Source organism: Bradyrhizobium symbiodeficiens, assembly GCF_002266465.3.
Lineage (GTDB): Bacteria > Pseudomonadota > Alphaproteobacteria > Rhizobiales > Xanthobacteraceae > Bradyrhizobium > Bradyrhizobium symbiodeficiens.
In genome coordinates this window covers 5,691,567-5,747,768 of the sequence record NZ_CP029427.2, presented here as the reverse complement: position 1 = coordinate 5,747,768, position 56,202 = coordinate 5,691,567, and the positions used below count along the sequence as shown (strand labels likewise).

51 protein-coding genes, 1 other RNA gene and 1 pseudogene (1 of these 53 cut by a window edge) are annotated in these 56,202 nt (G+C 65.4%); 32 read left to right on the top strand and 21 right to left on the bottom strand.

What is annotated here, in order from left to right:
• The first annotated feature begins 156 nt into the window (after nt 1-156).
• Nucleotides 157-357 carry a hypothetical protein gene (locus tag CIT39_RS26990; RefSeq protein ID WP_094977293.1) on the top strand — a complete coding sequence of 67 codons (201 nt, stop codon included), beginning with the start codon at nt 157-159 and terminating at the stop codon, nt 355-357.
• Between the two features lies 1 nt (nt 358).
• Here the strand turns inward: CIT39_RS26990 and CIT39_RS26985 are convergent, their stop codons facing one another.
• Both CIT39_RS26985 and CIT39_RS26980 read right to left on the bottom strand, forming a co-directional pair.
• Nucleotides 359-1,684 carry an ATP-binding protein gene (locus CIT39_RS26985; RefSeq protein WP_094977294.1) on the bottom strand — a complete coding sequence of 442 codons (1,326 nt, stop codon included), beginning with the start codon at nt 1,682-1,684 and terminating at the stop codon, nt 359-361.
• A gap of 14 nt (nt 1,685-1,698) precedes the next feature.
• Nucleotides 1,699-2,469, bottom strand: coding sequence for a response regulator (locus tag CIT39_RS26980; RefSeq protein ID WP_094977295.1), 771 nt, complete (start codon nt 2,467-2,469; stop codon nt 1,699-1,701).
• A gap of 180 nt (nt 2,470-2,649) precedes the next feature.
• On the opposite strand from CIT39_RS26980, the gene CIT39_RS26975 reads away from it, so the two are divergent.
• Both CIT39_RS26975 and CIT39_RS26970 read left to right on the top strand, forming a co-directional pair.
• Nucleotides 2,650-3,222 carry a hypothetical protein gene (locus tag CIT39_RS26975; RefSeq protein WP_162308704.1) on the top strand — a complete coding sequence of 191 codons (573 nt, stop codon included), beginning with the start codon at nt 2,650-2,652 and terminating at the stop codon, nt 3,220-3,222.
• Between the two features lie 244 nt (nt 3,223-3,466).
• Nucleotides 3,467-4,000, top strand: coding sequence for a PRC-barrel domain-containing protein (locus CIT39_RS26970; RefSeq protein WP_094977296.1), 534 nt, complete (start codon nt 3,467-3,469; stop codon nt 3,998-4,000).
• A 111-nt stretch (nt 4,001-4,111) separates the two neighbouring features.
• Here the strand turns inward: CIT39_RS26970 and CIT39_RS26965 are convergent, their stop codons facing one another.
• The 8 genes from CIT39_RS26965 to CIT39_RS26930 all read right to left on the bottom strand — a co-directional run bounded on the left by CIT39_RS26965 (nt 4,112) and on the right by CIT39_RS26930 (nt 13,928).
• Nucleotides 4,112-5,323, bottom strand: coding sequence for an ABC transporter substrate-binding protein (locus CIT39_RS26965; RefSeq protein WP_094977297.1), 1,212 nt, complete (start codon nt 5,321-5,323; stop codon nt 4,112-4,114).
• A gap of 166 nt (nt 5,324-5,489) precedes the next feature.
• Nucleotides 5,490-6,317, bottom strand: a complete 828-nt coding sequence (locus tag CIT39_RS26960; RefSeq protein ID WP_162308703.1) for an ABC transporter permease — start codon at nt 6,315-6,317, stop codon at nt 5,490-5,492.
• Entirely contained in the window at nt 6,314-7,576 is a 1,263-nt protein-coding gene (locus tag CIT39_RS26955) for an ABC transporter permease (RefSeq protein WP_094977298.1), read from the bottom strand. The genes CIT39_RS26960 and CIT39_RS26955 overlap by 4 nt, the downstream gene beginning before the upstream one ends.
• Nucleotides 7,577-7,797: 221 nt before the next feature.
• Nucleotides 7,798-8,856, bottom strand: coding sequence for an ABC transporter substrate-binding protein (locus tag CIT39_RS26950; RefSeq protein WP_094977299.1), 1,059 nt, complete (start codon nt 8,854-8,856; stop codon nt 7,798-7,800).
• A gap of 43 nt (nt 8,857-8,899) precedes the next feature.
• Nucleotides 8,900-10,009: an ABC transporter ATP-binding protein gene (locus tag CIT39_RS26945; RefSeq protein ID WP_094977300.1), complete on the bottom strand. Its 1,110-nt coding sequence runs from the start codon at nt 10,007-10,009 to the stop codon at nt 8,900-8,902.
• A gap of 331 nt (nt 10,010-10,340) precedes the next feature.
• Nucleotides 10,341-11,900 carry a DUF4403 family protein gene (locus CIT39_RS26940; protein WP_094977301.1) on the bottom strand — a complete coding sequence of 520 codons (1,560 nt, stop codon included), beginning with the start codon at nt 11,898-11,900 and terminating at the stop codon, nt 10,341-10,343.
• A gap of 139 nt (nt 11,901-12,039) precedes the next feature.
• Nucleotides 12,040-12,678, bottom strand: coding sequence for a Vgb family protein (locus tag CIT39_RS26935; RefSeq protein ID WP_094977302.1), 639 nt, complete (start codon nt 12,676-12,678; stop codon nt 12,040-12,042).
• 29 nt (nt 12,679-12,707) lie between these two features.
• Nucleotides 12,708-13,928 carry a helix-turn-helix domain-containing protein gene (locus CIT39_RS26930; protein ID WP_094977303.1) on the bottom strand — a complete coding sequence of 407 codons (1,221 nt, stop codon included), beginning with the start codon at nt 13,926-13,928 and terminating at the stop codon, nt 12,708-12,710.
• Nucleotides 13,929-14,018: 90 nt separating this feature from the next.
• Between CIT39_RS26930 and CIT39_RS26925 the strand changes: the two genes are divergently transcribed.
• Nucleotides 14,019-14,813: a DUF899 domain-containing protein gene (locus CIT39_RS26925; RefSeq protein WP_094977304.1), complete on the top strand. Its 795-nt coding sequence runs from the start codon at nt 14,019-14,021 to the stop codon at nt 14,811-14,813.
• Entirely contained in the window at nt 14,806-15,078 is a 273-nt protein-coding gene (locus CIT39_RS26920) for a hypothetical protein (RefSeq protein WP_094977305.1), read from the top strand. Before CIT39_RS26925 ends, CIT39_RS26920 begins: the two co-directional genes overlap by 8 nt.
• A gap of 197 nt (nt 15,079-15,275) precedes the next feature.
• On the opposite strand, the gene CIT39_RS26915 is transcribed toward CIT39_RS26920, so the two are convergent.
• Together CIT39_RS26915 and CIT39_RS26910 are read right to left on the bottom strand one after the other, a co-directional pair.
• Nucleotides 15,276-15,695, bottom strand: a complete 420-nt coding sequence (locus CIT39_RS26915) for a c-type cytochrome (protein WP_162308702.1) — start codon at nt 15,693-15,695, stop codon at nt 15,276-15,278.
• Between the two features lie 115 nt (nt 15,696-15,810).
• Nucleotides 15,811-16,527 carry a L,D-transpeptidase gene (locus tag CIT39_RS26910; protein WP_094977306.1) on the bottom strand — a complete coding sequence of 239 codons (717 nt, stop codon included), beginning with the start codon at nt 16,525-16,527 and terminating at the stop codon, nt 15,811-15,813.
• A gap of 274 nt (nt 16,528-16,801) precedes the next feature.
• Here CIT39_RS26910 and CIT39_RS26905 point away from each other — a divergent pair, with 274 nt between their 5' ends.
• The 3 genes from CIT39_RS26905 (at nt 16,802) to CIT39_RS26895 (ending at nt 19,361) form a co-directional block, all read left to right on the top strand.
• Complete coding sequence (locus CIT39_RS26905) at nt 16,802-17,854, top strand: glycosyltransferase family 4 protein (RefSeq protein WP_162308701.1); 1,053 nt, start codon at nt 16,802-16,804, stop codon at nt 17,852-17,854.
• A gap of 33 nt (nt 17,855-17,887) precedes the next feature.
• The gene (locus CIT39_RS26900; RefSeq protein ID WP_094977308.1) at nt 17,888-18,577 is read left to right on the top strand and encodes a class I SAM-dependent methyltransferase; all 690 of its coding nucleotides are present in this window, start codon (nt 17,888-17,890) and stop codon (nt 18,575-18,577) included.
• A 124-nt stretch (nt 18,578-18,701) separates the two neighbouring features.
• Nucleotides 18,702-19,361, top strand: a complete 660-nt coding sequence (locus CIT39_RS26895; RefSeq protein ID WP_094977309.1) for a hypothetical protein — start codon at nt 18,702-18,704, stop codon at nt 19,359-19,361.
• 326 nt (nt 19,362-19,687) lie between these two features.
• Here CIT39_RS26895 and CIT39_RS26890 read toward each other — a convergent pair whose 3' ends face one another.
• Complete coding sequence (locus CIT39_RS26890) at nt 19,688-21,352, bottom strand: aminotransferase class III-fold pyridoxal phosphate-dependent enzyme (RefSeq protein ID WP_094977310.1); 1,665 nt, start codon at nt 21,350-21,352, stop codon at nt 19,688-19,690.
• Between the two features lie 35 nt (nt 21,353-21,387).
• Here CIT39_RS26890 and asd point away from each other — a divergent pair, with 35 nt between their 5' ends.
• Both asd and CIT39_RS26880 read left to right on the top strand, forming a co-directional pair.
• Nucleotides 21,388-22,251 carry an archaetidylserine decarboxylase gene (asd, locus tag CIT39_RS26885; protein ID WP_094977311.1) on the top strand — a complete coding sequence of 288 codons (864 nt, stop codon included), beginning with the start codon at nt 21,388-21,390 and terminating at the stop codon, nt 22,249-22,251.
• A gap of 67 nt (nt 22,252-22,318) precedes the next feature.
• The gene (locus tag CIT39_RS26880) at nt 22,319-22,888 is read left to right on the top strand and encodes an NUDIX hydrolase (protein WP_094977312.1); all 570 of its coding nucleotides are present in this window, start codon (nt 22,319-22,321) and stop codon (nt 22,886-22,888) included.
• Nucleotides 22,889-23,097: 209 nt separating this feature from the next.
• Here CIT39_RS26880 and CIT39_RS26875 read toward each other — a convergent pair whose 3' ends face one another.
• Entirely contained in the window at nt 23,098-24,531 is a 1,434-nt protein-coding gene (locus CIT39_RS26875; RefSeq protein WP_162308929.1) for a FecR domain-containing protein, read from the bottom strand.
• Between the two features lie 258 nt (nt 24,532-24,789).
• Nucleotides 24,790-25,566 (bottom strand): DUF2147 domain-containing protein, encoded by a 777-nt coding sequence (locus CIT39_RS26870; protein WP_094977314.1) that lies wholly within the window; start codon nt 25,564-25,566, stop codon nt 24,790-24,792.
• Between the two features lie 200 nt (nt 25,567-25,766).
• On the opposite strand from CIT39_RS26870, the gene CIT39_RS26865 reads away from it, so the two are divergent.
• From CIT39_RS26865 to CIT39_RS26835, 7 genes are all read left to right on the top strand, one after another.
• Nucleotides 25,767-26,636, top strand: a complete 870-nt coding sequence (locus CIT39_RS26865) for a DUF2147 domain-containing protein (protein ID WP_094977315.1) — start codon at nt 25,767-25,769, stop codon at nt 26,634-26,636.
• Nucleotides 26,637-26,960: 324 nt separating this feature from the next.
• Complete coding sequence (locus CIT39_RS26860) at nt 26,961-28,148, top strand: extensin-like domain-containing protein (RefSeq protein ID WP_094977316.1); 1,188 nt, start codon at nt 26,961-26,963, stop codon at nt 28,146-28,148.
• Nucleotides 28,149-28,391: 243 nt separating this feature from the next.
• On the top strand, nt 28,392-29,690 hold the full coding sequence (locus CIT39_RS26855) for a M20 family metallopeptidase (RefSeq protein ID WP_094977317.1): 1,299 nt from the start codon (nt 28,392-28,394) through the stop codon (nt 29,688-29,690).
• A complete protein-coding gene (locus tag CIT39_RS26850; protein ID WP_094977318.1) occupies nt 29,687-30,526 on the top strand; it encodes an ABC transporter permease in 840 nt (279 codons plus the stop codon). Before CIT39_RS26855 ends, CIT39_RS26850 begins: the two co-directional genes overlap by 4 nt.
• 31 nt (nt 30,527-30,557) lie before the next feature.
• On the top strand, nt 30,558-31,565 hold the full coding sequence (locus CIT39_RS26845; RefSeq protein WP_094977319.1) for a taurine ABC transporter substrate-binding protein: 1,008 nt from the start codon (nt 30,558-30,560) through the stop codon (nt 31,563-31,565).
• Nucleotides 31,566-31,626: 61 nt separating this feature from the next.
• Entirely contained in the window at nt 31,627-32,982 is a 1,356-nt protein-coding gene (locus CIT39_RS26840) for an amidase family protein (RefSeq protein WP_094977320.1), read from the top strand.
• Nucleotides 32,983-33,054: 72 nt separating this feature from the next.
• Complete coding sequence (locus CIT39_RS26835; protein WP_094977321.1) at nt 33,055-33,783, top strand: Crp/Fnr family transcriptional regulator; 729 nt, start codon at nt 33,055-33,057, stop codon at nt 33,781-33,783.
• Between the two features lie 18 nt (nt 33,784-33,801).
• Here the strand turns inward: CIT39_RS26835 and CIT39_RS26830 are convergent, their stop codons facing one another.
• Together CIT39_RS26830 and CIT39_RS26825 are read right to left on the bottom strand one after the other, a co-directional pair.
• The gene (locus tag CIT39_RS26830) at nt 33,802-34,143 is read right to left on the bottom strand and encodes a DUF6665 family protein (protein ID WP_094977322.1); all 342 of its coding nucleotides are present in this window, start codon (nt 34,141-34,143) and stop codon (nt 33,802-33,804) included.
• 53 nt (nt 34,144-34,196) lie between these two features.
• Nucleotides 34,197-34,832: a TetR/AcrR family transcriptional regulator gene (locus CIT39_RS26825; RefSeq protein ID WP_094977323.1), complete on the bottom strand. Its 636-nt coding sequence runs from the start codon at nt 34,830-34,832 to the stop codon at nt 34,197-34,199.
• Between the two features lie 196 nt (nt 34,833-35,028).
• On the opposite strand from CIT39_RS26825, the gene CIT39_RS26820 reads away from it, so the two are divergent.
• From CIT39_RS26820 to CIT39_RS26805, 4 genes are all read left to right on the top strand, one after another.
• Complete coding sequence (locus CIT39_RS26820) at nt 35,029-36,342, top strand: HlyD family secretion protein (protein WP_094977324.1); 1,314 nt, start codon at nt 35,029-35,031, stop codon at nt 36,340-36,342.
• Nucleotides 36,343-36,546: 204 nt separating this feature from the next.
• Nucleotides 36,547-38,130 carry a DHA2 family efflux MFS transporter permease subunit gene (locus tag CIT39_RS26815; protein WP_094977326.1) on the top strand — a complete coding sequence of 528 codons (1,584 nt, stop codon included), beginning with the start codon at nt 36,547-36,549 and terminating at the stop codon, nt 38,128-38,130.
• A gap of 369 nt (nt 38,131-38,499) precedes the next feature.
• A complete protein-coding gene (locus tag CIT39_RS26810) occupies nt 38,500-40,299 on the top strand; it encodes an ABC transporter ATP-binding protein (protein WP_162308700.1) in 1,800 nt (599 codons plus the stop codon).
• Between the two features lie 67 nt (nt 40,300-40,366).
• A complete protein-coding gene (locus CIT39_RS26805) occupies nt 40,367-41,773 on the top strand; it encodes an MATE family efflux transporter (RefSeq protein ID WP_094977328.1) in 1,407 nt (468 codons plus the stop codon).
• 200 nt (nt 41,774-41,973) lie between these two features.
• Here CIT39_RS26805 and CIT39_RS26800 read toward each other — a convergent pair whose 3' ends face one another.
• The gene (locus tag CIT39_RS26800; RefSeq protein ID WP_094977329.1) at nt 41,974-42,717 is read right to left on the bottom strand and encodes a sulfite exporter TauE/SafE family protein; all 744 of its coding nucleotides are present in this window, start codon (nt 42,715-42,717) and stop codon (nt 41,974-41,976) included.
• Nucleotides 42,718-42,951: 234 nt separating this feature from the next.
• Here CIT39_RS26800 and CIT39_RS26795 point away from each other — a divergent pair, with 234 nt between their 5' ends.
• Nucleotides 42,952-43,209, top strand: coding sequence for a hypothetical protein (locus CIT39_RS26795; protein WP_094977330.1), 258 nt, complete (start codon nt 42,952-42,954; stop codon nt 43,207-43,209).
• Nucleotides 43,210-43,219: 10 nt separating this feature from the next.
• Here the strand turns inward: CIT39_RS26795 and CIT39_RS26790 are convergent, their stop codons facing one another.
• Nucleotides 43,220-44,590 carry an aminotransferase-like domain-containing protein gene (locus CIT39_RS26790; RefSeq protein ID WP_162308699.1) on the bottom strand — a complete coding sequence of 457 codons (1,371 nt, stop codon included), beginning with the start codon at nt 44,588-44,590 and terminating at the stop codon, nt 43,220-43,222.
• A gap of 77 nt (nt 44,591-44,667) precedes the next feature.
• On the opposite strand from CIT39_RS26790, the gene CIT39_RS26785 reads away from it, so the two are divergent.
• Nucleotides 44,668-45,102: a DUF983 domain-containing protein gene (locus CIT39_RS26785; protein ID WP_094977332.1), complete on the top strand. Its 435-nt coding sequence runs from the start codon at nt 44,668-44,670 to the stop codon at nt 45,100-45,102.
• Between the two features lie 74 nt (nt 45,103-45,176).
• On the opposite strand, the gene rnpB is transcribed toward CIT39_RS26785, so the two are convergent.
• Nucleotides 45,177-45,603: RNase P RNA component class A (gene rnpB, locus CIT39_RS26780), an RNA gene on the bottom strand.
• Nucleotides 45,604-45,752: 149 nt separating this feature from the next.
• Here rnpB and CIT39_RS26775 point away from each other — a divergent pair.
• Both CIT39_RS26775 and CIT39_RS26770 read left to right on the top strand, forming a co-directional pair.
• A complete protein-coding gene (locus tag CIT39_RS26775) occupies nt 45,753-46,106 on the top strand; it encodes a YciI family protein (RefSeq protein ID WP_094977842.1) in 354 nt (117 codons plus the stop codon).
• Nucleotides 46,107-46,128: 22 nt separating this feature from the next.
• Nucleotides 46,129-47,362, top strand: a pseudogene (locus CIT39_RS26770) (RNA polymerase sigma factor).
• Between the two features lie 40 nt (nt 47,363-47,402).
• On the opposite strand, the gene CIT39_RS26765 reads toward CIT39_RS26770, so the two are convergent.
• Nucleotides 47,403-48,185 (bottom strand): N-acetylmuramoyl-L-alanine amidase, encoded by a 783-nt coding sequence (locus CIT39_RS26765; protein ID WP_094977334.1) that lies wholly within the window; start codon nt 48,183-48,185, stop codon nt 47,403-47,405.
• A gap of 522 nt (nt 48,186-48,707) precedes the next feature.
• On the opposite strand from CIT39_RS26765, the gene rsmH reads away from it, so the two are divergent.
• The 7 genes from rsmH to murD form a co-directional block, all read left to right on the top strand.
• Nucleotides 48,708-49,697: a 16S rRNA (cytosine(1402)-N(4))-methyltransferase RsmH gene (gene rsmH / locus CIT39_RS26760; RefSeq protein ID WP_162308698.1), complete on the top strand. Its 990-nt coding sequence runs from the start codon at nt 48,708-48,710 to the stop codon at nt 49,695-49,697.
• Between the two features lie 3 nt (nt 49,698-49,700).
• Nucleotides 49,701-50,093: a cell division protein FtsL gene (ftsL, locus tag CIT39_RS26755; protein ID WP_094977336.1), complete on the top strand. Its 393-nt coding sequence runs from the start codon at nt 49,701-49,703 to the stop codon at nt 50,091-50,093.
• Nucleotides 50,090-51,832: a peptidoglycan D,D-transpeptidase FtsI family protein gene (locus CIT39_RS26750; protein ID WP_094977337.1), complete on the top strand. Its 1,743-nt coding sequence runs from the start codon at nt 50,090-50,092 to the stop codon at nt 51,830-51,832. The genes ftsL and CIT39_RS26750 overlap by 4 nt, the downstream gene beginning before the upstream one ends.
• Before the next feature lie 79 nt (nt 51,833-51,911).
• A complete protein-coding gene (locus CIT39_RS26745) occupies nt 51,912-53,369 on the top strand; it encodes a UDP-N-acetylmuramoyl-L-alanyl-D-glutamate--2,6-diaminopimelate ligase (RefSeq protein ID WP_094977338.1) in 1,458 nt (485 codons plus the stop codon).
• Nucleotides 53,366-54,745: a UDP-N-acetylmuramoyl-tripeptide--D-alanyl-D-alanine ligase gene (locus CIT39_RS26740; protein WP_094977339.1), complete on the top strand. Its 1,380-nt coding sequence runs from the start codon at nt 53,366-53,368 to the stop codon at nt 54,743-54,745. Before CIT39_RS26745 ends, CIT39_RS26740 begins: the two co-directional genes overlap by 4 nt.
• 88 nt (nt 54,746-54,833) lie before the next feature.
• On the top strand, nt 54,834-55,937 hold the full coding sequence (gene mraY, locus CIT39_RS26735) for a phospho-N-acetylmuramoyl-pentapeptide-transferase (protein WP_094893878.1): 1,104 nt from the start codon (nt 54,834-54,836) through the stop codon (nt 55,935-55,937).
• 7 nt (nt 55,938-55,944) lie between these two features.
• Nucleotides 55,945-56,202, top strand: partial view of a UDP-N-acetylmuramoyl-L-alanine--D-glutamate ligase gene (murD, locus tag CIT39_RS26730; protein WP_094977340.1) — the 5' end (the start) only. The gene runs 1,140 nt beyond the window's last position; 258 of the gene's 1,398 nt are visible here — the first part of the coding sequence; its start codon is at nt 55,945-55,947; its stop codon lies off the right edge, out of view.

Genomic DNA, 56,202 nt, shown 5'->3' with positions numbered 1-56,202 from the left:
CGCCGTTAACGATTTGGCGGCGCCGAGCCGTTGTTACGACTCAATGCCGGGATACGGGTTCCCTCAGGCGGATGCCCGCTCGCGGCAGAAAGGCTGTCTAGTCGCGCGAGCCCGCGAAAGCGAGTAGGAAGCGGCTAGCAAATCGGGAGAGGTGCCATGACAAAAGCAGTCCTCAGTGAGACCCCCAGGCAAAACCCCTGTGCCCAATGCGGCATGCCGATCCCGCGGCCCGACTGGATCGAGCCGGGTGAGGGGCGTGTCTCCTATCTCTGGACCTGCCACGCCTGCAATTATCGCTTCGAGGCCGTGGCGATCTTCGACGAGGCGGCGATCGAGCACCCGCCGCTCGCGGCGTGAATTAGGCCGCCGCGAGCCGCGGCTGCTGCCAGAGCGGCAATTGCATCCGCACGATCAGTCCATGGGGGCTGCGGTCGTGCAGCGACAGCTCGCCGCCATGGGCGATCGCGATCGCGCGCGCGATCGACAAGCCGAGCCCGAAGCCGGTGGACTCGTCCATGGTGCGCGCATCGTCGCCGCGCACGAACGGCTCCAGCATCTCCTGCTTGCGCGCGTCCGAAATGCCGGGGCCGTCGTCCTCGACGTCGATGACGAGCGTGGTGTGCGATATGTCGAGGCGGATCGTCACCTCGGCGCCGAACCGCACCGCGTTCTCGACGAGATTGGTGATGCCGCGATGCAGATCCTCGGGCCGCGCGGCGGCGGTCGCGGACGCCGGCCCGTCGTAATGCACGACATGGCCCATGTCGCCGAACTGGTCGGCGACGAGTTGCAGCGTGCTGGCGATGTCGACCAGCGTCACCGCCTCGACCTTGCGGTCGTTGCGCAGCAGCGACAGCACACTTTCCAGCATCGATCGCATCTGGTCGAGATCGATCAGCATGCGCTTGCGGTTGCCTTCGTCCTCGATGAACTCGGCGCGCAGGCGCAGCCGCGTGATCGGCGTGCGCAGATCGTGGCTGATCGCGGCCAGCATCCGGGTGCGGTCCGACATCAGCCGCGCGATCCGCTCGTGCATGCGGTTGAGCGCACGCGCCACCGAACGGATCTCCTCGGGGCCGCGCTCCGGCAGCGGCTCCGCTCCGCCGTCGACGCTGAAATTCTCGGCGGCCTTGGCGAAGGACGATAGCGGCGCCGCCAGCGCGCGCGCCGCCCACAGCCCGAGTACGCTGACGCAGATGAAAGCGGTCATCAAAGCCATCAGCCACGGGCCGCCCCAGAACCATGGCCGCGGCCCGCCCTCGACGCGTCCGGCGATCATGGTGCCGTCAGGCAACTCGACGCCGACGCGCGATCCGGTACCGCTCGGGGTCAGAAGCACGGCCTTGTAGTCGCGTCCGAGATGACGGCGCATCCCGTGCAGGTGCTGGTTGTCGTTCTCCTCGACGCTTGCTGAGCCGGGCGCGAGTATTTCGATGCCGAGCTTGGGGAAGGCGCGCGCGAGATCGGCGACCAGGCGCGGACGCTCGCCGGCCTCGGCCGAACCGAGCAGCAGCGCGGCATCGGTCAGCTGATGCGCGTCGTCCGGCGGCGTGTCGGAGCGGTCCGGCCGGCTGATCAGGAACGCGGTGGTGACGACGAGATGGAGCGCGACGGTCGAAGCCAGCACCAGCGCGGCGATCTGCCCGCCGATTCCCTTGAGGTGAAAGAACCCGAACGACTTCATCGTCGGCGTCCCCTTCAACTGCTCAGGGGCGCCGCAACCACTTCAGTGCCTGCCGTCAGAGGGCTCGCAGCCTGCGTTCTCGGCGTGAACAGATAGCCGCCAGAGCGGACCGTCTTGATGAGGATGGGATCGGCCGGATTGGGCTCGATCTTGCGGCGGATGCGGCTGACCAGCACGTCGATGGACCGTTCGAACGATCCGGTGTTGCGCCCTTGGGTGAGGTCGAGCAGGCTGTCGCGCGACAGCACGCGGCCGGGCCGTTCGCAGAACGTGCGCAACAGATCGAATTCGGCGCTGGTCACCGCGACGCGGGCGCCTTCGGGATTGCGCAGCTCGCGCAGGCGCAGGTCGATGCGCCAGCCTTCGAACACGAGCGTGGAGGCGCCTTCGATCGAACTGGCCGCTCGAGCCGCGGCCTGGCGGCGCAGCACCGCGTTGATGCGGGCGAGCAGCTCGCGCGGGTTGAACGGCTTCGGCAAATAGTCGTCCGCACCCATCTCGAGGCCGACGATACGGTCGACGTCCTCGCCGCGCGCGGTCAGCATGATGATCGGCGTCTGCGCCTCGGCACGCACCTTGCGGCACAGGCTGAGACCGTCTTCGCCGGGCAGCATGACGTCGAGGATGATCAGGTCGATGCGATGATCGGCCATGGCGCGCGACATCTCGCGGCCGTCGCTCACGGCGGTGACGTTGCAGGCGTTGTTGCGCAGGTACTTCGCAATCAATGTCCGGGTTTCGCGATCGTCTTCGACGACCAGGATGTTGGGATTGGGAATGGCCATGCGCTTTGTTTGTCCAAGATTCGGGCCAAATGGCGAAGATTTTTGTTTCGGATTGTTTCTCCCTGGCTTTCCGCAACAAACGGCAATCGCCGGGTTGCGGAGCGGCAAGGTCTCGTTAAGGCCGTTAACCATACCGTGGCGTGGTCCGCGACGAAACCCCGCAAAATCCACGGAGCCATCATGACCTCGATTTCGGCGGCCTCCGCCGGCAACCACCAGTCGCCGCTGCAGCGGCTGCAGCAGGAATTGCAATCGGAAGTGTCCGCCGGCACGATCTCGTCGTCGGACCAGTCGGCGCTCTCGACGGCACTGACCGACATCGACACCGCACTCCAGCAGAGCCGGTCGAGCGACCAGTCAAGCGGCACGCGCCCCTCCAAGGACGACGTGCAGGCGAAGATCGACGACCTCATTTCGAACCAGGTGTCGAACGGGACGCTGACCTCGGATCAGGCCGAGGAGCTGAAGAATGTGTTTCAGTCCGCCTTCGCGGGCGGTCCGGGCGGGGCGGGCGGCCCCGGTGGTGCAGGCGGACCTCCGCCCGGTCCGCCGCCGGACGACAGCTCTTCGGATTCGGCGTCATCCACGGACTCGACCAGCAGCACGTCGACCGATGCCACCACGGCCGAGATTCTCCAGCAGTTCCTTCAGGCGCTGCAGCAGTCGCAATCGTCGAGCTCGTCCTACGGCGCCAACGGCGGCTCGTCCGGCAATTCCGACTTCTCCGCGCTTCTGATCGACTACAAGAGCTGACCCTGAGCGACGCGGGTCGGCGCGGGTCCTCGCCGCGATCGTGCTTCACCCAGGGCGCATGATCGCAGGCGGGGAACCGTGCGCCGCAAAATGTTCCTGGGTGACGCAGGAACAGTCCTCGCAAAGAACAGTCCTTGCAAAATTGTCGCGCTCGCGCATTGCGCGACGAAATTGCGGCGCGCACGGAACTGCGGGTGATCATCGCTGTTTCCTCCACACGAGTTTTCGTGAAGGAGAGGACAACATGATGAAATCGATCGCCGCCGGTCTTGCCGGCACCGCACTGCTAGCTACCGTTGCGTTCGCACAATCGCCGACCGCGACCACCGACAAGACGCCTGCCGCGGCCACCACCGCCACGACGACCACCACGACGGCGTCGGGCCAGTGGCGCACCTCGAAGATGGACGGCCTGAAGGTCTACAATGACGCCAACGAGAACATCGGCACGATCAGCGACCTCTTGATGGACAAGAGCGGCGACATCAAGATCGCCGTGATCGGTGTCGGCGGCTTCCTCGGCTTGGGCGAGCATCTGGTCGCCGTGCCCTACGAGAAGCTGAAGTTCGTCAACGAAGCGGTGGCTTCGACCACTACCACCAAGCCGGCGACGACGACCACCACGACGGGCGCCGCGACCGGCACTGAAAAGACCACGACGATGGCCCCGGCCGCTTCGACTACGTCGTCGACCTCGAAGTGGTACCCGGACCACGCCGTGTTCAATGCGACCAAGGACGAGTTGAAGAACATGCCCGAGTTCAAGTACTCGGAGTAATGCGGCTTCCAACCGCCTGAACGAGGCGCGCCCGGTTTTCACCGGGCGCGCTGGCGTGTGTTTTCTTACCTCGCCCCGCTTGCGGGGAGAGGTCGCACGGTGCGTCACCGCTCAGTGCGTCACCAGCGGACAGCCGCCCTTGTCGAGGGGCCGGAACGCCTCGTCGCCCGGCACGGTGGCGATCAGCTTGTAGAGGTCCCACTCGCCCTTGGATTCCTCGGGCTTCTTGACCTCGAACAGATACATGTCGTGGACCATGCGGCCGTCGATGCGGATCTTGCCGTTCTTGGCGAAGAAGTCGTTAACCGGCGTGGCGCGCATCTGCGCCATCACCTTCGGCGCCTCGTCGGTCTTGATGGCGTCGATCGCCTTCAGATAATGCATGGTCGCCGAATAGAGCCCGGCCTGGATCATGGTCGGCATATGGCCGACCTTCTCGTTGAAGCGCTTGGAGAAGGCGCGGGTCTCATCGTTCATGTCCCAGTAGAAGGCGTCGGTGACGATCAGGCCCTGCGTCGCCTTGATGCCGAGCGAATGGGTGTCGGTGATTTCCTGCAACAGCGCGATCATCTTCTGGCCGCCCTGGGTCAGGCCGAACTCGGACGCCTGCTTCAACGCATTGGTGGTGTCGCCGCCGGCATTGGCCAGCGCGACCACCTTGGCCTTCGAGGCCTGGGCCTGCAGCAGGAATGAGGAGAAGTCCGACGAATTGAGCGGATGGCGGACCTCGCCGAGCACCTTGCCGCCGCTTTCCTTGACCACGTTGGCAGCGTCGCGCTGCAGCGCCATGCCGAAGGCGTAGTCGGCGGTGATGAAGAACCAGGTGTCCTCGCCGCGCTTGACCATCGCCTTGCCGGCGACGTTCGACAGCGCATAGGTGTCGTAAGTCCAGTGCACGGTGTTGGGCGAGCAGGCGGTGCCGGTGATGTCTGACGAGCCGCCGCCGGAATTGATGTTGATCTTGTTCTTCTCGCGCGTCAGTGCCGAGACCGGCAACGCCACCGAGGACGTCGGCACGTCGAAGATCGCATCGACCTTGTCGTTGTCGTACCAGTTGCGAGCGATGTTGACGCCGACATCGGGCTTGTTCTGGTGATCGGCGGCAACCACCTGTACGGGCTTGCCCGCAACCTTGGCGCCGTAATCGGCGACCGCCATCTCGACGGCGGCGAGCGAACCCTTGCCGGTCGCGTCCGCATAGAGGCTCGACATGTCCGTCAGCACGCCGATCTTGACCACGTCGTCGGAAATCTGCGCCTGCGCGGTGCCGGACGTAGCGGCAAGGGCGAGACCGGTCGCGAGGGTGGCGATGAGTTTTTGCATGGTTGTTCTTCTCCCTGTGTGTTGTTGTTTGGGCTTTGTTGAGGGGAGTGTTCTAACCGCAATCGGTCGCGGCAGTTAATGCAAAGATGCGTGAGGGGGTGGAGAAATAAGCAGGGGCGGCGGTGTTTCCTTTGCCTCTCCCCGCAAGCGGGGAGAGGGGAAGTTATCAGCCGCCACCCTTGAGCCGTTCGTTGCGCCGGCGCAAGCCTTCCAGCGTCGCGAGGAGGATGACCGACACCGTCGTCAAAATGACCGCCGCGGCCGTGATGGTCGGGCTGATGTTCTCGCGGATGCCGCTGAACATTTCGCGCGGCAGGGTGCGTTGTTCCGGACCTGCCATGAACAGCACGATCACGACCTCGTCGAAGCTGGTCGCGAAGGCGAACAGCGCGCCTGAGGCGAGGCCGGGCAGGATCAGCGGCAGGATCACGCGGCGGAACGCGTAGATTGGCGAGGCGCCGAGCGAGGCGGCGGCGCGCGCCAGATTGGTGTCGAAGCTCTGCAGGGTCGCGCCGACCGTGATCACCACGAAGGGCGTCGCCAGTGCGGTATGGGCCAGGATCAGGCCGAGATAGCTGCCGGTCAATCCGATCGGCGCGAAGAAGAAATACAGGCCGACCGCGGTGATGACGCCGGGAACCACGACCGGGGACAGCACGAACGCGAGCACGAGCGGTTTGAACCGGCTCTTCCATTGCGCGAGGCCAAGCGCGGCCAGCGTGCCGAGCACCATGGACAGCGCCGTCGAGGCGACGCCGATGATCATGCTGTTCTTCAGCGCGTTCATCCAGCGCGGCGAATTGATGAAGTCGTCGTACCAGCGCAACGACAGGCCGGGCAGCGGATAGGTCAGGTACGAGCCCGAGCTGAAGGACAGCGGCATGATCGCCAAAATTGGCGCGATCAGGAAGATGAACACCAGCGTGGAGACGACGATGGTCGCGGTCCACGCGATGCGCTGGCTGGGCGTGCGCAAGGAAGCATTGTCGCTCAATTTTTCATGCCTCCCGTGACCTGCTGGCCCCGCACCAGCTTGCCGTAGAGGAGCGCCAGCAGAAGGGTGGCCAGCAGCAGCACCGCCCCGAGCGCCGAAGCGAGTCCCCAATTGGCGGTTTCGGTGGTGTAGAGCGCGATGAAATAGCTGATCATCTGATCGGCGGCACCGCCGACGAGTGCGGGTGTGATGTAATAGCCGAGCGCGAGAATGAAGACGAGCAGGCTTCCCGCGCCGATGCCGGGTAGCGTCTGCGGCAGGTAGATCCTCAAGAAGGCCGTGACCGGCGGCGCGCCGAGCGAGGCGGCGGCACGCATGTAAGCCGGCGAGATCGCTTTCATGCTGCTGTAGAGCGGCAGGATCATGAACGGCAGCAGCACGTGGGTCATCGCGACGCAGACACCGAAGCGATTGTAGATCAGCCGCAGCGGCTGGTCGATGATGCCGAGCCAGTGCAGGCTGTCATTGACGACGCCCTTGCTCTGCAACAGCACGATCCAGGCGCAGGTGCGGACCAGCAGTGATGTCCAGAACGGCAGCAGGACGAAGATCATCAGCAGGTTCGATCTGGCAGGCGGCAGCGTCGCCAGCAGGTAGGCCACCGGAAAGCCAAGCATCAGGCAGAGGACGGTGACGCTGAGACTGATGACGAAGGTGCGGGTGAAAACCTCGCGGTAGATCGCCTGGTCCGGCGGGGCTGCGATGATTGCGCCGTCGACGTTCCGCGTCAGGTCGAGCGCGGACAAAAGGTAGAAGCCGGTGATGGGACCGCCGGCGTCCTTGATCGTCGTCCATGTCGCGCGTTCGCGCCAGGCCGCATTGATCTTGCCCAGCGTCTCCTTCGCGACTCCTCGCTCCGGCGCGGCCTTCAGGTTGCGTGCCGTGCTGGTCAGGATCGTGCGAAAGCCGTTCAGCGTGTAGTTCAGCCGCTTGGCTGCGATCGCGATGGTGCCGGCGGCGCGCGCCGCCAGGACGTCGCTTGCGAGCGCAGCAAAGGCGTCTTCATTCGGCAGGTCCTTGCCGTCCCAGCTGGCGAGAGCCGCGACCGTTTGCGGCAGAAGCTGGCGCACCTCCCGGTCATCGACCGCGCGCCACAGCATGCCGGCGATGGGGCCTGCGAAGGTGAAGAGCAGGAAGACGAGAAGCGGCAGCACCAGCGCCAATGCCTTGACCTGGCGGGCGCGCTCAGCACGCCTCAATCGGCGCTTGAGCGGCACTTCGGTCGACGCATCGGCGCCGGCTAGAGAAGCTCTTGTCATGGAGTGAGCCCCTCGGAGCGGCCCGAGCAAGCGCCTCGTCCTTCGAGACGACCGCTTCGCGGTCTCCTCAGGATGAGGCTCTTCGACGACGGTGCCCGTAGAGTCACTGCCGCAAACTCAGACCTCATCCTGAGGGCCCGCCGTAGGCGGGCGTCTCGAAGGATGCGCCGCGGGCGCGCTATCTGCCACGTCGTTGCCTCAGCGCCCATTTCAGCCGCGCGCTATTTCGCGGCCCATTTGTTGAAGCGCTCGGTCAGGCGGTCGATGTTCTCGAGCCAGAAGGCAACGTTGATCTCGACCGCGTTCTTGATGTTGTCAGGCGCTGTCGGCAGGTCCTTCAGAACGGCGGGGGCGAGCTTGGCGGCTGCGTCCTTGTTCGAGGTGCCGTAAGAGATATTCTCCGACAGTTTCGACTGGTTCTCCGCCTTGCCGACGAAGTCCAGGAATTTGTAGGCGGCGTCCTTGTTCGGGCTGCCCTTGAGGATGACCCAGCTGTCGAGCGTGAACAGCGCGCCATCCCACACCATGCCGAAGTTCTTCTTCTCGTTCTTGTTCGCGGTGTCGATGCGGCCATTGTAGACCGATGTCATCGTCACCTCGCCGGAGGCGAGCAGTTGCGGCGGCTGGGCGCCGGCCTTCCACCAGACGATGTCGCCCTTGATGGTGTCGAGCTTCTTGAAGGCGCGCTCGATGCCCTCGTCGGTCGCCAGCACCTTGTAGACGTCCTTCGGCGCGACGCCGTCGGCCATCAGTGCGATCTCGAGCGTGGTCTTCGGGCCCTGACGCAGGGCGCGCTTGCCCGGAATCTTCTTGGTGTCGAAGAAGTCGGCCCAGCCCTTCGGGGCCTCCTTCAGCTTGTCCTTGTCGTAGCCGAGAACGAAGTCGTAGAGGATGGCGCCGACGCCGCAGGGATTGACGGACGGCGGGATGTAGGCGGCCTCGCCGCCGATCCTGGTGTAGTCCAGCTTCTCGAACAGGCCTTCCTCGCAGCCGACTGCGAGTTCGTCGCTCTCGACCTGGACGACGTCCCAGGTGGCGGCGCCGCCTTGCACCTTGGCGCGCAGCACGCCGACGCCGCCGTCCCAGGACTCGTCGTTCATGGCAATTCCGACCGCCTTCTTGAACGGCTCAAAATAGACCTTCTTCTGGGCATCCTGATAGGCGCCGCCCCACGACACGATCGTGAGATCACGCGCGTGCACGACCGTGGCCAGCGCGGCGCTGGCGGCGAAGGCCGCGGTGAAACCCAGAGCAATCTGGCCAATCTTGCGCTTCAGCATGGTCCTTGTTCCTTCTTAATCTGCGTTGAGTTCGATCGCCGGGTCAGACCGGATCGAGGGCGAGGCAGTCCTCGGGGCGAAAGGTGACGAACACGTCTGCACCATGTGTCAGGCTGTCATGCGCGCCCGGCTGAAGCTTGACCATGAACTCGGCATTCCCCGAGACATCGAGCACGGCCAGCGCGTGGTCGCCGAGATAGATGGTGTTCTGCACCTTGGCCGGCAGCCGGTTCGGTCCGTCACTGGAGTTGCCGTTCGGGACGATGGCGATCCGCTCCGGCCGTACCGACAGGGACGTCGACGCGCCTGCGCCTGACACATTGATCGCCCGTGCGGTGACGGTGCCGCCGCCAGCCAGCGCGACGCGGCAATAGTCCTTGTCCACCGTCTCGACGGTGCCGGCCAGCACGTTGTTCTCGCCGATGAAATGGGCGACGAAGCTGTTCACCGGATGCTCATACAGCGCGTCGGGCTTGTCGATCTGCTGCACGATGCCGTCGTTGAACACGGCGATGCGGTCCGACATCGTGAGCGCTTCACTCTGATCGTGGGTGACGTACACGACGGTGATGCCCATCGTCTCGTGCAATTGCTTGATCTCCAATTGCATCTGTTCGCGCAGGCGCTTGTCCAGGGCGCCCAGCGGCTCGTCCATCAGCACGAGCTGCGGATTGAAGACCAGCGCGCGGGCCAATGCCACGCGCTGCTGCTGGCCGCCGGACAGCTGCCCGGGCCGCCGGTGCGCCAGGGTTTCCATCTTGATCATGCGTAACGCCGAACCTACGCGCTCCTGCACGTCCGCCTTGCTCGTGTTGCGAACGGATAGCGGGAATGCGATGTTCTCCGCGATCGTCAGGTGCGGAAACAGGGCATAGTTCTGGAACACCATGCCGATGTCGCGCTTGTGCGGCGGCATGTTCTTGATCGGCCGGCCAGCGAGGTAAATCTCGCCTTGGGTCGGAACCTCGAAGCCGGCCAGCATCATCAGCGTGGTCGTCTTGCCCGAGCCCGAAGGGCCGAGCAAGGTGATGAACTCGCCCTTCCTGATGTCGAGATCGAGGTTCTTCACCACGAGATGCTCGCCATCATAGGTCTTCTGAATGCCGGAAAAGCGTACCAGTGCCGGCGCAGGCGTGACCATGCCGGCTTCCATGTTGACCTCGACTTGCCGCTACAATGCTGTCAGCACCCTCGTTCGAGGTTGCCGAGCGGCAGCTTAGCAGCCTCGGGCGAGAATGCCAGCGGTGCGCGAGGGAGGGGCATTCGCTTCCGGTGCGCATATGACAAGCGGCGGCAGCTGCGCGCACGCCTCGTCCTTCGAGACGGCGCTGACGCGCCTCCTCAGGATGAGGCTGATGAGCATGCGTGCTCGTCGAAACTGGTGCCGCACATTCCGTCCTCATCCTGAGGGCCCGCCGAAGGCGGGCGTCTCGAAGGATGGCAGCAGGGAAAGGCTCTCGATACGATAGCAAGGCGAAGGCGCGCTACATCCCCGATAGCTTGCTCACAAACACATTCAGCGAGCCGCCGGCTTCCGCGACCACGCGCAGCGTCTTGGAATCGAAGGCGATGTCGGCCAGCGTCAGGCTGTCGATTTTGGCGTCGACCTTGACGCCGTCCTCGCTTTTCTGGAAGTCGGCGATGACGCCGGCGATCTTCTCGCGCGCGTTGGCGGCGATCGGCTTCAGGTCGAGCGTGGCCCTCTGCAGCAGTGCCTGCTGCATCTGCGGCACCACCGCGCGCGCCGCCGCGCCAAGCAGTCCGAAGGCCGCTTCGGACTCGACCGCGAGCTGGATGTCGGTGAGCCGCAGCGTCTGCTGCGCCTGGTCGAGCACCGGCCGGCCCCAGATGTGCACGGTCGCCTCGGCGCCGAGACCGAGCCAGCTCTTCTTTTCCTTGGCGCGCACCAGCAGCGAGATCAGCAGGCGTTCGCCCGACGGGACCACGTTGACACTCTTGACGGTGACGTCGACCGGGCCGGAGCCGTCCTCGGGATAGGTGCGGCCGACCATCTGCGCGGCGATCAGCTTGTTGATCTCGGTGAAGGGCACGTCGATGGGCACGCCAATGTTCACGCCCGTGCCGGTCGGCGGCACGATCGAGATCTTGTCGGGGAACGGGCAGTCCGGCTTGGTCTGCGTCGACGTCACGCGCGTCTCCGCTTCCAGGCCCATCAGCAGCGTCACGGCCTGGGCATCGACCCGCGGCTGCGCGGCGATGGCACGGATCGGCTTCATCTCCAGCCAGAGCGGCGGCAGTGCGGCCGAGCCCTGCAGCGGGATCGAGCGGCAGGCCTTGGCCCATTGCAGCTTCGCGTTCTCGCGCAGGCCCGGATCGTTGCGGATGCGCTCGGAGACGATGTTGATCTGCTCGCCGACATTCTTGTCGATCAGCGGCTTCACCTGTGCGGGCACGTTGACCTTGGCGCCGGCGACGTTGAGGTTGGTATCGCCGAGATTGACCTGGGCGCCGAGATTGGGCTCGAGATGCCAGTTGGCCGCGATCTTCGGGCGCGAGGTGACGATGACGTTGCCCCTGATCTCGGCGCTGGCGTTCAAATTCTTGATGTTGACGGCGCCGATCCGTTTCGCCGCGTCACCGCCGAGCACGCTGCCGAGCGCGTCGCCGAGGGCGCCGGTGGCTTTCGAGGACAGCGAGCCCGTCACGTTCAGCTTGCCGTTGAGCGGCGTCGAGATCGTCAGCACGTCCTTGTCGCCGGCAGCCGCCATTGGTCCGCGCACGGCGGTCCAGCCGATGTCGGCGTTCTCCAGGATCTGCGAGATCGGGTTGTCGGCCTTGCCCGCGAAATTGCGCGGCGCGGCCTTCTCGGCCTGGTCGCGGATCGCCGACAGCGCGATGGCGACCGGCGCGATCACGATCGAGCTCTTCGACGCCGGCGGCAGCGGCGGCAATTGCGCCACGGGTGGTGCCGAATTCGTCGCGCGCGGCGACAGCAAGTCCATCGCCTTCAAGCTGATGAAGAACGACGCCGCGAGCACCGCGACGGCGATCATGATGGTCTTCAGATTCAACGTCAGTCGCATCGATCCCCCAGGCCGCCCCGGCAGGGATTCTACAGGGCAGGCGAGGAGGGCGCTAGAGCGCACCGATGGGGTGGAATTGGGGCGAATGGGTTAACGGCGGCTACCGATCGTTGCTGCGCATTCAGACCATCGCCGCGGGCTAGCCGCGCCGGGGGCGGCGGACCGCTCTCACATTGCCGTTCGCACCGCCGCCGCAGAAGAAGCGGTCGCCGCCGTCGGACTCCAACCCTGACACCATGGTCCCGGCAGGCAGGTCGAGCTGCTCGAGCACCTTGCCCGTGTCAGGGTCGATCCGCCTGATATCGCTGTCCTCGCCTTCCCAGGTGCCGTGCCAGAGTTCTCCGTCGACCCAGGTCACCCCGGTCACGAAGCGCTTGCTCTCGATGGTGCGAAGGACCTTCCCCGTATCCGGATCGACCTGGTGGATCTTGCGCTCGCGATATTGCCCGACCCACAGCGAGCCTTCGGCCCAGGCCAATCCGGAATCTCCACCGCCGCCCGGCGCCGGAATGCTGGTGAGCACTTTGCCTGAGGCGGCGTCGATCTTCTGGATGCGATCCTCGGCGATCTGGAACAGGTGCCGGCCGTCGAACGCGGTGCCCGCATGGGCTGCGACATCGAGGGAGCGCGCGATCTTGCCGCTCTCCGGATCGACCGCATTCAATTTGTCGCCGGATGCGAACCAGACATGGCTGCCGTCATAGGTGACGCCATGCACGGCGTCGACGCCGGCAAAAGGTCCGTACTCCCTGACGATCTCGGCGGCTGAACGCTTCATGTGCTAACTCCCTGCGATGTGCTCCTACCTTACGTCTTCAGGAGCGGTCCCGGGAGTAACAAGCCTGTCGGGAAACCCGGGACGGGCGGCATCATCCAGCGCCGCGCCCGCCCATGTCCGAACGACTGCACCTTGTTCGATCGCGCCAGCTCGTCGAGCGCCCGCTGCACCGTGCGCGCGCTGGTCCCGAGCGCCAGCGCGAGCGCCGAGCTCGACCACGGCTCGCCGTCGGAGAGGAAGGCGAGGACAGCCGCGTGTTTCTCCTCGACGGGCCGCGCCAGCACCACGACCTGCCGCGTCTTGCGCGGTGTCAGCGCAAAACCCTGCTTCGTCGCGGCCACATCGGCGAATGGCTTGAGCTTGGCGCGGAGCCGGCCGATCTCCACCCGCAGGCGCGCGCGGTGCGATTCATCGACGTGTCTCGCCCGAAACGCCCCTGCCATCAGCGCCTCGCGCGTGACGTCCGCGGGCCAGGCCTGCGCCAGGATGCGAGCGAGCGCGAACAGCACGGGGCGGGTCCCGAGCGATACGATCGTGCTCCGCCTGCGCACCGAATGATGGAAAGTGTCCACGACGAGCGCGTCCGAAGCCGCGAGCTCTTCGACCTGCTCCAGCAGCAACGGACGTTCGTCGCCACGCGTGATCAGGCGCGCTGCGGGCGTATCGAGCACGCGGTTCGTGCTCTCGACCTCGGCTGTGAGCCCAGGGATGCCTGCCAGGCTCGCTGCGCGAGCCGCCCGGGCAAGCGCCGCGCGCGCGTCTTTGGTTCTGAGCCGCCGTATTGCGATGCCGGCGACCACGAGCTCGCGGACGACCTGCGGGGCAGGCGGCAGCGGGGAGGGGCCGAGCTCGGCGAGGATACGTTCGGCTTCGTCGAGCTGTCCCACGAGAAGGAGGCGGCGTGCCTCGATGTGGCCTGCATGCGTGGCATTGGCGACATCGCCGTGCTTTTCGAGCGTCGCCCGTGCCGCCGCGAGCATTTTCGCAGGCCGGCCGAGATCGCGCGAGACCAGCGCAATCTCGGCTTCGGCCACCACGCATCTCGCGCGCGCCACCGCCTCGCGCGGACCGAACGCGCGCGCGGCGCTTCGCAGCAGCGTCTTCGCCTTTGCGAGGTCGCCGAGCTGCGCCATCGCGATGCCGCGCAGCGCCAGCGACGGTGCGTCGTTGCGCAACGCGACGCGGTTCAGCGCGCCGAGCGGATCGCCGGCCTCCAGCGCACGCGCTGCGGCATTGATCAGCGACTCCATGTCAATCCCGCCACACTTGTTACTCCCACCGCGCAACCGCTTGGTGCCAGAAATCGTTGGCAGGACGTCGAGCAAGAGGTTTGGAGAGCCATGATGACATCAATAGACAACGCAGGGACGAACGGACAGAGCGCCATGCAGACACCGCCGGTGGTGTCGCCGCAGGACTGGGAGGCCGCCCGTCAGCAACTGCTCGTGAAGGAAAAGGCGCATACCCGTGCCCGCGATGCCCTGGCCGCCGAGCGCCGGCGCATGCCGTGGATGGAAGTTGCCAAAACCTATGCGTTCGAGGGGCCCGGCGGCAAGGTCAGCCTGCTCGACCTGTTCCAGGGCCGGCGGCAGCTGATCGTCTACCGCGCCTTCTTCGAGCCCGGCGTGTTCGGCTGGCCCGATCACGCCTGCCGGGGCTGCTCCATGGTGGCCGACCAGGTCGCCCATGTCTCGCATCTGAATGCCCGCGACACCACGCTGGTGTTCGCCTCGCGGGCGCCGCAGGCCGACATCATCAGGCTGAAGAAGCGGATGGGCTGGACCATGCCGTGGGTCACGATCACCGACAGCTTCGACGCCGATCTCGGCGTCGACGAATGGCATGGCACGAACGTGTTCTACCATGACGGGACGCGCATCTTTCGCACCTATTTCGTCAAGAGCCGCGGCGACGAGCAGATGGGCGGCACCTGGAACTATCTCGATATCACCCCGCTCGGCCGCCAGGAGGTCTGGGAGGATTCGCCGAAGGGCTATCCGCAGACGCCGACCTACAAATGGTGGAACTGGCACGACAGCTATACGGAAGGTGCTGCGCCCGACAAGAAATGGGTCGAGATATCCGATGCCGGCGAGAAGGCCTTTCGCGAGGAGGCCGCGGAAGGGCGTGACTAGTCCCGCAAGCATGGCGGCCGGCGCGAGCCGCGACAGCGTGGCGGCCGCGCGCCGCCTCGCCAGATGGCTGGCGTTAGCGGCCACGCCGACCTTCGCGATCATGGCCGTGCTGACGGCCATGATCGGTAACGGCCCGACGGACATGCTGTGTGCCGCTGGGCAGGGGTCAATGCTCGGTGGGATGGTGCCGATGTATCTGCTGATGAGTGCGTTTCATTCAGCAGCGTGGCTGAGGCTGATCTCCGAGCGGCTGCCGTCGGAGTGAACGCCTCGTCCTTCGAGACGACCGCTTCGCGGTCTCCTCAGGATGAGGCTAACTGGCAGCTGCAACTTGGTGCAAGTGCTTCCGACTAACCGGCTGCCACACGCTCCGCCCTCATCCTGAGGAGCCCGCCGCAGGCGGGTGTCTCGAAGGATGCGCCGCGATTTCCAACGCAAGCCAAAGCGTTTGCGTCAGGGACGCTATTGCCCGCCCGTCGCCTGCAGATACGCAGCCACCTTGGCGGCCTCCTCCGCCGAGATGCCGCCATAGGGCTGCATCTTGTTGCCCGACACCACCTCGTCGGGCTTGACCATGAAGCGCGTGAGCTTGTCCTGGTCCCAGACGAAACCGGCATCCTTCATCGCGGACGAATAATTGTAGTCCGGCAGCGAGCCGGCCTTGCGTCCCAAGATCTTGTTGAGATTGGGGCCAAGGCGGTTGTCGCCTTCCTTCACGGAATGGCAGGTGCGGCAGGAATTGTTGAAGGCCTGGTGGGCTGCCTCGTCGCCCGCAGGCTGCTGCGCGAGCGAGGAGGGAGTGGAGAGAAGCAGTGTCACCGCTCCGGCGGCCGCGATCGTGCGCAGCCATGAACTTCGTGGCGTCTGCAGGCGTGATTGCATCTGCGCCTCTATCGGAGTTCGCGCCGCAACACGCGAGCGCGCCGGAATGTCGAGGGGCAAACGGAAACGGCCCCGGTAGGTTCCGGGGCCGTTTGCGTCACAATGTCCTGTCGCGTTAGCGCGTCGCGGTTCCGAGCTCGGCTCTCCGTTCCGTCATCGGCAGCACGATCACCTTGGTGCCGACGTTGACGCGGGAATAGAGGTCGGAAACGTCCTCATTGGTCAGGCGGATGCAGCCCGAGGAAACGCGCTTGCCGATGGTGTCGGGGGCGTTGGTGCCGTGGATGCGGTAAATGGTGCCGCCGAGATACATGGCGCGGGCGCCGAGCGGATTGCCGGGGCCGCCGGCCATGTGGCGCGGCAGATAGGGCTGGCGGGCGATCATTTCCGGCGGCGGCGTCCAGGCCGGCCACTCGGCCTTGCGGGTCACCGACTGGGTGCCCGACCAGGTGAAGCCATCGCGGCCGACGCCGATGCCGTAGCGCAGCGCCTGGCCGTTGCCGAGCACGTAATAGAGATAGGTGTTGGGCGTGTCGATGATGATGGTGCCCGGCGCCTCGCGCGTCGCGTAGGCGACGGTCTGGCGGCGGAAGCGCGCCGGCATCTCCACTGCGTCCTGATCGTCGGACGGCTCGGTCTGATAGGTCGGCGCCTGGTAGGGCTGATAGGGCTGGACCGGCTGCGGCGCGGCGAATGGCGGCAGCGGCTGGAAGAAGGGGAAGAGCTGCACTGGCGCGGCCTTGGCTGCACCTGCGAATGCGATTGCGGAGACCGCAACTGCGCCAAAAGCAACGGCGCGCGAAAAAATCCTGAACGTGTCCAGATTGAACATGTGATCGCCCCTGTTTGCTCGGTGGTCTCTGCCACCGCGGCACCATTGCGGTGCTCCGTTGCCTGGATCACTAACGGCAAAACGTTTCGGGACATTTGCGCGGAAAACCGAAAACGGTTTCGTCGCTGAAAGGATTGTTTCATGACAGTTTCGTGGCCGCAGGCTCCCGTTAACGAACAAAACGGTGGGCCGACACTTCTGTGACGTCACACGCTTGAAATATCCTTCGTTGATGGTCGGAAACCGAGAATCATCAAACTCTCGGGATTTCCCCATGCGGGTATTAATCGCGACTGACGCCTGGCATCCCCAGGTTAACGGTGTGGTCCGCACCTTGACCTCGCTGGCAAATGCCGCCAAGGCCCTCGATGTCGAGATCGACTTCCTGACGCCGGACGGCTTTCCGTCCTGGCCGCTGCCGACCTATCCGGGCCTGCGCATCGCGCTGCCGAGCGGAAAGGAGATCGCGCGGCGGATCGAGAAGGCGGCGCCGGATGCGCTCCACATCGCGACCGAAGGCCCGATCGGCTGGGCGGCGCGGGCCTATTGCCGCCGCAACCGGCTGGCCTTCACCACGTCCTACACGACGCGCTTTCCCGAATATGTCGCGGTGCGGACCGGCATTCCCGCTGCCGTCGGTTATGCCGTGCTGCGGCACTTCCACGATGCCGCCGCCATGACCATGGTGGCGACGCCCTCGCTGCGGCAGGAGCTCTCCGAGCGCGGCTTCAAGCGGCTCGGCTTCTGGACGCGCGGCGTCAACACCGAGCTGTTTCACCCCGACTCTCCGGCGCGGCTCGATCTGCCCGGACCGATCTTCATGACCATGGGACGCGTGGCGGTGGAGAAGAATCTCGAAGCGTTTCTTTCGCTCGATCTGCCCGGCACCAAGGTCGTCGTCGGCGATGGCCCGCAAAAGGCCGCGCTCGAGAAGAAATACCCGGAGGTGGTGTTCCTCGGCGAGAAGAAGGGCGCGGATCTCACTGCGCATCTCGCCGCCGCCGACGTGTTCGTGTTTCCGAGCCTGACCGATACGTTCGGCGTGGTACAGCTGGAGGCGCTGGCCTGCGGCACGCCGGTCGCGGCGTTTCCCGTGACGGGGCCCAAGGACGTCATCGCCGATCATCCGATCGGCGCGATCGACCACGATCTGCGGTCCGCGTGCCTGCGCGCGCTCACCATGTCGCGCGAGACCTGCCGCAATTTCGCGCTTGAGCGCTCCTGGGAAAACAGCGCGCGCCAGTTCGTCGGCAACCTCACGTCACTTCAGCCCAGCCGCGTCCTGCGCGCCTCGCCTCGGATGGCGCGGCGGCCGGTGCGCGGCTGATCCATTCTTTGAACCACAGCGAGAACCTCATCGATGGCTAAGATCATGAACCTTGACGGCACCCAGCAGCTCGACCTCACCCGTGGCACGGTCGAGCAGGCTTACGATCGCTGGGCGCCCGTCTACGATCTCGTGTTCGGCGGCGTGTTCGCCAAGGGCCGGCAGGCTGCGATCGCGGCCACCAACAAGATCGGCGGCCGCGTGCTCGAGGTCGGCGTCGGCACCGGCATCTCGCTGCCGCTCTATGCGCCCAACCTGCGCATCTTCGGCACCGACATCTCGGAAGCGATGCTGGACAAGGCGCGCCAGCGCGTCGCCGAGGGCAAGCTGAAGAACGTCGAAGGCCTCGCGGTGATGGACGCCGAGAAGCTCGAATTCCCCGACAACTCCTTCGACGTCGTGATGGCGCAATATGTCGTCACCGCCGTGCCGAATCCGGAAGTCGCGCTGGACGAATTCGCCCGCGTGCTGCGCCCGGGCGGCGAGCTGATCATCCTCACCCGCGTCAGCGCCGATGCCGGCATGCGCCGCTTCATCGAGCAGAAGCTGCAGCCGGTGGTGCGCCCGCTCGGCTTCCGCACCGCCGAGTTCGCCTGGTCGCGCTATGCCAAATGGCTGGCCGGCGCCCATGGGATAGAGCTCGCCGAGCGCCGCCTGATTCCGCCGCTCGGCCATTTCTCGCTGGTGCGCTTCCGCAAGGTCGACGTCGCGAAAGCGGCATGAGCTGAAGCTCGCGCCTCGCGTGCGTCATCGCGCCGCTGCACGTCGTCACATGACAAAATGATGATGTCACACGGCCTACATCGAATCCCTGTAATCCCGTACCCGAAAGCATTTGGGGGAGAGCATGATCAAGAACTATCTCGAGCAGCTGCGGATCCAGCGCTGGGACGACCATCGCTACTATCACCACAGCCGCATCAATCAGAGCCTGCACTTCATCAGCGCGCTGAGCTTTCTCTTCGCCTATGTCTGGCTGTTCATCGATCCCGTCGTCTCCGCGCTGGTGGGATGGCTGGTCTCGATGACCTCGCGCCAGGCCGGTCATTTCTTCTTCGAGCCGCACGGCTACGACCACGTCAACCAGGCCACCCACGAGCACAAGGAAGAGATCAAGGTCGGCTACAACCTTCAGCGCAAGGTGGTGCTGATGGCGATCTGGGCGGCTTCGCCGCTGGTGTTGTTCGCCGATCCCACACTGTTCGGCCTGTTCACCCCCTGGGCGACCGCGACCGACTTCATGCGGCAGGTTGCCAAGATCTGGCTCGTGGTCGGCGGCGGCGGTCTGCTGTTCCGCACCGTGCACCTGTTCTTCATCCGCGACGTCGAGACCGGCCTCGTCTGGATGACGAAGATCCTGACAGATCCCTTCCACGATCTGATGCTCTATCGCAGCGCGCCGCTCGCCTTGATGCGCGGCGAGCTGATGGACCCCGGTCTGCACCTCAACCCCGAGCACACGCTGGGCCTCATCGGCGAGCCCACGCTCGAAGAGCAGCACGCCTGAGCGCGCCGCTCGCACGATACACTCCGATGTCTGAAGGTTGCGTCATGCCCGGGCTCGTCCCGGGCATCCACGTCTTGGGGGCTTTTTCGCCTTTCCCCGTGTGCGGTCAAACAATCGCACATGGTGCACACAATTCAGCGGCATCGGCAGTGGGCTCCCTCTCCCGCTTGCGGGGGAGGGCTGGGGTGGGGGTGTCTCCGCGTCGGGATTGCAGCAGAGCACTGAGGATGTCCCCGAGCGGTGAGAACCCTCACCCGCCGCGCTCTGCGAGCGCGTCGGCCTCTCCCGCAAGCGGGAGAGGCGGAGCAAGCCCCCGCAGTGTGGCCTCAGCGCCCAAAACGCTTGGCGAGCATCTCTTTCAGGATCTGCCGCTTGATGTTCTTGTCGGTGAGCACGCCGTCGTGCCACCAGAAGCCGTCGGCCTTCATCTTTTCGGCGGCGCGGACGAAGCGCTCGGCGACCTCGGTGAAATCGGCGTCGGTGTAGTTGAGGCTGAAGATCAGCCGTCCCGTGCCGACCCAGCTCAGCGCCAAGCCCTCGGCGCGCAGGTAATATTGCAGCATCCAGTTGTAGCGGGACGGTGTGGTGTATTTCACCGTCCAGATCGACGAGAAGTTTGCGAACCGCACCGGCAGGCCGGCGTCGGTCATCATCTGGTTGAGCCTCTCGGCGCGGCCGTTCCAGGTTTCCTCCAGCCCGTCATAGACAGCGCGGAAATTCGGGCTGGCGAGCCGGCTCAAGAATTCGTCCATCGCCGTCATGACGTAGGGGTGCGAGTTGAAGGTGCCGCGGGCAAAGCAGATGTCGGCGGGACGATCGTCGCGGAAGCGGCGCATCAATTCCTTTTTGCCGCAGACGACGCCGATCGGCAGGCCGCCGGCGAGGCTCTTGCCGTAGGTCACCATGTCGGCCTTGACGCTGAAATATTCCTGGGCGCCGCCGGCAGCGAGACGGAAGCCGACGAAGACTTCGTCGAAGATCAGGACGATGCCGCGCTCGGTGCAAACGTCGCGCAGCCTCGCGAGCCATTCGGTGTAGGCCGCGCGATCGAAATTGCCGCCGCGGGACGAGTCAACCAGCGAGGAATCGCCGGGCGCGTTGCCGTTCGGATGCAGGCCTTGCAGCGGGTTGACCAGCACGCAGGCGATGTCGCGGCGGGTGCGCAGCACGTGCAGCGTCTTCTCCGACATTTCGGCGAGAGTGTAGGTCTCGTGCGCGGCAATCGGATTGCCGACGCCGGGCTGCACGTCGCCCCACCAGCCGTGATAGGCGCCGGCGAAACGAACCAGATGCGTCCGCTTGGTGTGGTAGCGCGCGAGCCGCACCGCCTGCATCACGGCCTCGGTGCCGGACATGTGGAAGGAAACTTCGTCGAGGCCGGAGATCCGGCAGAGCCGCTGCACGTTCTCGAGGATGACGGGATGATAGGGGCCGAGCACGGGACCCAGCGCATGCGCGCGCTTCTCCGCGCCCTCGATGCACTCCTTGTAGAAGTCGTTGCCGAAGATGTTGACGCCGTAGGACCCGGTGAGATCGTACGACGTGTTGCCGTCGACATCGGTGACGGTGACGCCGCTCGAGGAGTCCATGAAGGTCGAGGTGCCCAGATGCTCGCGGACCAGACGCGAGAACTGGAACGGTACGCGGTAGGTTTCGGTGAAGTGCAGGTCGGAGATCTTCTCCGCCGCGTCCTTCGTCATTGCGCGGCCCTTGGGGTAGCGCTCGGCGTAAAGCCTAGCGAGGCGGAAGAACGCGTCCTTGCGCTGCGCCACCACGTCATCAGGCGCGCCGTCGCAGCTGAAATACTTGTCGCCTTCGAACTCGTAGAACGGCAGCAGCTTTGCCACCCGCCGCGACATCTTGGAATGCCCGGCGAGCGAGCGGTGCTTGGCGCGGGACAGTTCGACCCGCGCCTTGATCTTCGGGAAGACGGCGGCAGCAGACGCTGCGGCGGCCACGGACATCGAGAGAATCGGGAGTGTCGTTTCCATGACAACAAGCGCTAATACTGTGAGCTGACAGATTCATGACAGTCAAAGCCCTCATCGCCTCTTTCACCCAGCAGGAAGACCTCAACTTCCTGTTGACCAACCGCATCCCCCGCGCGGCCCTGACCCGCTTCATGGGCTGGTTCTCCAAGATCGAGAATCCGCTGGTGCGGGACGGCTCGATCGCGCTGTGGAAGCTGTTCTCCGACCTCGATCTGTCGGAGGCGCGGAAAGATCATTTCACGAGCCTGCACGATTGCTTCACCCGGGAGCTCAAGCCGGGCCTGCGTCCCTTTGATCCGGATCCGTCCGTTGTCGCCAGTCCGTCGGATGGCATCGTCGGCGCGCATGGCCGGATCGCCGACACCGAACTGTTTCAAGTCAAGGGCGCGCCCTATTCGCTGCTCGACCTGCTCGGCGATTCCGCGCTGGTCGACCAGCACCGCAACGGCTCCTTCGTCACGCTGCGGCTGACCTCGAGCATGTATCACCGCTTCCATGCGCCGTTTGACGTGCATATCGAGCGGGTCACGCTAATCCATGGCGATGTCTGGAACGTCAACCCGATCGCGCTGAAGCGGGTCGAACGTCTGTTCTGCAAGAACGAGCGCGCAGTGATCCGGACGCATCTTTCGACCGGCGAAGCCGTGACGCTGGTGCCGGTCGCCGCGATCCTGGTCGCGAGCATCCGCTTGCACTTCCTCGACATGGTGCTGAACGCGCAGTCCCGCGGACCGGTCAATTTCCCCTGCGACGTCAACGTGACCAAGGGCGAGGAGCTCGGCTGGTTCGAGCACGGCTCGACCATCATCATCCTCGCGCCCGGCGATTTCACCTTCTGCGACGGCATCGCCGAGGGCACGCGCATTCGCGCCGGTCAAGGGCTGTTGAGGAGAAGATAGCCTTCAATCCGCCGTCCCCGCCGCCTATATCCTTGGCGGGGACGATGGATCGACACGGATTTTGGTGATGGCGCGGGCGCCGGTCATGGCGGCGGGTGGTATTGTGCTGCGGCGTGGTGCACCGCCGCTGATCGCGGTCGTGCGCCAGCGCAAGCGCAACGAATGGGTCTTGCCCAAAGGAAAGCTCGACGACGGCGAGACGCCGAAACAGGCGGCGCACCGCGAGGTGCTCGAGGAAACCGGGCATGACGTCGCCATCCATGAATTCCTGGGCACGCTGGTCTACCAGTCGGGCGGGCGTTTCAAAGTCGTGCATTTCTGGCGCATGGAAGCTGAGGGCGGTCCGGTTCGCAAGCTGATGAACGACATCAAGGCGGTCGACTGGCTGACGCTCGACGACGCGCTTGCGCGTCTGTCGCGCGAATATGAGCGCGCCTTCCTGACCCAGATCGGCCCGATCGCGCTTGCAGCAGCGGGGCTGGCGTCGTCCCCCGCGCCCGAGCCGACGTTGACGCTCGCGGCCGACGATATCGACGGAACGCTGCAGACTTTGACGCCGGCCGAAGCCGCCTCCGTCGACGAGCTGCGGCATGGTCTGCTGCAGAAGGTGAAGGCCTGGCTGCGCGGCGAGGCGTGAGTTCGAGCGCGCTGCTCTCGGGTGGAAGAGCATCCGCGAGCTCATGCGGTTAGGTGAGCGTCAATTCCCTCCAAATCGTCATTGCCAGCGCAGCGACTTGTCCGCCGAGGCCTTAGTCGAAGGCGGAATCAATCCAGGATTCCTCCGCGAAAGGTTTATGGATTGCTTCGGCAATGACAGAGGAGAGAACAGCGGCGAGGGCGGCACCATCACCGCCGCTCCTTCTCCTTCTGTGGCGGCGCCGGCTTGCGCGGCGCTGCGGGGCGTGGTGCGGCGGCGGGGCGCTGCTGGAAGCCGCCTGGTCGCTGCACGCCCGGCTGTTGAGCCGCGGACGGTTGGCCCGGCTGCATGCCGGTGCGCGGCAGGTGCGGCTGCGGACGAGTTCCGCCCGGCTGTGGCGGCACGACTCCTCCGGGCTGAATCTGCCCACCACGCTGCGGCTGAGTTTGCGGCGTGCCGTTTGGCGGTGTGCCCTGTCCTTCGCGCGGTGCACCCGGACGTCCGGCGCCTTGCTGCTGGCCGCGCTGCGGCCGGCCTTGTTGATGTTGTCCTCGCGGCTGTTGCCCCTGGCCCGCACGCGGTGTGCCCGGCTGCACCGCGCCGCTTTGTCCTTGTTGTCCCTGTCCCTGCCGTTGCGGCGGCTGGGCGCCTTGCCGTCCCGGCGTACCCGGCTGCTGCTGACCGGGGCGGATGTTCTGGCCGGGCTGGCCGTTCGGCCGCAATTGTTGTTGCTGCGGCGGCTGGGCCGGCCGCGGAATGCGGCTGAGCGCGGTCGGATTGGCGCGGCGGAAGTCGCGCTGCTCGGTGACGATCTGGCGGCCCGTGGTCTGCGCCAGATGCACCTGGCCGACGAAGCCGCGGTCGCGCGCGATCTGCTGCGCGGGAATCGTGATCGGCACGGCGGCGAAGCGCATGATTCCGGCAGTGGCCGCGCCGGGCCGGATCGCAAAGCCGCTCGCGCCTTGCGTCAGCGCGCCGAGCCGCGTGCCGCTGCTGCGGTCGTCGACGTCGATGTGGCCGACGCGGCCGTCGGCATCGGGATAGAGCTTGATGTTGACGTTGCGGGCGTTGCTCGCCGCCGCCCCTTCAGGCACGTCGACGACGCCGGTGGTGCCGCGGATGCCGAGCGTCGCGGTCGGCGTCGTGATCTTCATGTCGCCGGTCTTCGCCACGGCAGCCGCGACGAAGGCGACCGTGCCCTTGCCGACGTCGAAGATCGCGGAGTTCTGCTTGCCGCCGTCCTCGTAGACGTAATTGTCGATGGTGATCTTCGAGCTGGCGGAGAGATTGAACGTGGTGGCGTCGTCGAAGGTGATGCCGAGCGAGGAGTTCGACGAGGTCTGCACCACGTCGTTGAGATAGATGTCGTCGCGCACGCGCAGCGGATAGGAATTCTTGTCACGGATCACGGTCGCGATCCCCGTGACAGTCGCAACGTTGCCGATCGGCTCGACGGCGGCGGTTTGTGCGTCCGTGGCCGGCGTCGGCGAGGTCGAGGGCGTCGGGGAGGGGGAGGGAGCCGGCTGAGCTTGTGGCTGCGTCTGCGCGAGCTCAATTGTCTCGGATGCGCAAGCCACGCTGCTGCCTGCCAGCGGCAAAGCCGGCAGCATGAGCGCGAACACGAAGCGGCGCCAGGCCAGCATTGATGTCACGAAGAAGTCCCGGTGAGAACGCGAGGCGAGATCGGCCGATTTCAGCCGGGGAGACCTGAATGGCGGATGAACGTGAGTCGCATGGGAGCGGCGAACGATCAATGGGCGCGCGATGCCAACAAGGGACTAGCTGTCTTCACATCGTCATGGCCGGGCTTGACCCGGCCATCCACGTCTTGACGTACGATCTTTAGAACGTGGATGCCCGGGACAAGCCCGGGCATGACGAATATTTGTGCGCTCAGCGTCTCAGCTCACGCGCTTCCAGGTCTGACCGCCGCAGAACATGCCGCCGAAGGCGCAGCCCTGCACGCGCATCGCATTCGGGCCCTTCATCGCGATGGTCGAGTCGTAATTGCGGCCGGAGTCGGGATCGTGGATGCGGCCGCTCCACTTCGAGCCCTCGGGCTTCATGTTGATCAGGATGCGCGCATTGGTCTTCTCGGCGTAGCCGCAGAGATTGGCGCCGCACTGCTCGACGCGAACGTTGCCCTTGTTCTCTTCGGTTGCCCAGATACCGATCGGCGTGTTGGCAACCACCACAGGCGCGGCGGCCACAGGGGCCGGAGCGGGCGCCGGAGCAACTGCGACCGGCGCGGGTGCGGGAGCAGGAGCCGCGACGGGCGCGGGCTGCGTATTGGCGTCGAAGCCGACTGACGGCGCGGCGGCAACCGTCGTGGCCGGAGCGGCGGGAGCCGTGACTGTGGGCGCGGCCGGCGCGGTCGCCTGCACTGGCGCCTGCTGAACCAGAGCCGGCGCGGGCTGCGCAGTCGTTGTGCCTGGCGTGGTGTCGTCATCGTCCTTGGAGCCGCCCAGGCCCTTCAGGTTGATGTTGTTCAGCTTGATCGGCTTGTCCGACAGGCCCGGTGCAACGATGGTCACGCAGTTGAGCGAGGCGCAGTTGCGCGGCGTCTCGATGCGGATGTGCTGGCCTTCGATCTGGAACGAGATCGTGTTGCCGCCGGCGTGGGCGGCGGCGGTCGATGCCAGAAAGAGCGCGGTGGCGGCGATGGTGAGCTTGTTCATGACAACCTCCGAAAATGGCGTGGTCCCGATATGGACTGGTGTCGCCGGTGGATGAAACGTGGTTCGACCCTACGCCGGGGCGGCCGGGCGTTCTGTGATGGGGGTCACAACGGTGGCGCGCGGTCTGGGTGAGGCAGCGCACATTCAGCCCCTCTGCATCCCGCGTAATCTCGTCGCGACACAGAGGGGAGGGGTCGACGATGCGGCTTTTGATTTCGCTTGGCATGGCGGTCGCCTTGACGGCGAGCGCGCCCGCAGCCCAGGCCGGCTCCTACTCTTTCTCGATCGGCGGTCACCGGTTCCGTGTCGACGCACCGCGCAATTGTAGGTCCAGTTCCTGTGTTTCAATGTCCGGTCGCAGCCTGCGGATGACGGGAGATGTCGGCACGGCCCCGCCGCCTGCGCCCGCACCGGTCGTGCAGGCGCCGCAGCCGGTCGCGACGATCATCCCGGTCAGGTCAGTGCAAGCGACTGCCGCCGCTCCGCCACCTGCCCCCGTCCTTGCCGCCACGACTTCGCAGCCCGTTTTGCCTCCGCCGGCGCCGAAACTCGAGGTGTCAAGGATTGAGCCGCTGAGCCCCAATCCGCCGCGGGTTGATTTGCAGCGCGTCGATACGTCGGAGATTGTTACGCTCGATCCGCCGCGGATGGAGCCGCCTGTCGCTGCTCCGAAGCCCGAGATCAAACAGGGCACGACCATCGCACAGCGCAGCGACGAGGAGCCGGCTTATTCGCCGCTCGGCGAATGGGAGAGCACGGGTGCCAAGGGCACCGTTCGCATCGAACGCTGTGGCCCTGCGCTTTGCGGTTTCGCACTCACCGAAGCCTCCGACCGGGGTGAAAGTGTGCTCGTCAATATGAAGCCGAAGACGCACGACGTCTGGACTGGCAGCATCTACAGCCGCTCCAGCGGCAGCACCTATTACGGCAGGATGACGTTGACGTCTTCCGGCAAGCTCCGTGTCGAAGCCTGTGCGATCGGCCGCTTCTGGTGTTCCGGCAACGACTGGACGCGGGTCGAGGAGCAGTTGGCCACGACCTCGCGCCAATGGAATGGAGCGCGGTCGTAGCTCCGCGCAGGCCGTGGCGGGATTTGGCCGATCGTCGTCGCTAGATCATGCCGAGCACGATGACGCCGACAAAGGCCATGGCGAGATACGCGGTGGCAACGCTCAGTCTCCCGGCGAACGTCATGACGTTGCTCCTGGGTCTCTCCGCCACGCGCGCCGCTTTGCGCGCGAGCCTCATGGTTAACAAAGAGTCTGTGTCCGAAAAAGTCAGCCCTGCTGTCGCTCGGTGGCGGCGTGTTCGGGCGCGCGCGGGGCCTTATGGTTAAAGAACCCTGAAATCAACGCGTTGAAGAGTCTTTAAGTAAATTCACCGAACGTGCGTGCATGACGCGCGGAGTTCGTTTGTATCTCGTCGGCTCCATCGTCCTTGTTTCGCTAGCGGGTTGCGGACGCGGCTTCTTCCAGGCCGAACGCGAACCGTGGCGGGCCGAGGCCGAAGCCGCTTGCCTGAAATCGGGCGCGGTGAAAGAGGGGCCGGACCTCGTTCGCATCGACCCGATCTCCGGGCCAGGCATGTGCGGCGCCGAGTTTCCGCTCAAGGTCGCCGCCATCGGCGAGGCCTCGAGCAGCTACGGCTTTGCCGACGAAGAGCTGCGTCCGCCGGGCAGCATCGGCGGCCAACCGCGCTGGCCGGTGACACAGCCGCGGTCGAATTATCCGGCATCGTCCTCTCCGCAACGGTCGAACTATCCTGAAGCCGCGGTGCGCCAGCCCGCCGGCTATGGTGCATCGTCCGGGCCGATGTCGCTGAACGCGCCCGGCGTGGCGGCGCAGGAGGACGAGATCGATCTGCCGTCCGATGGCACCGATGCCGCGGGCGCTGCGCGCTACATGAATTCGCCGAGCTATCCGGCACGGCCGGCGCCCTACTCGCAGGCGCCTGCGCAGCAGCCGCCGCCGCGCCTCGGTCCGGCGCAGGGCAACCCCGTCACCGCCGTCGGTCCGGTCGCGATCAAGCCGACCGCGACGCTCGCCTGTCCGATCGTGTCCGAACTCGACCGCTGGCTCGCCGACACGGTGCAGCCGTCTGCGATGCGCTGGTTCGGCGTCCGCGTCGCCGAGATCAAGCAGATCTCCGCCTATTCATGCCGGGGCATGAACGGCAATCCGCATTCACACATCTCCGAGCACGCCTTCGGCAACGCGCTCGACATTGCCGCCTTCGTGCTCGCCGACGGCCGCCGCGTCACCGTGAAGGACGGCTGGCGGGGCGTGCCGGAGGAGCAGGGATTCTTGCGTGACGTGCAGTCGGGCGCCTGCGCGCATTTCACCACCGTGCTCGCGCCGGGATCGAACGTCTATCACTACGATCACATCCACGTCGATCTGATGCGCCGCGCCAGCCGCCGCCTGATCTGCCAGCCCGCCGCCGTCTCGGGCGAAGAGGTCGCCTCGCGCGCGCAGTCGCGCCGCCCCTATGCCAATGCGGGCGATCAGTCCGTCACCGGTTCGCTCGGTGCGCGCAAGAGCGCGACGCGCAAGCACCAGGAAGACGACTACGCCGACGATTAGGTGCCTTCGCCGGATCTGGACCGGCCGCCCACCCGCTGAGACCGGTCTGTTCAAGCAGCGCTGTGTGTTCGGCAAAGCGTAGTTGGCGCGCAAAAATTTGCGCGGTCGTGGTTTTCAGTCAAGTCATTGAATAGTTATCGCTATTCGCACCCCGCCGGGCTTTTCCCGTGGTTGGCACATTCGCTGCAATGAGGTGCTGCAACGAAGCGGCGCTGCCGGCGCTGTGAGCCCACGGAACCCGTCATGCAGATGCCCGTCACCCCGCCGTACTCCGATCTCGAGCAGCGCGTGCTGTCGCGCATCACGGAGGAGCGTTGGCTTGAACTGGCATCGGAGCTGATCCGCACCGGCCAGCCGCGCTCCGGCAATCCGCTCGATCCCGACCTGCCGCCGGCGGAGGAAGAGGCGATCTCAATGCTGGTCGCGGGCAAGCTCGAAGCCCTCGGCATGGAGGTCACCAAGCACAGTGCGCAGCCGCACCGGCCGAACGTGCTCGGCGTGCTCCGGGGGCAGGAGGGCGCGCCGTCGCTCATCCTGAACGATCATCTCGACACCTATCCGGTGGTCGAGCCCGAGAAATGGCACATGACGGATTTCGATCCTTTCAAGGCCACACGTCATGGCGACCTTCTCTACGCCCGCGGCACCTCCGACACCCGCGGAAACCTTGCAGCATCGCTGCTCGCGGTGCAGGCGCTGATGGAGGAAGGGGTGAGGTTCAAGGGCACTTTGATGTGCTGCTACACCGTCGACGAGGAGCGCAACGGCACCGAGGGCTCGATCTACATGCTGAACAAGGTCGGCCTCACTGCCGACTACGAGATCACCGCCGAGCCGACTGCGTGGGGCGACGTCAGCAAGGATTGGGGCATGAACCTCTCGGTGGCCAATTCAGGTCACTGCCTGGTCGAGGTCACGGTCGAGGGCATCAAGTCGCATATCTGGCGCCCCGACATCAGCGTCAACGCCATCATGGAGGCGGCGAAGCTGCTGCCGAAGCTGAAGGAGATGGCTTTCACGCACGTGCCCAGCAAGTTCATGGGACACACGCCGCCCTGCTGCTCGGTGGTGCGTATCCGCGGCGGCCTGCCCGGCGAGATGCAGTTCTCACCCGATGCCTGCACGATCACGCTCGCGGTGGTCGGCATCGTGCCCGGCATGACGCTTGGAAGCGTGATCTCCGACATCGAGCGTCTAGGGCAGGAGACATTCGCTGGCGTCAACGACGTCAAGGTCGGGGTGCGCCAGGTGCCCGGCTCGCTGTTCGTTAACGCGACCGAACCGGTGCCGGTCGAGGAAGAGCCTTGCCGCTCCCTGCGCGCGGTCTATCAGCGCCTGATGGGCCGCGAACCCGGCGTCAACCGCAAGAATGCGTTCAACGACACGATCCGTTTTCGTGAGGCCGGCATCAACGCAGTGACGTTCGGGCCCGGCGAGGACGGCTGGGCCGTCGACAACGAGAATATCTCGATCACCAAGTCGGTGATGGCGACACGGATCTACGCGCTGACCATCATGCAGATCCTGGGCGTGCGTGCATGAGCGTCGAGGCAAGCCACATGGCCATTCCGATCTCGGCAGACCGCACGCGGCGCGGCAGTCTGCGGCTGAGGGTCCCGAAGGTCTCGCGATCGGTCCTGCTCTCGATGCTCACGATTGCCGTGCTGTTGGCCTGCTGGGCGATTGTCACGGAGATGGGCTGGGCCAACGAGTTGTTCCTGCCGAAGCCGCAGGCGGTCTGGGCCGCGTTCATCAAGACGATGACGAAGGGCTACCAGGGCGCGACGCTGCTCCAGCATCTCGGCGCCAGCCTGTATCGCATCCTCACGGCTTTCGCGCTGGCCTGCCTCGTCGGCATTCCGCTCGGCGTCCTCATGGGCGTGTCGCGCAACGCCCGCGCGCTGCTCAATCCGCTGATCGAATTCTACCGGCCGCTGCCGCCGCTCGGACTCTATACATTGCTCGTGATGTGGCTCGGCATCGGCGAGAGCTCGAAGCTGTCGCTGCTGTTCCTTGCCGGCTTGCCGGGTATCGTCATCTCGACGATCCAGGCCGTAACGAGCGTCGATCCCGTCTACGTGCGTGCCGCACAGTCACTCGGCGCGACCCGGCGCCATCTGCTGTTCCACGTCTATCTGCCCGCTGCGGGGCCCTTGATCCTGGCCGGCATGCGCATCTCGCTCGGTTTCACCTACACCGTTCTGGTCGCTGCCGAGATCGTCGCGGCATCAGCTGGCATCGGCTGGATGATCTGGGATGCTGCAAAGTTCCTGCTGTCCGACGTCGTGATCATGGGCCTGATCGTGCTTGGCCTCACCGGCGTCGTGCTCGATCTCATCATGCGCGGGATCGCGAAACTGTTGATGCCATGGGCCTGAAATTCAATTCTGATCGAGGGAGATCGATACGATGAAGAGATTTGTTGCCACGCTCGCACTTGCCACGCTCGCGTTCACGTCCACCCTGCGCGCCGAAGACAAGCCGGCGAAAGTGACCGTCGGCTATCTGAATCTGGTGAATGCCCAGCTCGTCACCAAGCATCTCGGCCTGCTCGCCAAGGAGATGCCGGGCGTCGACATCAAATACGTGAAGGTTGGTGGTGGCGGCGACATGCTGCGCGCGATCGCCGGCAATGACGTCGACTTCGGCGGCCTCGGCAACCCACCGACCGCGATCGGCGCGACCCGGGCGCTGCCGATCAAGGGCATCCTCGTCATCAACATGCTCGACTATGTCGAATCGATGGTGGTTCGTGCCGACAAGAACATCACCTCGCTCAAGGACCTCAAGGGCAAGACCGTCGCCGCGCCCTTCGGTTCGACGACACACTATCTGCTGCTCCAGGCTTTGAAAGACGAAGGTGTCGATCCCGCATCGATGAAGATTATCGACCTCGCGCCGTCGGACATTGCGGCGGCCTGGCTTCGCGGCGACATCGACGCCGCCTGGTTCTGGGAGCCAAATCTCGACAAGGCCGTGAAGAATGGCGGCAAGATCCTCGTCACCTCGGGTGAGATGGCGAAGCGCGGCTACCCGACCTGGGACATCGGCGTCGTCATGAACGCGTTCGCGCAGAAATATCCGTCCTACGTCGAGAAGTTCGTCAAGGCCGAATGCGAAGGCATCGATTTCTGGCTCAAGAATCCGGACAAGACCGCCGAGATCATCGCGGAGGAGCTTTCCCTTCCGCTTGAGGACGCGACGCGCATGATGAAGGGCACCGGGATGGTCCCCTGCAGCAAGCAGCTCACGGACGAGTATCTCGGCACGTCCGTGAAGAAGGGCAAGTTCGTCGACACGCTGGTCTCGACCGCCGATTTCCTGGTGAAGCAGGAACGTCTGCCGAAGCTGTTGCCGCGTGCCGACTTCGAGGCCTTCATTCAGCCGGCCTATATCGAGAAGGTGATCGGCCGCTAAAGCCGGTGCCGGCGGTCTCGTTCTCGCCGGCACCTCCTGTCCTTGCAAGCACGTGACCGACATGGATATCTCGCCCTGCCAACTCCGCGCCGCCTATCGCAGCGGCCGGCTCAAGCCGTCCGATGTCGCCGGGCATGTGCTGTCGCGTCTGAACGGCGCCGATCAGAGCGGCGTCTGGATATCGACGGCAAGTCCCGAGAACGTCATGGCCGCTGCGCGTGCGCTCGACGCGCGCAGCGGTGAGATCGATAAGTTGCCGCTCTATGGGCTCGTCTTCTCGGTGAAGGATTGCATCGACGTCGCGGGGGAGCAGACGACGTCGGCCTGTCCGGAATTCGCCTATGTCGCGAAGGACACGAGTCCGGTCGTGGCCGACGCGATCGCTGCGGGAGCAATCTATGTCGGCAAGACCAATATGGACCAGTTTGCAACCGGCCTGGTCGGCGTGCGCTCGCCCTATGGCGTTGCGCGCAACCCGCACAATCCGGATTACATCCCGGGCGGCTCCAGTTCTGGCGCGGCGGTGTCGGTCGCGACCGGCACGTCATCATTTGCTTTCGGCACCGATACCGGTGGATCGGGCAGGGTGCCGGCGTCCTATTGCGGCGTTACGGGCTTCAAGCCGGCGCCCGGCGCCTTCAGCCAGCGCGGCATGGTTTATGCGTGCCGAAGCTTCGATACCATCTCGCTTTACACGCGCGGTGCACGAGACGGCTACGACGTCTATCGCGTGCTGGCACGCCGCGATCTTGAGGATGGCTTTTCGCCGGCGGATTTTGCCGGCTGGACCGAGCAGGCGCCACCGGCGCGTCCCCTGAAGCTCGCGACACCGCGCGTCGATCAGCTCAAGTTCTTTGGCAATGCCGAGACCGAGAGGCTGTTCGGCGACGGGCTTCGCCGGTTGCGGCAACTCGGCATGGCGGTTGTTCCGGCTGATTTCGCGCCATTCACCTCGATCAATGATCTGATGTTCTTCGGACCGTTTCTCGCCGAGCGGGATGTCTCGGTTGGCGCGTTCCTCGACGCCAATCCGGATGCCGGCGTCAAGATCGTGCGCGATCTCGTCGTCGGGAGCCGGAAGTTCACGGCGGCTGACGCCTATCGTGCGCTCTACAAGGTCAAGGAAGTTCGGCGCTCGCTGTCCGACTTCTGGCAGGGCCATGATGCGCTGGTCGTGCCGACAGTCGGCACCGTATTGAGCATCGACGACGTCGCGCGCGACCCGCTGACGGCCAATTTCAACAATGGCTACTACACCAACTTCGCCAATCCGCTCGGGCTCGCCGCAATCGCGGTGCCGAACGCGGTAACGGGGGTCGGCGTGCCTTACGGGGTCACATACCTCGCGCCGGCCGGGCGGGAGCGCCTGCTCACCGACCTCGCCTGTGCGTTCATGGGAGCGGCAGCCCCGCCTTGAGCATTCGCGCCGCGTTGCAATCTGACCAGAGACCTCCTAGCCTTCGGCCCGTCGCTCGAAGGGAGACCGATCGTGGAGCGCAGTCTTGCGCATGAGGTGGCCGATCCGGCTGAGCCTTGCACGGATGTGCGGAGGGCCCGGAGCGGACGTTACGTGCTGAAGGCGTTGGAAAAGCCCGATCTCGACCTGGTGATGCGGACCGGCAGGTTGGCCATCTACCAGAACCGCGAATATCTGCTGCGGGAATCCGAGGCCGCGAACGGCATCCACATCATCCTGAGCGGGATCGTCGAAAGCACCCATGCCGGCACGCAGGGACGCGAACTGATGCTGGCAACCTGGGAGGCCGGCGATTTCGTCGGTGCACCCTACATTCTCGGCGATCACCGTCATAGCTGGTCGGCACGCGCGCTCGGCCGTGTCGAAGCGCTGCACCTCGACCAGGATGCGATCCGCCGCCTGATCGCGCAGTCGCCATCCTTCGCGGTCGCGCTGATCGAGTGCCTCGGCTTCAAGGGCGAGACCTATTCAATGCTGGCGCAGATGCTTGCTGGGCAGAAGGCGGCCGAACGGCTGGTGTTGCTGCTGGTGAAGCTATGCGAGAACGCGGCCCAGGACGAGAGCGGGCCGATCTCGCTCGGCCGGATCACGCAAGCCAATCTCGCGCGCATGATCGGCGCGACGCGGCAGTCGATCAGTCTGATCCTTGGGCGACTCCAGGACGACGGTATCATCGCGACCGGCCCGACCAAGATGGTCGTCAACGACCTCGCGGCATTGAGGAAGCAGGTGCCGGATTAGCGTACGCTGCGTGAAATGTCATTTCGACGTCGGCTTCGTCGGTGCGGGAACAAGCCCCATGCACCGCTGCACCTCGGCCGGGACGTTGTAGGTCCGCATGATATGGCGGCTGTCGCGCAGGCCGGATGACTCCCGCTGCACCACCAGCATCCAAAGCGCCTGGCCGGCTTCCATCACCAGCTTGCGCCTGGCCGGCTGCAGCGAGGCGGGCAACTCCGGGAGCGCATGGGCGGCGTCGAACTCACGCAAGCGCGTCAGCGCCTGTTCGAGCGTGTGACCCATTCGTCCAAGCGCGGAGGCCTGTTCCTGAACGATCTCGTAATGAAGGATATCGACGGGCGGGCGAAGATCACGGGACATGAACCCAAATATAGCGCCGTCCGAATGGCCTGCAACGCATGGCCGGCTTGTCGCTACTTCGCCCGATACGCTGCCAGGAACATCCGCGTCGCGCTTTCGACCACCTCGGTCATGCGCTCCTCCGATGGCGCGGGCGCGGCCTGGAAGACGAACGGCAGGAAGAGGGAAGCCTTGCACAATTCCATGAATTGCGAGGCGGCAAGGTCGCAATCGTCGATATCGAGATTGCCGGAAGCGACGCGGGCTTGGAGATAGGCGGAGAGGCGGTTGATGCTCTTGTCGAGCACGCGCGCATAGTAGCGGCGGCCGACATCCGGCATGCGTTCGGCGATCGCCATCACTGTGCGGATCGCCGATCCGCCACCGGGCCGGCAGACCAGGTGAAGGTAGGCGAGACCGAACTCCTTCAGCGTGGTCTCGGCATCGCGCGCGGGATCGAAATTGAACACGACTTGGCCGTACTGGAGCGCTTCCTGTTCGAGGATGGCTTCGAACAGCGCGCATTTGTCGGCGAAGTAGACGTAGAGCGTGCCCTTGGAGACCTGCGCGGCGCGCGCGATCTCGCCCATGCTGGCGCCGTCGAAGCCGAGATCCATGAATACTTTGCGGGCGCCGTCCAAGATCTGGCGACGTTTGGAGCCGTCCTCCTCCTGGATGACGTGCAGATGATCGCGGCCGGCTACAACCATTGGTTCAGGGTCTCGGAAGGTTTTTGAGTCGGGTCTGCGGCCATGAAACCCGAATAAAGGATTCTCGTCAGTAGGGTCCGGCCGGGACTATTATGTATATTGACCGAACCGTTCGGTCAATGATATTTGGATTTGGCGAGAGGGAACGGGCCGCACGCCGGCTTTCCTGGATCGCGCTTTTTTTGGGGAGGCCTTTATGGCCGTATCGAGAGACCAGGCTGCGCGCGTCCTTCGCCAGGAAACGCTGGAGGATCACGCGGACGGTGGTGCTGCGATCGAGGACGCTGCGCCCCTTGCCGGGCAGTTGCGCTCTCACTTGGCCGAGGAAGCCAAGCGCCGCACCGCCGAGGCGCCGGAGAAACCCGTGACCGACAAGCCGGCCGCACCTGCGCCCAACGCACCGGCCGCCGGCGCTCCCAAATCCGGCAAGCGCAAATTCGTGCTGATGGGTGTCGGCCTGGTGCTGGCGCTCGCGGCCGCGAGCTATGCCGGCTACTACACGCTGGTCGGACGCTTCTATATCTCCACCGACGACGCCTATGTCCGCGCCAACAACACCATGCTGGGTGCGCGCGTTGCCGGCCACATCGCCTCGATCCTCGCCGGCGACAACACCACCGTGCGCGCCGGCGACATCGTCTTCCGCATCGATGACGGCGACTACAAGATCGCGGTCGATGCCGCCGCGACCAGGATCGCGACCCAGCAGGCCACCATCGATCGCATCGGCCGCCAGATCGCCGCGCTCGACAGCCAGGTGGCGCAGGCCAAGGCGCAGCTGGTCTCGGCCGAGGCGGGACTCAAGCGCGCCGATCTCGACTATGAACGCCAGCAGGCCCTGAGCAACAAGGGGTTTGCCTCGCGTGCCGTGTTCGAGAGCTCGGAAGCCGGACGCGACCAAGGCGCCGCCGCGGTCAAGGCGGCACAGGCCGCCTACGACGTTGCAATCAGCAATGTCGATGTCGCCAAGGCGCAGCAGGCCGAAGCGCAGGCCCAGCTCGCCGAGCTCAAGACCACGCTCGCCAAGGCGGAGCGCGACCTCGGCTTCACCGCCGTGCGTGCACCGGTCGACGGCACGTTTTCGAACCGTCTGGTCAGCACCGGCGATTTCGTCGCGGTCGGGCAGCGCCTCGGCAACATCGTGCCGCTCAACAACGTGTATATCGACGCGAATTTCAAGGAAACGCAGCTCAGGCGCATTCGTCCCGGCCAGCCGGTGACGATCAAGGTCGACGCCTACGGCATGCGCAAGTTCTCCGGTGTCGTCGACAGCATCGCGGCGGGCTCGGGTTCGGTGTTCACGCTGCTGCCGCCCGACAACGCCACCGGCAATTTCACGAAGATCGTGCAGCGCGTGCCGGTACGCATCCGCGTGCCGAAGTCGGTGGCGAAGCAGAACCTGCTCCGTGCCGGCATGTCGGTCTATGCGACTGTCGACACCAACAAGGGCGCGGCCGACGCCGACAGCGAGGTCGACCTAGACGATCCCACCGCGATCCATCCGCAGTAGGATTTGGTGACATGAGCCGCGCCGCCACCTCTCACGCAGGTGCGCTCCCTCTCCCGCTTGCGGGAGAGGGCTGGGGAGAGGGTGCCTCCGCAACGGGACAATCCCCAAGCGGAGAGAGCCCCCACCCGGCGCTTCGCGCCGACCTCTCCCGCAAGCGGGAGAGGTGCACCGACCTCGCGGCTTGCTTCAGTCAGAGCTGACACAATGGCCAACGCCACCACCGCTTCACCCGCCATGATGGCGGACCCCGCTTCGGAGCGCATCGCGCCGAAGCGGTTGTTCGCGTTCATCATCATGGTGTTCGGGATGTTCATGTCGATCCTGGACATCCAGATCGTCTCGGCCTCCCTCAGCGAGATCCAGGCGGGCCTGTCGGCGAGCTCCAGCGAAGTCTCCTGGGTCCAGACCGCCTATCTGATCGCCGAGGTCATCGCGATCCCGCTGTCGGGATTCCTGTCGCGCGCCTTCGGCACGCGGCTGCTGTTCGCGATCTCGGCGGCCGGCTTCACCGCCTCGAGCCTGCTCTGCGGCTTCGCCACCACCATCGAGGAGATGATCCTCTGGCGTGCATTGCAGGGATTTTTGGGCGCCGGCATGATCCCGACGGTGTTCGCCTCGGCCTATACCGTGTTCCCGCGATCGAAATTCCACATTGTCGGTCCCATCATCGGACTGGTCGCGACCCTCGCACCCACGATCGGGCCGACGGTCGGCGGCTACATCACCGACCTGATGTCGTGGAACTGGCTGTTCTTCATCAACGTCGTGCCCGGCATCGGCATCACCATCGGCGTGCTCGCGCTGGTCGATTTCGACGAGCCGCATTTCGAACTGCTCGACCGCTTCGACTGGTGGGGCCTCTTGTTCATGGCCGGCTTTCTCGGCACGCTGGAATACGTGCTCGAAGAGGGGCCGCAATATGAATGGATGCAGGACACCTCGGTCGCGATCTGCGCCTGGATCTGCGCCATCTCGGCGATCGCCTTCTTCTGGCGCGTTTTCACGGCGGTCGAGCCGATCGTGAATCTGCGCACCTTCTCGGATCGCAATTTCGCGATCGGCTGTGTCCTGCAGTTCTGCATCGGCATCGGCCTCTACGGCCTGACCTACATCTATCCGCGCTATCTCGCCGAGGTGCGCGGCTACAGCGCGCTGATGATCGGCGAGACCATGTTCGTCTCCGGCATCACCATGTTCCTGGTCGCGCCGCTGGTCGGCCGGCTCATGACGAAGCTCGACATGCGCTACATGATCGCATTCGGCCTCGTCGTGTTCGCGATCGGCTCCTACCAGATGACCTGGATCACCCGCGACTACGATTTCTACGAGCTGCTGGTGCCGCAGATCCTGCGCGGCATCGGCATGATGTTCGCGATGGTGCCGACCAACAACATCGCGCTCGGCACGCTGGCGCCTGACAGGGTGAAGAACGCCTCGGGCCTGTTCAACCTGATGCGCAACCTCGGCGGCGCCGTCGGCCTCGCCGTCATCAACACCGTGCTCAACGACCGCACCGATTTGCACATCACCCGCCTCCAGGAGCGCGTGACCTGGGGCAATGCAACCGCGACCGAAACGCTGACCATGTTCATGCAGAAGTTCCAGGGGCTCGGCGATTCCACGCTGATGGCGATGAAGCAGCTCTCCCAGCTCGTGCACCGCCAGGCCGTGGTGATGAGCTTCGGCGACGCCTTCTTCGTGCTGACGCTGTTCTATCTCGGCCTCACCCTGCTGGTGACGCTGCTGAATAAGCCGGCCTCGCTGACCGGCGGCGGCGACGCGCATTGACCGCGCTTCGCCTGACGTCCTTCGTTCGAAGGAGGAACCAAATTGCAACACTCGTCCGTGATCTCGCGCGGGCCCCGTTGCAAACCGAAAACGACGCATCTATAAGGCGCACCTCATTCATTCGAACCGGGGAGAGATTTGCATGATTTCGTCGCTTTCGCAGATCGCCCGCCCGCGCTCGATGATGTTCTGGCTCGGTATCTGCTCGGCCTCCTAGAGGCCTCTTCCGCCAGCTTCGATTGGGCACAAAGTCCCGATCGCTCCGCTTCCCAAGTCAAATTCAGTCTCAAGTAACGCTGTCCCGGCCCTCGCGGCCGGCCTGCGTCCATCGATGGAGCCGGACCGCGCCAGAAGCGGCCGGATGATGCCATGACCGCTCTGTCAAAAAAGCCCGCGGCGATCCGCCTGGTGCTGCCCTTCGTGTTCCGGCACTGGCTGAAGCAGCCGGGACGGGGCCTGATCGTGGCCGGCGGCTTGCTGGGTGCCACCATCGCCGACCTGTTCATGCCGGTCTTCTCGGGTCGGCTGGTCGATGCGCTGACGCGCGGCCCGTCCGATCCCGATGCGCGGCATGCCGCCCTGATTGCTTTCGGCGCCATCGTGGCGCTGGGCGCCGCGTCCGTGGTGCTGCGGCTGGCCGGCCTGCAGGCGATCGTGCCATTCACGCTCAAGACCATGTCGGACGTCGCACAGGAGGCTTTCATCCGCGTGCAGCGCTTCTCCACCGATTGGCACGCAAACTCCTTCGCGGGCTCGACCGTGCGCAAGATCACGCGCGGCATGTGGGCGCTCGACCTGCTCAACGACACCATCCTGATGGCGCTCGCGCCCTCGCTGCTGGTCTTGATCGGCTCGATGGTCCTGATCGGGATGCACTGGGCCTCGCTCGGCGCGGTGATCGCGGTCGGCGCGTTCTTCTACGTCGCCGTGACCGTCGTGTTCTCGACGCGCTACATCGCGCCGGCAGCGCGCATCTCCAATGCCTGGGACACCAAGGTCGGCGGCACGCTTGCGGATGCCCTGACCTGCAACGCCGTGGTGAAGTCGTTCGGCGCGGAGGCGCGCGAGGATTCGCGGCTCGCCCGTGTCATCAACCGATGGCGGGTGCGGGTGCGGCGGACCTGGCTGCGCTACAACTACACGGCCATGGCGCAGCTCTCGCTGCTGCTGTGCCTCCGCACGTCCGTGATCGGCGGCGCGGTGCTGTTGTGGATGTCGGGACGCGCCTCGCCCGGCGACGTGACTTATGTGCTGACCAGCTACTACATCATCCACGCCTACTTGCGTGACGTCGGCATGCACATCAACAACCTCCAGCGCTCGGTCAACGACATGGACGAGCTGGTGGCGATCCATGCCGAGCCGATCGGCATCGCCGATGCGGCCGGTGCGCAGCCGATCGCGATCGAGGGCGGCGAGATTGTGTTCGAGGACGTGACGTTCCACTATGGCGGCCATCGCGCGCCGCTCTACGACGGGCTGTCGGTGACGATCCGGGCCGGTGAACGTGTCGGCCTGGTCGGCCGCTCCGGCTCCGGCAAGACCACCTTCGTCAAGCTGGTACAGCGGCTCTACGACGTCACCGGCGGTCGCGTGCTGATCGACGGGCAGGACATCGCATTGGCTACACAGCAATCGCTGCGCAACCAGATCGCGATCGTGCAGCAGGACCCGATCCTGTTCCACCGTTCGTTGGCCGAGAACATCGCCTATGGCCGGCCCGGGGCCAGCCTCGAGGCGATCGAGCACGCGGCGCGGTTGGCCAACGCGCACGACTTCATCCTGCGCCTGCCGAAGGGTTACGGCACGCTGGTCGGCGAGCGCGGCGTGAAACTGTCGGGCGGCGAGCGGCAGCGCGTGGCGCTGGCGCGCGCCTTCCTGGCGGACGCGCCGGTGCTGATCCTGGACGAGGCGACCTCGAGCCTCGATTCGGAATCGGAGGCGCTGATTCAGGAGGCGATGGAGCGGCTGATGAAGGGCCGCACCTCGATCGTGATCGCGCATCGGCTGTCGACGGTGCGCAGCCTCGATCGCATCCTGGTGTTCGACCGCGGCGAGATCGTCGAGCAGGGCACCCATGCCACGCTCGCGGGTAAGCCGGGAGGCATCTATCGCGGCCTGTTCGAGCGCCAGGTGGTCGAGCTCGGGCACGTCGCAGCGGCGGAGTGAGGCGGGCGGCTGCGGGACGAAAGTCCCGCAGCCACGGCGCCAAGGAATGCGTCAAGGATGGAATGAGATGAAAGACCTGACGAACGGCTCCATCGTGAGACACATCCTCGTCATGACGCCGCCGATCATGGCCGGCATGATCTCGATCATGATCTGCCAGCTGGTCGATCTGTATTTCGTGTCGGGATTGGGCGATGCCGCCGTCGCGGGTGTCGCTGCGGCCGGCAACGCCGGCTTTCTCGTCAACGGGCTGATGCAGGTGCTCGGCGTCGGCACGGTCGCGCTGATCGCGCATGCCGTGGGACGCAAGGATCGGGCGGACGCCAATCTGATCTTCAACCAGGCGGTCGCGCTGTCGGTGCTGTTCGGCCTGTTGACGCTGGTCGCGGGAGCGGTGCTGTCTCGCCTCTATATGCGTTCGATCGCCGCGGACCAAGCCACGATCGAGGCGGGAACCGTTTACCTGCTGTGGTTCATGCCGGCGCTCGCTCTGGAGTTCGTCATGCAAGTGATTGCGTCCGCGCTCCGTGCGACCGGCATCGTGCGTCCCGCCATGTTGGTGCGGGTCGTCGCTGTTATCATCAACATCGCGCTGGCGCCGGTGCTGATCTCGGGCTGGGGCACCGGCTACGCGCTTGGCGTCGCCGGCGCGGGGCTGGCGAGTTCGATCGCGGTTGCCATCGGCGCTCTGATGCTGCTGGCGTATTTCCGCAAGGTCGAGCGCTATGTCGCCTTCAATCCTGCGCAATGGCGTCCGCAGCCGCACCATTTGAAACGCATTCTCAACGTCGGCCTGCCCGCCGGCGGCGAGTTCGCGATGATGTTCATCTTCATGGCAGTGGTCTACTATGTGCTGCGCGATTTCGGCGCGGCGGCGCAGGCCGGCTTCGGCATCGGGCAGCGCGTGCTCGGCCTGATCAACATGCCGGCGCTTGCGGTCGGGCTGGCGGCCGGGCCGATCGCCGGCCAGAACGTCGGCGCAGCCAACGCTGCGCGCGTGCGGGAGACTTTCGTCAAGGCTGCTTTGATCGTCACGATCGTGATGACCGGCTTCATGATCCTTGCGCAGTTGAAACCGGAGCTGCTGCTTGCCGGATTCTCGAATGACCCCGAGACGATGGACATCGCCTACCTGTTCCTGCGGATCATATCGCTCAACATGGTGGCGCAGGGGCTGATCTTCACCTGCTCGAGCATGTTCCAGGCCCTCGGCAACACCCGGCCGGTGCTCTTGAGCTCGGCGACGCGCGTGTTCACCTACTCGCTGCCGGCGATCTGGCTCTCGACGCGGCCGGGCTTTCGCATGGAATACGTCTGGTACCTGTCGGTCGCGGCGACGATGTTGCAGGCGGGCTTGAGCCTGTGGCTGCTGCACCGCGAGTTCGGGAAGCGCCTGACGTCGGCGCCGAAGGAGGCGGTCCCAGAGCAGGAGAGCGCCGAAGCCGTTGCACCTCTCGCCCGCGAGCCTGCGTAACGGTAGCTTGTTTCATCCTGGCTGCTCCGGCTAACGTGCCGGGCGGTGGTGATTGCTGTCCTTGTTGGCGCCGACGTCGCAGGCGATATCGCCCGGTTTGAGATGCCGCCAAATGGTGGTGAACTCGGTCCGCTCGTCGCGCAGCAGCGCCTTAAGCGCACGAACCCAAAATCTGATGCTCGTGGCCGCAAACCATGCGATCAGATCGCGCCGATGCTGTTCCAGACCAGGGTGAGGCCGGAGAGGAACAGCAGGCCGAGCACGACGTCGCCAAAATGCTTGTCGTTCAGCGCGTGATAAACGCGCGCGCCGGCCCAGGCGCCGATCAGCGTGCCCGGAAAGGCAACGGCTGCGAGCCAGATCACCTTGAGCTCCACGATGCCGGACACGGTCTGCATCACCAGCGCGGCCGAGAGCACCGTGAAGTTGAAGAGCTGGAAGATGCCGCGCCGCTCATGCTTGTTCCAGCCGCGGATATTGGCCCAGAGAATCGGCAGCGGCCCGGACAACCCGGCGAGGCCGCCGAGAATACCGCCGGCAAAGCCGATCGCGCCGTCGGCAAGGCGGCCGCCGAACTTGATCGCGAGCGGTCTCTTGTTCAGATAGAGCGCGCTCGAGAAGACCAGAATTAAAATGCCGACGCTCAGCTTGAACACTTTTGGATCGGCCGAGGCGATCAGCATGGTGCCGAGCGGCACGCCGATCAATCCCCCGATCAGGAACGGCCATACCAGCGAAAGATCAAAACTCTTCCACATCGACGGCAGCGTTGAAGTCTGCGCGATCACCGAGCAGATCAGCACCAGCGGCACCGCGAGCGAGGGCGGCAGCACGTAGAGCCAGATCCCGAGCGCCATCAGCGCCGTGCCGAAACCGGCGAGGCCCGAGACGAAGCCACCGGCCAATGCACCGAACAGCAGCAACGCGTAATTGGACGTTTCCAACCGATTATCCCTGCAGCAATGGGCGATCCCGAACGGTTGATCGCCACTGCCCGCATAGCACGGCTTCGGCCGTGAAGGTCAATTTCAAAACCGCACGCAAGCGTGATCCCTGGGACCAATCAGGGACGGGCGTTCGCGGAAGACGCGCCTACATGATGGCCGTACATCAATCGGGGGCATGCCAACGCCATTTGATGCGCTCGCTTGTCCGGAACCAGAGGACGGAGAAGGACGATGACCCATACGAAGATTGCCGTTACGGCCGCGCTATTGTCGGCGGCTTCCTTGATGCCGACCATGGCGCAGGCGCAGTTTTCCGAACCTGCGGCCTATCAGGCCGCCCATCCCGATCGCGACGTGCTCAATGGCGGCCAGCTCACGCCGGCGGGGCGCGCGGCCCGCGGTGAGACGGGGGCGCCGAGCGAGGCCTATGCGGCCTTTCCATCAGGTGCGACGCCCGTCGTCCGCCCGCGCCATCGCCGTCATCATTAGGTTTCACTAGCTAGACGATCTGCCTGGTGTCGGCGGGCCTGTGCAGCGCGCCGACCAGGATGCGCAGCGCTTCGGTCAATTCGGCCCTGTTGCGCGCGGCACCAAGTGAGACGCGTGCCGCGTTCGGCGGCGTTCCGTCGACGGTGAAGGCATCGCCGGCGACGACTGCGAGGCCATTGCGCAAGAGATATCCTGCGACGTCGGGCCGGTTCTCAGGCAGTCGCAGCCAGAGATGATGCGCGGCGGGCTTTGCCAGAAACTGAAATCCCTTCAGGGCGCGCTGGGCGAGCTGCTGGCGGCCGACAGCCTCATTGCGGATGGCCGTGATGATGCGATCGGCAATGCCGGTCTCGATCCAGTGCGTCACCAGCGCGACCATCAATGGTGCCGGCATCTGCACGGTCGCCTGCAGGCAGGTCCGCATGTCCTGCTGCGCGGCGTTGTCGGGCGTCACGAGATATGCAACGCGCAGCGCAGGTGCGATGCATTTTGACAACGTGGTTGCGAGATAAGTCCGCTCCGGAATGAGATTCGCGATCGGCGAGGCCGCACGGTCAAGCAGGCCGTAGGCGTCATCCTCGATCAGCACTGTGTCGGCATCGCGGACGATCTTTGCAATCGCGTTGCGCCGCTCGGCCGACAGCGTCGCCGTGGTTGGATTGTGCAGCGTCGGAATGAGATAGACGGCCTTCGGATTGTGCGTGCGGCACGCTTTCGCCAGCGCGTCGGGCAGGATGCCGCCGTCATCCATCGCGACGCTCACGAGTTTGACGCCGAGCTGCGCGGCGGCTGCCTTGATGCCGGGAAAGGTGAGAGCTTCGGTCAGCACGACGTCGCCGGGCCAAGCAAGGTGCGCGAGCAGGTTAAACAGGATGGTCTGCGCCCCGGGAAAGATCACGAGCCTGTCGGCATGTGCGTGCGGCACGCGGATGCGCATCCAGCGCGCCGCGACCTCGCGCTCATGGGCACTGCCACCGGGCGGCTGGTAATTCAGGAAGGCGGTCAGGCCCGATTGCGCGCGCAGGGCCTCCATGCCGGCGATGATGCGTTCGTCGAGCTGCGCCTCCAGCGGATGCGGCGGCACGTTCATCGACAGGTCGATCGCGACCGGATGCGGCAGGTCGACAGCGCGGCGCGCGCTGGTCTCCGACACGAACGATCCCTGGCCGACGCGCGCTTCCATGATGCCGCGTCGCCGCGCCTCGGTGTAGGCGCGCGTCACCGTGGTGAGGTCGACGCCGAGCGCCTTTGCCAGCGCGCGCTGCGTCGGCAATTGCTGGCCGCGCACCAGCCGGCCGGCGCCGATGTCGGCTTCCATGGCCTCGACGATGCGCTGATAGCGCGGCCCTGATAGCTCCGAGATTGTCGGGGTCCAATCCATGCAATTTAGCCCCAAATCCTTTGAATGTATGGATGCAAGATATTATTGTATGGATCAGTGAAAAGGAAGGTGCTGTCATGGCAACCGGTTCGATCTCTCTGGCGAAGGCAATGTGGCGCGGTTTCCGGGGCAAGTGCCCGAACTGCGGCGAGGGTCATCTGTTCGGCCGTTTCCTGAAGGTCGCGGGCGCTTGTGACCATTGCGGCGAGGATCTGTCCCACCAGCGCGCCGACGACTTTCCCGCCTATCTCGTGATCGTCGTGGTCGGCCATCTCGTGGTGCCGGCGATCCTCGCGGTCGAGACCGCGTATGCGCCGGCGGTCTGGCTGCAATTGGCGGTGTGGTTGCCGGTGACGCTGTTCGCTTCGCTCGCGCTGCTGCAGCCGACCAAGGGCGCGATCGTCGGGCTGCAATGGCAGATCGGCATGCACGGTTTTGAGGTGAGCAAGCAGCGGCGCGAGGCCGCCGAGCTCGCGCCCGTACTGGCGAAGATCGACACGCGCGCCGCCTGAGGCGCGACGACGTTGAGGCGTCGCTGAAAATGGTGAGGGGTTCGATGCGGTCGGCATCGAACCCCTCGTTGCAAGATATCAGCCGGCCTGTAAGCCGGGTTCTGTAAGGCACCGTCCGCTTGCGCGAACGATACGTGACGGCCATTCCTCTGGGACCATGTTTGCACATGGCCTCAAGCAACCTACCCGGACGGCGGGCCTGACATCGCCCCGCGGCGTTATCGCTTGTGCGAACAGCCCGCTACGCCGTCCCTATTCGGTTTTGCTCCCGGTGGGGTTTGCCATGCCGGCTCCGTTGCCGGACCCGCGGTGCGCTCTTACCGCACCTTTTCACCCTTACTCCGCGAAGCCCGAAGGCGACGCGAAGCGGTTCGTTCTCTGTGGCACTTTCCCTGGGGTCACCCCCGCCGGACGTTATCCGGCACCGTATGTCAAGGGAGCCCGGACTTTCCTCCCCGGCGGCCTTTCGGCACCTGCCGGAGCGGCCGTCCGGCCGACTGACGGACAACGCATGAGGCATTTGTGACGGTTTCGTCAAGCCGTTATCGCGACCCACGATCCCCCCGAAATAATTTATCCTGAAGATGTCGTTTGCTGCGTGCCCGTTCGACTGGATGTCGGCGACACAGCCGAGCAACAGGAGTGAAGCGATGCAATATCTGCTGATGATCTACCAGAACGAGGTGGAATACGCGAAGAACGACGCCGCCACGGCCCAGAAGCTGATGGCCGAATACCAGACCTTTACCCAAGGCATCATCCAGAGCGGCAATTTCAAGGCCGGCGATCGGCTGCGGCCGACCACGACCGCGACGACGGTGCGCGTGCGCGACGGCAAGACGCTGACGACCGACGGGCCGTTTGCGGAGACCCGCGAGCAACTCGGTGGCTACTATCTGATCGAGGCCAAGGATCTGAACGCCGCGATCGAGATCGCGGCGCGGATTCCGAGCGCGAGGATCGGCTCGATCGAGGTACGGCCGATCTGGGTCTACGACAAGTGACGGCTGGCCCGCGCATCGACGCATGACCCCTTCCGAGATCGACAAGGTCTTCCGCGACGAGGCGGGGCGGGCGCTGGCCACGCTGATCCGCCTCGTCGGCGATTTCGATCTGGCCGAGGACGCGCTTCAGGATGCTTTTGCCGTCGCGCTGGAACGCTGGGCAGCGTGCGAGGTCCCCGACAATCCACGCGCCTGGCTGGTCAATGTCGCCAGGAACAAGGCGATCGATCGGGTCAGGCGCCAGGCCGTCTTCCGCGGCAAGCAGCAGGCGCTCCTGCACGAGATCGAGCTCAACGCGCAAGCGATCGACGAGCCGCCGGCAATGCTCGACGACGACATGCTGCGGCTGATCTTCACCTGTTGCCATCCTGCCTTCGCAGCCGAGGTTCAGGTCGCGCTGACGCTGCGCACGGTCTGCGGACTGTCGACCGTCCAGGTCGCGCGCGCCTTCCTCGTCGGCGAGGAAGCGATGGCGCAGCGGCTGGTCCGTGCCAAGCAGAAGATCAGGCTCGCCGGCATCCCCTACGAGGTGCCCGAGCGCGACGCGCTGGCGCCGCGGCTCGATGGCGTGCTCGCGGTGATCTATCTGGTCTTCACCGAGGGCTATGTCGCGACCGAGGGCGCGGATCTGATGCGACCAGATCTTGCGATTGAGGCCATCCGCCTCGGCCGTTTGCTTGATCGGTTGATGCCGGACCGCGGCGGCGTCAAGGGCTTGCTGGCCCTGATGTTGCTGCACGATGCGCGCCGCGCCGGACGCGAGACGTCAGCCGGCGATATCGTATTGCTCGAGGAGCAGGACCGCACGCTGTGGGATCGTTCGCAGATCGAGGAGGGCCTGCGTCTGGTCGAGGATGCGTTGCGCGTGCCCGGACGGCCGCAGCCTTATGCCGTGCAGGCTGCGATCGCCCGCGCTGCATGCGCGTACGCCGAGCTTTGAGCAGACCGACTGGCGGCAGATCACCGGGCTCTACGAGGTGTTGCTGCGCATCGCTCCCTCTCCGGTGATCGAGCTCAACCACGCTGCTGCGGTGTCGATGGTCGACGGGCCGGCACGTGCGCTCGATCTCGTCGATGCGATCAGCGCCCGAGGCGGGCTGCGCGGCTATGAGCTCTTGCCCGCAGTGCGCGCCGATCTGCTGCGGCGAATCGGGCGCAACGATGAAGCGCGCGCGGCGTATCAGGCTGCGACCGCGGCGACTCAGCTCGAGCCGTTGCGGCGGCTGTATGCGCGGCGGGTGAGAGAGATGGGGTAGGGCCTCTCGTGCCCCGGAGCGGACTGCGCGGCCATCGCCGTCACTTCGACGCGACGGCCGTGCCCTCTGCCGGCAAGCTCGCCAGCAGCGCCTGCAATGTCGACAGCGTCGAGTGGTCGGCGACACCGTCGAGCCGCGCAGGGCGGAAATGGCGCTGGAAGGCGGTGACGACTTCCATGGTCGCGGCATCGTATTTGCCGTTCAGCGGCACGCCGTAGCCGTATCGGGCGAGCGCCTGCTGCAGGCTCAGCACCTCGTCGCTGATGGTGCCGAGCATCAGGGTCTCGCCGCGCACGACCGGGGCCGGCGTCACCCAGTGACCGACGCCGGAATTGGCCAGCGAGTGCCACGGAAACTTTTCGCCGGGGTCCTTCTTGCGCGCGGGCGCGACGTCGGAATGGCCGAGCACCCGGTGGGCCGGCACCTTGCGGCGAAGCATGATGCCGCGGCACAGCGCGATCACGGCGGCGATCTGGCGCAGCGGATATTCCGGATAGCCCCAGTCATGGCCGCGATTGATGATCTCGACGCCGATAGAGCAGGAGTTGATGTCGTCCTCGCCGGCCCAGGACGAGACGCCAGCGTGCCAGGCGCGCCTGGCCTCCGACACGCATTGCACGATGCGGCCGTCCTCCAGCACGACGTAATGCGCCGAGACTTCGGTCCCTGCCGTGCACAGCCGCGCCAGCGCGCCCTCGACATCGGGCATGCCGGTGTAGTGCAGCACGATCATATCGGGCTGCCGCGCCTTGTTGCGCTCCCCATAGTTCGGCGAGGGGATGACGTCGGACACGATCGAGGAATCCGGCTCGAACGCCCTCATGCTCGCCGCGGCCTTTGGAACCGGGAGAACGCGTTGACGCTTCGAATCAGAACCAGACGGTGTGGACGAACCGGACGGCGGCATAGACAAACCAAGGTGGGACGGAGAGTGGGCCAAGCCCTTCTCTTTACTATTCCTTTACCCTCCACCGTGCGCAATCGCACGGCGCGGTTAACGGATGCATTTTGGCGCACTGTGTGGATGAAGCATCACCGCCTCATCGCTTTTCGACTTGTGAGCAGCCGAGCAACGCTTTCTTAACGCTAAGGGTCGTTACTGAGGGATGAAGAGCCGACCCGCGTCCGGAGGCGGCCAAAGCGTATTTTGGCTCGAAATCCCATGGCTGCCCGACAAATTCCGCTGGGAACACTCGGTTTGCGGTCCGGGACGATCGGGCTCGGTAACCATACTGGACTGGGGCGTTGTCGTGGAACCGCCGCGACGCGGAATGATTCGAGGCGTTATGGGCTTGTTCGTCCCCGATCTCGCTTGGACGTCAGGGGCCGTCGGCAGGCGTGGCGCATGAGCTCGGTTCCGCATATCCCCGTTCTCGGTCGCGAAGCCGTCGACCACCTGGCCCCACGCGCGGGCGGCATTTATGTCGACGCCACCTTCGGCGCCGGCGGCTACAGCCGAGCCATTCTCGACGTGCCGGGAACCCGGCTTATCGCCATTGACCGCGACCGCACTGCAATTTCTGCAGGTGCCGAACTGGTCGAACGTTCCGCGGGCCGGCTGACGCTGGTCGAGGACCGATTCTCCAATCTTGCCGAGGTCTGCGCGGCGCAAGGCGTGGACGCCGTGGACGGCGTTGTGATGGATGTCGGGGTGTCCTCGATGCAGCTCGACCAGGCGGGCCGCGGTTTCTCGTTCCGCCTCGACGGCCCGCTCGACATGCGGATGGGGCAGGCGGGGCCGACCGCCGCCGACGTGATCGCGCGTGCCTCCGAAGGTGATCTCGCCGACATCATCTATCTCCTTGGCGAGGAGCGGAATTCGCGCCGCGTCGCCCGCGCCATCGTCGCGGACCGTCAGGAAACGCCGTTCACGACCACGCGTGCGCTCGCCGACCTCGTCGGCAGGGTGGTGCGCTCGAAGCCCGGCGACATTCATCCGGCGACGCGGACGTTCCAGGCCCTGCGCATCTTCGTCAACGAAGAGCTCGACGAACTTCAGGCCGCGCTCGCTGCGGCCGAGCGCGTGCTCAAGCCCGGCGGCCGCCTCGTCGTGGTCTCGTTCCATTCGCTGGAAGACCGCATCGTCAAGAATTTCCTCTCCGAGCGTTCGAAGACCGGCGGCGGCTCGCGGCATCTGCCGGAGGTGGCTCAGGTTCCGCCGAGCTTCCAGCTTCTCACGCGGCGGCCCGTGGTCGCCGGCGACGACGAGGTCGCGCATAATCCGCGTGCGCGCTCCGCAAAGCTTCGCGCGGCCGAGCGCACCTCGGCGCCCGCGCATGACGATGCCGAACCATCTTCCTGGCCAAGACTCTCCGACGTGATGAGGGGAGGCTAGCGCATGCGCATCATCCACCTCTTCGTCATCGGCGCGCTGATCTTCGCGGCGGCCTATGTCTACCGGATCAAGATGGACTCCACGGCGCGCACCGAGAAGGTGTTGCGGCTACATGCGGAGATCCGCGAACAGCGCGACGCGATCGCTTCGCTGCGATCCGAATGGGCCAAGCTCGATGCGCCGCTGCGCCTGCAAGGCCTGTCCGACCGGCATTTGCAGCTCAAGCCGGTCAACGGCACTCAGTATGACTCGTTGAAGAATCTGCCGGAGCGTCCGCCGCGGATGTTCCGGCCGGGCGAGCCCGACCCGATCGGGGCGATGCTCAACACCATCGAAGCCGCGAGCGATCCTGACAATGTGACGGGCTCCGTGCCTCAGCCCGAGGACAAGCAATGAGCGCTGCGACTCCGGTCAAACCTGCAGAACCCTGGCGGCAGCGGCTGATCCGCAGCCTGCTCTACGGGCGCAACGTCGACCGCGCCGCGAAGGCGCGCGCGCGCGTCGGTCTCGTCATGCTCGCCTTCGCCTCGGTCTACGCCCTGATCGGCGGCCGGCTCGTGATGTTCGCGATCGGCGCCGATGCGCACGGCGCACGCCGCGCCGCGGCGCAGGAAGTGGTGGCGACAGCACGGCCCGACATTGTCGACCGCAACGGCGCCATCCTTGCGACCGACGTCAAGGCGGCGAGCCTGTTCGGCGAGCCGCGCCGCATCATCGACAAGGACGAGGCGATCGAGCTTCTCACGGCGACCGTGCCCGACCTCGACGAGGCCGAGGTGCGCGAGCGCCTGAGGACGCGCAAAGGCTTCGTCTGGCTCAAGCGCGAGGTCACGGCGCAGCAGCAGCAGGCCATCCACAAGCTCGGCATTCCCGGCATCGGCTTCCTGCGCGAGAACAAGCGCGTCTATCCGACCGGCAATGAGGTTGCCCACCTCATCGGTCTCGTCAACATCGACAACCAGGGCATCGCCGGCATCGAGAAGTGGCTCGACAATCAAGGTCTCGCCGATCTCCACCGCGCGGGCTTTGCCACAGACCGGCTGCAAAAGCCGATCGAGCTCTCGGTCGATCTGCGTGTCGAGCACGCGCTGCGCGACGAATTGCTGAAGGCCAAGGACAAGTTCCACGCCAAAGCCGCGTCCGGCATCGTCTCGAACGTGAAGACGGGCGAAATCGTCGCAATGGTCTCGCTGCCTGACTTCGATCCGAACAACCCGAAGGAAGCGCACGACCCCGACCGCATCAACCGCCTGACCACCGGCGTCTACGAGATGGGCTCGACCTTCAAGGCGTTCACGCTGGCGATGGCGCTCGATTCCGGCAAGATCAACCTGAACACGATGTGGGACGCGCGCGGAAATCTGCACTACGGCAAGTTCACCATCCACGACAGCCATCCGCTCGGACGCTTCATCAACACCAAGGAAGTGTTCACCTACTCGTCCAACATCGGCGCGGCGCGGATCGCGCTGGGGCAGGGCGTGGAGGCTCACAAGGCGTTCCTGGCCAAGATGGGTCAGCTGACGCGTCTTCGCACCGAGCTGCCGGAGAGCGCGGCGCCGCTGATCCCGCGGCGCTGGAGCGAGCTCAACACCGTCACCGCCGCGTTCGGCCAGGGACTGTCCGTGGCGCCGCTGCAAGCCGTGATGGGCATCAACGCGCTGGTGAACGGCGGCTATCTGATTCCGCCGACCTTCATGAAGCGCACGCCGGAAGAAGCCGCAGCATTGGCCAAGCGGGTCGTCAGAACGGACACCAGCGACAAGATGCGGTATCTCATGCGGCTCAACGCCGAGATCGGTACTGCCAAGACCGCAGACGTCAAGGGTTATTACGTCGGCGGCAAGACAGGCACGTCCGAGAAGGTCATCAACGGCCGCTACGCCAAGAAGCGCGTGCTCAATTCGTTCACCGCGATTCTGCCCTGTGATGATCCGAAATATCACGTCCTGATCATGCTCGACGAGCCGCAGGCGCTGCCCGAAACGCATGGTTTCATCACGTCCGGCTGGAACGCGGTGCCGACCGGCGGCAAGGTGATCGAGCGGATCGCGCCGCTTCTGGGCATCGAGCCGCGGTTCGACCTGCCGCCTGCGGACCGCCTTATTCTTGCAGCATCCAGGACAACCCAGTAATCAATCGGGTGGGCCGTAGCCGCTGCTGAGTCGGGGATTTCCCTCGAAATCGGCTCTCCGGTACGGCGACTGGAAGTCCATGAAGCTGCGCGACCTCTTAGGCCATGACTCCGCGATCGAGCCCGCAATTGCGGCGCTCGAGGCGACGGGCCTTGCGCTCGACAGCCGCGTGGTCAAGGCCGGCGATCTCTTCTTCGCACTCGCGGGCAGCAAGACCGACGGGGCGCGCTTCATCGATGCCGCGGTGGCCGCAGGCGCCGTGGCTGTCGTCGGTGACCATGCGCCGACCGGCAGCAAGGTGCCGTTCATCACCGTTGCCAATCCGCGCCGCGCGCTGGCGCTCGCCGCGGCGAGATTCTTCCCGTCGCAGCCCGCGACCATCGCCGCGGTGACCGGCACCAGCGGCAAGACCTCGGTCGCGGCGTTTACGCGTCAGATCTGGGAGCGGCTGGGCCATGCCTCCGCCAGCATCGGCACCATCGGCCTCGTCTCGCCCAAACGTACAGTCTATGGCTCACTGACGACGCCGGATCCGATCGCACTGCATCGACAGTTGGATGAGATCGCGCGCGACGGGGTGACCCATCTCGCCTTCGAAGCATCGTCGCACGGGCTCGATCAGTATCGCCTCGACGGCGTGCGCGTCTCCGCCGGCGGCTTCACCAATCTCTCGCGCGACCACATGGATTATCATCCGACCGTTGCGCATTATCTTGCGGCGAAACTCCGCCTGTTCCGCGAGCTCGTGCCCCCGGGCGGCGCGGCAGTGATCTCGGCCGATCATGACTGCTCAGCGGAGGCGATCGATGCCGCGACCAGGCGCGGCCTGCATGTGATGGCGGTCGGCCGTCACGGCGACGGGGCAGGCGAAGGCATCTGCCTCGTCAATGCCGAGGTCTCAGGCTTCTCGCAAGAGCTTTCGCTCGTACATCGCGACAGGGCCTACGCCGTCCGGCTGCCGCTGGTTGGCGAGTTCCAGATCGAGAACGCGCTGGTGTCGGCCGGCCTTGCGATCGGCACCGGCAGCGATGCGGCCAACGTGTTTGCGAGCCTCGAACATCTCGAAGGCGCCAAGGGCCGGCTCGAGCGCGTCGGCGAGCGCAACGGCGCGCCGATCTTCGTCGACTATGCGCACAAGCCCGATGCGCTCGCGAAGGCGCTGCAGGCACTCCGGCCCTACGCGAAACGAAAGCTGGTCGTCGTGTTCGGCGCCGGTGGCGACCGCGATGCCGGCAAGCGTCCGATCATGGGCGAGATCGCGGCCGAGAACGCCGATCGCGTCATCATCACCGACGACAATCCGCGCAGCGAGAAGCCCGAAACCATTCGCGCCGAAATCCTCGCAACCGCAAAGGGCGCCCGCGAGATCGGCGACCGTGCCGCGGCAATCCGAACCGCGATCGGGGAACTTCAGGAAGGCGATGCACTGCTCGTCGCCGGCAAGGGACACGAGACCGGGCAGATCGTCGGCGGAGAGGTTCTGCCGTTCAGTGATCACGAGGCGGTCGCCGCCGCATTAGCGTCGGGGGTTGCATGAGCGCGCCGATATGGACGGTTGCCGAAGTGGCGCGCGCGCTGGGCGCGGAGGGGACGTTCCCGGACACCCCGATCGATTTCGTCACCCAGGACAGCCGCCTGGTGAAACCGGGCAGCCTGTTCGTGGCGCTGAGCGGCACGCCGAGCGGCGGCTTCGTCTCGGCCTTCGCCAGCGCGCGCGACGGCTGGGAGTTCGCGGACAAAGCGGAAGCCTCGGGCGCGGTCGCGATGATCGTGCCGCACGAGATCGCGGGCATCCGGATTCCGCAGATCGTCGTCAAGGACACGCTGATCGACGGTCTTTGGGGCCTCGCCCGCGCCGCCCGCGCCCGCTTCCACGGACCTGTGATCGGGCTTACCGGCAGCGCGGGCAAGACGAGCACCAAGGAATTCCTGGCGGCCTATCCGAACGCCTATGCGAGCCCGTCCAGCTTCAACAATTTCTGGGGCGTGCCGCTGACGCTGTGCAATGCGCGGCCGGATGCCAGCCTCTGGGTCGTCGAGATGGGCATGAACCAGAAGGGCGAGATCGCGCGGCTGAGCGAATTGACCCGGCCGACGGTCGCGCTCGTCGTCAACGTCCAGCCCGTGCATCTGGAAAAGCTCGGCTCGCTCGAAGCCATCCGCCGCGAGAAGGTGTCGATCGCGCTCGGCCTGCCCGAGCATGGCGTGCTGGTGCTGCCAGCCGGGCTGAAGGCATCCGAATGGAAGGGCAAGGTGGTGCGCTTCGGCGAGCATGCCGAGGTGCACGAGGTCACGCACGCGCCGCATGGCGAGAGCTGGCAGGTCGTGGCCATGATCGGCAAGAAGCAGATCGCCTTCAGCCTGACGCCGGGCGCGCCGCACCGCGTGCAGAATGCGCTGGCGGCGCTTGCCGCCGTCCGTGCGGCGAACCTCGATGCATCGACGCTCGCAATCAAGCTCGACCGGGTCGGCATCATGACCGGCCGCGGGGTCGAGCAGACGATCGGCGGTATCACCGTCATCGACGACAGTTTCAACGGCAATCCGGCCAGCGTGGCCGCTGCGCTGCAAAGCCTGCAGGCGCGCCACATGAGCGGTGGCCGCCGCATTGCGGTTCTCGGCGACATGCTGGAGCTGGGCGATGACGCGCCGGACTATCACACCGGCCTCGCCGGGCATCTCGACGGGATCGACGGCGTCTACTGCGTCGGCCCTCTGATGCGACACCTCTATGACGTGCTGCCGGCCGGCAAGGGCCTCGGCTGGCACGACGATCCCGCCACGCTGAAGCCGAGTGAGGTCGCGAACCTGCTGAAGGCAGGCGACGTCGTAGTTGTCAAGGGCAGCAAGAAGATGTTCTGGGTCAACAAGTTTGTGCCGGGCCTGGTGGCCGCCTTGCAGGCAAAGGCGTAAACTGCTTGGAAGGCGCCGCTCCCGAATCCCACCTTTACGGCGCGCAACCGCCCGGTTTCCCAGAGGTCGCGCGATAGGACCCGTCTGAATGTTTTACTGGCTGATCGACCTTTCCAACACATTTTCGGGCCTCGGTGCCGTTCGCACCTTCTTGAACGTGTTCCGCTACATCACCTTCCGCACCGGTGGTGCCGTCGTCACCGGCGCGCTGTTCGTGTTCCTGTTCGGGCCCTGGATCATCGATCATCTGCGCATCCGCCAGGGCAAGGGCCAGCCGATCCGGGCCGACGGTCCGCAATCGCATCTCGCCAAAAAGGGCACGCCCACGATGGGTGGGCTGATGATCCTGTCCGGCCTCACGGTCGGCACGGTGCTGTGGGCCAATCCGCTCAATCCCTATGTCTGGATCGTGCTGGCGGTGACGCTCGGCTTCGGCTTCGTCGGCTTCTATGACGACTACCTCAAAGTGACCAAGCAGACCACGACCGGCTTCGGCAGCAAGCTGCGCCTGCTGATCGAGGCGGCGATAGCGCTGGTGGCGTGCTACGCTCTGGTGCGGTTGAACCGCGATCCCGCATCGACCGCGCTGACGATTCCCTTCCTGAAGGACACCGTGCTGCATTTCGGCTGGTTCTTCGTCATCTTCGGCGCCTTCGTCATCGTCGGCTCCGGCAACGCGGTGAACCTCACCGACGGTCTCGACGGCCTCGCCATCGTTCCCGTGATGATCGCGACCGCGAGCTTCGCGATGATCGCCTATCTCGCTGGCAACGCGGTGTTCGCCGAATACCTGCAGATCAAATATGTCGCCGGCACCGGCGAGCTCGCGGTGCTCTGCGGCGCGCTGTTGGGCGCCGGCCTCGGCTTCCTGTGGTTCAACGCGCCGCCGGCCTCGATCTTCATGGGCGACACCGGCTCGCTCGCGCTCGGCGGCATGCTGGGCGCCATCGCGGTCGCGGTGAAGCACGAGATCGTGCTCGCGGTGATCGGCGGCCTGTTCGTGCTGGAGGCGGTCTCCGTCATCGTGCAGGTGGTATCGTTCAAGCTCACCGGCAAGCGGATCTTCAGGATGGCGCCGATCCACCACCATTTCGAGCAGCTCGGCTGGACCGAGCCGCAGATCGTGATCCGCTTCTGGATCATCTCGGTGATGCTGGCGCTCGCCGGCCTGTCCACGCTGAAGCTGCGGTGATCCCTCAATGATTCCCGTCACGTCCTTTGCCGGCAAGACCGTCGCGGTGTTCGGCCTCGGCGGCTCGGGGCTTGCCTCCTGTCACGCGCTGAAGGCCGGTGGTGCCGAGGTGATCGCCGCGGACGACAATGCGGAGAATGTCGCCAAGGCCGCGCAGGCCGGCTTCATCACCGCCGATCTGCGCAATGTGTCCTGGACGAATTTTGCAGCCCTCGTGCTCGCGCCCGGCGTGCCGCTCACCCATCCGGTGCCGCACTGGAGCGTG

Bases quoted from the DNA above. Each gene is read 5' to 3' on its own strand.
- CIT39_RS26945 (WP_094977300.1), bottom strand. From the start codon at position 10,009: ATGGAAGCCGGCATGGTCACGCCTGCGCCGGCACTGGTACGCTTTTCC.
- CIT39_RS26930 (WP_094977303.1), bottom strand. From the start codon at position 13,928: ATGGAGTCGCTGATCAATGCCGCAGCGCGTGCGCTGGAGGCCGGCGAT.
- CIT39_RS26870 (WP_094977314.1), bottom strand. From the start codon at position 25,566: ATGAACAAGCTCACCATCGCCGCCACCGCGCTCTTTCTGGCATCGACC.
- CIT39_RS26940 (WP_094977301.1), bottom strand. From the start codon at position 11,900: ATGCGACTGACGTTGAATCTGAAGACCATCATGATCGCCGTCGCGGTG.
- CIT39_RS26985 (WP_094977294.1), bottom strand. From the start codon at position 1,684: ATGAAGTCGTTCGGGTTCTTTCACCTCAAGGGAATCGGCGGGCAGATC.
- CIT39_RS26795 (WP_094977330.1), top strand. From the start codon at position 42,952: ATGACCCATACGAAGATTGCCGTTACGGCCGCGCTATTGTCGGCGGCT.
- CIT39_RS26840 (WP_094977320.1), top strand. From the start codon at position 31,627: ATGGATATCTCGCCCTGCCAACTCCGCGCCGCCTATCGCAGCGGCCGG.
- CIT39_RS26825 (WP_094977323.1), bottom strand. From the start codon at position 34,832: ATGGTTGTAGCCGGCCGCGATCATCTGCACGTCATCCAGGAGGAGGAC.
- CIT39_RS26990 (WP_094977293.1), top strand. From the start codon at position 157: ATGACAAAAGCAGTCCTCAGTGAGACCCCCAGGCAAAACCCCTGTGCC.
- CIT39_RS26745 (WP_094977338.1), top strand. From the start codon at position 51,912: ATGAAGCTGCGCGACCTCTTAGGCCATGACTCCGCGATCGAGCCCGCA.
- CIT39_RS26975 (WP_162308704.1), top strand. From the start codon at position 2,650: ATGACCTCGATTTCGGCGGCCTCCGCCGGCAACCACCAGTCGCCGCTG.
- CIT39_RS26875 (WP_162308929.1), bottom strand. From the start codon at position 24,531: ATGCTGGCCTGGCGCCGCTTCGTGTTCGCGCTCATGCTGCCGGCTTTG.
- CIT39_RS26865 (WP_094977315.1), top strand. From the start codon at position 25,767: ATGCGGCTTTTGATTTCGCTTGGCATGGCGGTCGCCTTGACGGCGAGC.
- CIT39_RS26965 (WP_094977297.1), bottom strand. From the start codon at position 5,323: ATGCAAAAACTCATCGCCACCCTCGCGACCGGTCTCGCCCTTGCCGCT.
- CIT39_RS26915 (WP_162308702.1), bottom strand. From the start codon at position 15,695: ATGCAATCACGCCTGCAGACGCCACGAAGTTCATGGCTGCGCACGATC.
- CIT39_RS26845 (WP_094977319.1), top strand. From the start codon at position 30,558: ATGAAGAGATTTGTTGCCACGCTCGCACTTGCCACGCTCGCGTTCACG.
- CIT39_RS26805 (WP_094977328.1), top strand. From the start codon at position 40,367: ATGAAAGACCTGACGAACGGCTCCATCGTGAGACACATCCTCGTCATG.
- CIT39_RS26855 (WP_094977317.1), top strand. From the start codon at position 28,392: ATGCAGATGCCCGTCACCCCGCCGTACTCCGATCTCGAGCAGCGCGTG.
- CIT39_RS26935 (WP_094977302.1), bottom strand. From the start codon at position 12,678: ATGAAGCGTTCAGCCGCCGAGATCGTCAGGGAGTACGGACCTTTTGCC.
- CIT39_RS26750 (WP_094977337.1), top strand. From the start codon at position 50,090: ATGAGCGCTGCGACTCCGGTCAAACCTGCAGAACCCTGGCGGCAGCGG.
- CIT39_RS26950 (WP_094977299.1), bottom strand. From the start codon at position 8,856: ATGCTGAAGCGCAAGATTGGCCAGATTGCTCTGGGTTTCACCGCGGCC.
- CIT39_RS26895 (WP_094977309.1), top strand. From the start codon at position 18,702: ATGATCAAGAACTATCTCGAGCAGCTGCGGATCCAGCGCTGGGACGAC.
- CIT39_RS26970 (WP_094977296.1), top strand. From the start codon at position 3,467: ATGATGAAATCGATCGCCGCCGGTCTTGCCGGCACCGCACTGCTAGCT.
- CIT39_RS26905 (WP_162308701.1), top strand. From the start codon at position 16,802: ATGCGGGTATTAATCGCGACTGACGCCTGGCATCCCCAGGTTAACGGT.
- CIT39_RS26955 (WP_094977298.1), bottom strand. From the start codon at position 7,576: ATGACAAGAGCTTCTCTAGCCGGCGCCGATGCGTCGACCGAAGTGCCG.
- CIT39_RS26785 (WP_094977332.1), top strand. From the start codon at position 44,668: ATGGCAACCGGTTCGATCTCTCTGGCGAAGGCAATGTGGCGCGGTTTC.
- CIT39_RS26910 (WP_094977306.1), bottom strand. From the start codon at position 16,527: ATGTTCAATCTGGACACGTTCAGGATTTTTTCGCGCGCCGTTGCTTTT.
- CIT39_RS26815 (WP_094977326.1), top strand. From the start codon at position 36,547: ATGGCCAACGCCACCACCGCTTCACCCGCCATGATGGCGGACCCCGCT.
- CIT39_RS26860 (WP_094977316.1), top strand. From the start codon at position 26,961: ATGACGCGCGGAGTTCGTTTGTATCTCGTCGGCTCCATCGTCCTTGTT.
- CIT39_RS26880 (WP_094977312.1), top strand. From the start codon at position 22,319: ATGGCGCGGGCGCCGGTCATGGCGGCGGGTGGTATTGTGCTGCGGCGT.
- rsmH (WP_162308698.1), top strand. From the start codon at position 48,708: ATGAGCTCGGTTCCGCATATCCCCGTTCTCGGTCGCGAAGCCGTCGAC.
- CIT39_RS26790 (WP_162308699.1), bottom strand. From the start codon at position 44,590: ATGGATTGGACCCCGACAATCTCGGAGCTATCAGGGCCGCGCTATCAG.
- CIT39_RS26775 (WP_094977842.1), top strand. From the start codon at position 45,753: ATGCAATATCTGCTGATGATCTACCAGAACGAGGTGGAATACGCGAAG.
- mraY (WP_094893878.1), top strand. From the start codon at position 54,834: ATGTTTTACTGGCTGATCGACCTTTCCAACACATTTTCGGGCCTCGGT.
- CIT39_RS26810 (WP_162308700.1), top strand. From the start codon at position 38,500: ATGACCGCTCTGTCAAAAAAGCCCGCGGCGATCCGCCTGGTGCTGCCC.
- CIT39_RS26900 (WP_094977308.1), top strand. From the start codon at position 17,888: ATGGCTAAGATCATGAACCTTGACGGCACCCAGCAGCTCGACCTCACC.
- CIT39_RS26980 (WP_094977295.1), bottom strand. From the start codon at position 2,469: ATGGCCATTCCCAATCCCAACATCCTGGTCGTCGAAGACGATCGCGAA.
- ftsL (WP_094977336.1), top strand. From the start codon at position 49,701: ATGCGCATCATCCACCTCTTCGTCATCGGCGCGCTGATCTTCGCGGCG.
- CIT39_RS26820 (WP_094977324.1), top strand. From the start codon at position 35,029: ATGGCCGTATCGAGAGACCAGGCTGCGCGCGTCCTTCGCCAGGAAACG.
- CIT39_RS26890 (WP_094977310.1), bottom strand. From the start codon at position 21,352: ATGGAAACGACACTCCCGATTCTCTCGATGTCCGTGGCCGCCGCAGCG.
- CIT39_RS26830 (WP_094977322.1), bottom strand. From the start codon at position 34,143: ATGTCCCGTGATCTTCGCCCGCCCGTCGATATCCTTCATTACGAGATC.
- asd (WP_094977311.1), top strand. From the start codon at position 21,388: ATGACAGTCAAAGCCCTCATCGCCTCTTTCACCCAGCAGGAAGACCTC.
- CIT39_RS26850 (WP_094977318.1), top strand. From the start codon at position 29,687: ATGAGCGTCGAGGCAAGCCACATGGCCATTCCGATCTCGGCAGACCGC.
- CIT39_RS26765 (WP_094977334.1), bottom strand. From the start codon at position 48,185: ATGAGGGCGTTCGAGCCGGATTCCTCGATCGTGTCCGACGTCATCCCC.
- CIT39_RS26925 (WP_094977304.1), top strand. From the start codon at position 14,019: ATGATGACATCAATAGACAACGCAGGGACGAACGGACAGAGCGCCATG.
- CIT39_RS26740 (WP_094977339.1), top strand. From the start codon at position 53,366: ATGAGCGCGCCGATATGGACGGTTGCCGAAGTGGCGCGCGCGCTGGGC.